The 56,783-nt window shown below is 71.0% G+C and carries 54 protein-coding genes and 4 tRNA genes (2 of these 58 only partly in view); 16 read left to right on the top strand and 42 right to left on the bottom strand.

Features of this window, described 5'->3' with window-relative positions:
• The 4 genes from DEJ01_RS08805 to DEJ01_RS08790 form a co-directional block, all read right to left on the bottom strand.
• A protein-coding gene (locus DEJ01_RS08805) for an MFS transporter (protein WP_111092748.1) crosses the window boundary here: on the bottom strand, positions 1–1,052 show its 5' portion. It extends 391 nt beyond the left edge of the window; only the first 1,052 of its 1,443 coding nucleotides appear in the window; the start codon lies at positions 1,050–1,052; the stop codon falls past the left edge of the window.
• 93 nt (positions 1,053–1,145) lie between these two features.
• Positions 1,146–2,291: a cystathionine gamma-synthase gene (locus DEJ01_RS08800; protein ID WP_056070707.1), complete on the bottom strand. Its 1,146-nt coding sequence runs from the start codon at positions 2,289–2,291 to the stop codon at positions 1,146–1,148.
• Between the two features lie 13 nt (positions 2,292–2,304).
• Positions 2,305–3,669 (bottom strand): cystathionine beta-synthase, encoded by a 1,365-nt coding sequence (locus DEJ01_RS08795; RefSeq protein WP_110863383.1) that lies wholly within the window; start codon positions 3,667–3,669, stop codon positions 2,305–2,307.
• A gap of 174 nt (positions 3,670–3,843) precedes the next feature.
• On the bottom strand, positions 3,844–5,718 hold the full coding sequence (locus tag DEJ01_RS08790; RefSeq protein WP_071405027.1) for an ABC transporter ATP-binding protein: 1,875 nt from the start codon (positions 5,716–5,718) through the stop codon (positions 3,844–3,846).
• 126 nt (positions 5,719–5,844) lie between these two features.
• On the opposite strand from DEJ01_RS08790, the gene DEJ01_RS08785 reads away from it, so the two are divergent.
• Positions 5,845–7,269, top strand: a complete 1,425-nt coding sequence (locus tag DEJ01_RS08785) for an amino acid permease (protein WP_111046802.1) — start codon at positions 5,845–5,847, stop codon at positions 7,267–7,269.
• A gap of 327 nt (positions 7,270–7,596) precedes the next feature.
• Positions 7,597–8,406, top strand: a complete 810-nt coding sequence (locus DEJ01_RS08780) for a hypothetical protein (RefSeq protein ID WP_111046796.1) — start codon at positions 7,597–7,599, stop codon at positions 8,404–8,406.
• Positions 8,407–8,589: 183 nt separating this feature from the next.
• Here the strand turns inward: DEJ01_RS08780 and rplL are convergent, their stop codons facing one another.
• From rplL to DEJ01_RS08760, 4 genes are all read right to left on the bottom strand, one after another.
• Positions 8,590–8,973 carry a 50S ribosomal protein L7/L12 gene (gene rplL / locus DEJ01_RS08775; protein WP_027466380.1) on the bottom strand — a complete coding sequence of 128 codons (384 nt, stop codon included), beginning with the start codon at positions 8,971–8,973 and terminating at the stop codon, positions 8,590–8,592.
• 51 nt (positions 8,974–9,024) lie between these two features.
• Positions 9,025–9,540, bottom strand: coding sequence for a 50S ribosomal protein L10 (gene rplJ / locus DEJ01_RS08770; RefSeq protein ID WP_017888663.1), 516 nt, complete (start codon positions 9,538–9,540; stop codon positions 9,025–9,027).
• 279 nt (positions 9,541–9,819) lie between these two features.
• On the bottom strand, positions 9,820–11,358 hold the full coding sequence (locus tag DEJ01_RS08765; protein WP_111092747.1) for a cell wall metabolism sensor histidine kinase WalK: 1,539 nt from the start codon (positions 11,356–11,358) through the stop codon (positions 9,820–9,822).
• On the bottom strand, positions 11,355–12,095 hold the full coding sequence (locus DEJ01_RS08760) for a response regulator transcription factor (protein WP_017888661.1): 741 nt from the start codon (positions 12,093–12,095) through the stop codon (positions 11,355–11,357). Before DEJ01_RS08760 ends, DEJ01_RS08765 begins: the two co-directional genes overlap by 4 nt.
• A 103-nt stretch (positions 12,096–12,198) precedes the next feature.
• Here DEJ01_RS08760 and DEJ01_RS08755 point away from each other — a divergent pair, with 103 nt between their 5' ends.
• The 3 genes from DEJ01_RS08755 to DEJ01_RS08745 are packed head-to-tail and all read left to right on the top strand — an operon-like array spanning position 12,199 to position 15,292.
• Complete coding sequence (locus DEJ01_RS08755) at positions 12,199–13,233, top strand: acyl-CoA/acyl-ACP dehydrogenase (RefSeq protein WP_111092746.1); 1,035 nt, start codon at positions 12,199–12,201, stop codon at positions 13,231–13,233.
• On the top strand, positions 13,230–14,585 hold the full coding sequence (locus DEJ01_RS08750) for a bifunctional PIG-L family deacetylase/class I SAM-dependent methyltransferase (RefSeq protein WP_258375666.1): 1,356 nt from the start codon (positions 13,230–13,232) through the stop codon (positions 14,583–14,585). Before DEJ01_RS08755 ends, DEJ01_RS08750 begins: the two co-directional genes overlap by 4 nt.
• Positions 14,582–15,292 carry a glycosyltransferase family 2 protein gene (locus tag DEJ01_RS08745; RefSeq protein ID WP_181438398.1) on the top strand — a complete coding sequence of 237 codons (711 nt, stop codon included), beginning with the start codon at positions 14,582–14,584 and terminating at the stop codon, positions 15,290–15,292. Before DEJ01_RS08750 ends, DEJ01_RS08745 begins: the two co-directional genes overlap by 4 nt.
• Positions 15,293–15,297: 5 nt before the next feature.
• Here the strand turns inward: DEJ01_RS08745 and DEJ01_RS08740 are convergent, their stop codons facing one another.
• The 6 genes from DEJ01_RS08740 to DEJ01_RS08715 are packed head-to-tail and all read right to left on the bottom strand — an operon-like array spanning position 15,298 to position 20,628.
• The gene (locus DEJ01_RS08740; protein ID WP_111092743.1) at positions 15,298–16,176 is read right to left on the bottom strand and encodes a glycosyltransferase family 2 protein; all 879 of its coding nucleotides are present in this window, start codon (positions 16,174–16,176) and stop codon (positions 15,298–15,300) included.
• The gene (locus tag DEJ01_RS08735) at positions 16,173–16,766 is read right to left on the bottom strand and encodes an HAD-IIIA family hydrolase (protein ID WP_181438397.1); all 594 of its coding nucleotides are present in this window, start codon (positions 16,764–16,766) and stop codon (positions 16,173–16,175) included. The genes DEJ01_RS08740 and DEJ01_RS08735 overlap by 4 nt, the downstream gene beginning before the upstream one ends.
• Complete coding sequence (locus DEJ01_RS08730) at positions 16,750–17,724, bottom strand: hypothetical protein (protein WP_181436749.1); 975 nt, start codon at positions 17,722–17,724, stop codon at positions 16,750–16,752. The genes DEJ01_RS08735 and DEJ01_RS08730 overlap by 17 nt, the downstream gene beginning before the upstream one ends.
• A complete protein-coding gene (locus DEJ01_RS08725) occupies positions 17,721–18,356 on the bottom strand; it encodes an SIS domain-containing protein (protein ID WP_181438396.1) in 636 nt (211 codons plus the stop codon). Before DEJ01_RS08725 ends, DEJ01_RS08730 begins: the two co-directional genes overlap by 4 nt.
• A gap of 54 nt (positions 18,357–18,410) precedes the next feature.
• Entirely contained in the window at positions 18,411–19,196 is a 786-nt protein-coding gene (locus DEJ01_RS18115; protein ID WP_181438395.1) for a sugar phosphate nucleotidyltransferase, read from the bottom strand.
• Positions 19,180–20,628, bottom strand: a complete 1,449-nt coding sequence (locus tag DEJ01_RS08715; RefSeq protein ID WP_258375667.1) for an oligosaccharide flippase family protein — start codon at positions 20,626–20,628, stop codon at positions 19,180–19,182. Before DEJ01_RS08715 ends, DEJ01_RS18115 begins: the two co-directional genes overlap by 17 nt.
• Before the next feature lie 169 nt (positions 20,629–20,797).
• Here DEJ01_RS08715 and DEJ01_RS08710 point away from each other — a divergent pair, with 169 nt between their 5' ends.
• The gene (locus tag DEJ01_RS08710) at positions 20,798–22,339 is read left to right on the top strand and encodes an ABC transporter permease (RefSeq protein ID WP_111092739.1); all 1,542 of its coding nucleotides are present in this window, start codon (positions 20,798–20,800) and stop codon (positions 22,337–22,339) included.
• A 101-nt stretch (positions 22,340–22,440) separates the two neighbouring features.
• Positions 22,441–23,118 (top strand): ABC transporter ATP-binding protein, encoded by a 678-nt coding sequence (locus DEJ01_RS08705; RefSeq protein WP_071406345.1) that lies wholly within the window; start codon positions 22,441–22,443, stop codon positions 23,116–23,118.
• Positions 23,119–23,256: 138 nt separating this feature from the next.
• Here DEJ01_RS08705 and DEJ01_RS08700 read toward each other — a convergent pair whose 3' ends face one another.
• From DEJ01_RS08700 to DEJ01_RS08675, 6 genes are all read right to left on the bottom strand, one after another.
• On the bottom strand, positions 23,257–24,204 hold the full coding sequence (locus tag DEJ01_RS08700) for a hypothetical protein (RefSeq protein WP_111092738.1): 948 nt from the start codon (positions 24,202–24,204) through the stop codon (positions 23,257–23,259).
• A 141-nt stretch (positions 24,205–24,345) separates the two neighbouring features.
• Complete coding sequence (locus DEJ01_RS08695; protein ID WP_071406325.1) at positions 24,346–25,185, bottom strand: carbohydrate ABC transporter permease; 840 nt, start codon at positions 25,183–25,185, stop codon at positions 24,346–24,348.
• Positions 25,178–26,173: a carbohydrate ABC transporter permease gene (locus tag DEJ01_RS08690; RefSeq protein ID WP_017888646.1), complete on the bottom strand. Its 996-nt coding sequence runs from the start codon at positions 26,171–26,173 to the stop codon at positions 25,178–25,180. Before DEJ01_RS08690 ends, DEJ01_RS08695 begins: the two co-directional genes overlap by 8 nt.
• Before the next feature lie 216 nt (positions 26,174–26,389).
• Positions 26,390–27,691 (bottom strand): sugar ABC transporter substrate-binding protein, encoded by a 1,302-nt coding sequence (locus DEJ01_RS08685; RefSeq protein ID WP_071406324.1) that lies wholly within the window; start codon positions 27,689–27,691, stop codon positions 26,390–26,392.
• Positions 27,692–27,805: 114 nt separating this feature from the next.
• Positions 27,806–28,957 carry a Gfo/Idh/MocA family protein gene (locus DEJ01_RS08680; RefSeq protein ID WP_071406323.1) on the bottom strand — a complete coding sequence of 384 codons (1,152 nt, stop codon included), beginning with the start codon at positions 28,955–28,957 and terminating at the stop codon, positions 27,806–27,808.
• Positions 28,954–29,700, bottom strand: a complete 747-nt coding sequence (locus tag DEJ01_RS08675; RefSeq protein ID WP_071406322.1) for a sugar phosphate isomerase/epimerase — start codon at positions 29,698–29,700, stop codon at positions 28,954–28,956. The genes DEJ01_RS08680 and DEJ01_RS08675 overlap by 4 nt, the downstream gene beginning before the upstream one ends.
• Before the next feature lie 144 nt (positions 29,701–29,844).
• Between DEJ01_RS08675 and DEJ01_RS08670 the strand changes: the two genes are divergently transcribed.
• Together DEJ01_RS08670 and DEJ01_RS08665 are read left to right on the top strand one after the other, a co-directional pair.
• On the top strand, positions 29,845–31,056 hold the full coding sequence (locus DEJ01_RS08670; RefSeq protein WP_110863395.1) for an ROK family transcriptional regulator: 1,212 nt from the start codon (positions 29,845–29,847) through the stop codon (positions 31,054–31,056).
• Positions 31,057–31,123: 67 nt separating this feature from the next.
• Positions 31,124–31,807, top strand: a complete 684-nt coding sequence (locus DEJ01_RS08665) for a YqaJ viral recombinase family protein (protein ID WP_071406321.1) — start codon at positions 31,124–31,126, stop codon at positions 31,805–31,807.
• Here DEJ01_RS08665 and DEJ01_RS08660 read toward each other — a convergent pair.
• From DEJ01_RS08660 to DEJ01_RS08635, 6 genes are all read right to left on the bottom strand, one after another.
• The gene (locus tag DEJ01_RS08660; protein WP_071406320.1) at positions 31,804–32,412 is read right to left on the bottom strand and encodes a Pr6Pr family membrane protein; all 609 of its coding nucleotides are present in this window, start codon (positions 32,410–32,412) and stop codon (positions 31,804–31,806) included. The two genes, DEJ01_RS08665 and DEJ01_RS08660, sit on opposite strands and share 4 nt — an antisense overlap.
• Before the next feature lie 101 nt (positions 32,413–32,513).
• Positions 32,514–33,203: a 50S ribosomal protein L1 gene (gene rplA / locus DEJ01_RS08655; RefSeq protein ID WP_017888639.1), complete on the bottom strand. Its 690-nt coding sequence runs from the start codon at positions 33,201–33,203 to the stop codon at positions 32,514–32,516.
• A 90-nt stretch (positions 33,204–33,293) separates the two neighbouring features.
• Positions 33,294–33,725 (bottom strand): 50S ribosomal protein L11, encoded by a 432-nt coding sequence (rplK, locus tag DEJ01_RS08650; RefSeq protein ID WP_017888638.1) that lies wholly within the window; start codon positions 33,723–33,725, stop codon positions 33,294–33,296.
• A gap of 158 nt (positions 33,726–33,883) precedes the next feature.
• Positions 33,884–34,933, bottom strand: coding sequence for a transcription termination/antitermination protein NusG (gene nusG, locus DEJ01_RS08645; protein WP_071406319.1), 1,050 nt, complete (start codon positions 34,931–34,933; stop codon positions 33,884–33,886).
• A 134-nt stretch (positions 34,934–35,067) separates the two neighbouring features.
• A complete protein-coding gene (gene secE, locus DEJ01_RS08640; protein WP_371830607.1) occupies positions 35,068–35,331 on the bottom strand; it encodes a preprotein translocase subunit SecE in 264 nt (87 codons plus the stop codon).
• A 35-nt stretch (positions 35,332–35,366) separates the two neighbouring features.
• Positions 35,367–35,439: transfer RNA gene (locus tag DEJ01_RS08635), tRNA-Trp, on the bottom strand.
• Between the two features lie 151 nt (positions 35,440–35,590).
• Here DEJ01_RS08635 and DEJ01_RS08630 point away from each other — a divergent pair.
• The gene (locus tag DEJ01_RS08630; protein ID WP_111092737.1) at positions 35,591–36,817 is read left to right on the top strand and encodes a pyridoxal phosphate-dependent aminotransferase; all 1,227 of its coding nucleotides are present in this window, start codon (positions 35,591–35,593) and stop codon (positions 36,815–36,817) included.
• Between the two features lie 117 nt (positions 36,818–36,934).
• Here DEJ01_RS08630 and DEJ01_RS08625 read toward each other — a convergent pair whose 3' ends face one another.
• From DEJ01_RS08625 to DEJ01_RS08615, 3 genes are read right to left on the bottom strand one after another with little or no spacing between them, the layout of a single operon-like run.
• Entirely contained in the window at positions 36,935–37,963 is a 1,029-nt protein-coding gene (locus DEJ01_RS08625; protein WP_111092736.1) for a UDP-N-acetylmuramate dehydrogenase, read from the bottom strand.
• A 2-nt stretch (positions 37,964–37,965) separates the two neighbouring features.
• Positions 37,966–38,391: a MaoC/PaaZ C-terminal domain-containing protein gene (locus DEJ01_RS08620; protein WP_027466539.1), complete on the bottom strand. Its 426-nt coding sequence runs from the start codon at positions 38,389–38,391 to the stop codon at positions 37,966–37,968.
• The gene (locus DEJ01_RS08615; RefSeq protein WP_084741396.1) at positions 38,388–38,837 is read right to left on the bottom strand and encodes a MaoC family dehydratase N-terminal domain-containing protein; all 450 of its coding nucleotides are present in this window, start codon (positions 38,835–38,837) and stop codon (positions 38,388–38,390) included. The genes DEJ01_RS08620 and DEJ01_RS08615 overlap by 4 nt, the downstream gene beginning before the upstream one ends.
• A gap of 131 nt (positions 38,838–38,968) precedes the next feature.
• On the opposite strand from DEJ01_RS08615, the gene DEJ01_RS08610 reads away from it, so the two are divergent.
• Both DEJ01_RS08610 and DEJ01_RS08605 read left to right on the top strand, forming a co-directional pair.
• Entirely contained in the window at positions 38,969–39,367 is a 399-nt protein-coding gene (locus DEJ01_RS08610) for a hypothetical protein (RefSeq protein WP_071406316.1), read from the top strand.
• A 111-nt stretch (positions 39,368–39,478) separates the two neighbouring features.
• On the top strand, positions 39,479–41,374 hold the full coding sequence (locus DEJ01_RS08605; RefSeq protein WP_111092735.1) for an ABC transporter ATP-binding protein: 1,896 nt from the start codon (positions 39,479–39,481) through the stop codon (positions 41,372–41,374).
• Between the two features lie 93 nt (positions 41,375–41,467).
• On the opposite strand, the gene DEJ01_RS08600 is transcribed toward DEJ01_RS08605, so the two are convergent.
• The 5 genes from DEJ01_RS08600 to DEJ01_RS08575 all read right to left on the bottom strand — a co-directional run bounded on the left by DEJ01_RS08600 (position 41,468) and on the right by DEJ01_RS08575 (position 44,018).
• Positions 41,468–41,541: transfer RNA gene (locus DEJ01_RS08600), tRNA-Met, on the bottom strand.
• Between the two features lie 32 nt (positions 41,542–41,573).
• A tRNA-Thr gene (locus DEJ01_RS08595) sits at positions 41,574–41,645 on the bottom strand.
• Positions 41,646–41,738: 93 nt separating this feature from the next.
• Positions 41,739–42,896 carry a M23 family metallopeptidase gene (locus tag DEJ01_RS08590; protein ID WP_111046785.1) on the bottom strand — a complete coding sequence of 386 codons (1,158 nt, stop codon included), beginning with the start codon at positions 42,894–42,896 and terminating at the stop codon, positions 41,739–41,741.
• A 148-nt stretch (positions 42,897–43,044) separates the two neighbouring features.
• On the bottom strand, positions 43,045–43,875 hold the full coding sequence (locus DEJ01_RS08580) for an inositol monophosphatase family protein (RefSeq protein ID WP_111092732.1): 831 nt from the start codon (positions 43,873–43,875) through the stop codon (positions 43,045–43,047).
• A gap of 58 nt (positions 43,876–43,933) precedes the next feature.
• A tRNA-Tyr gene (locus DEJ01_RS08575) sits at positions 43,934–44,018 on the bottom strand.
• Between the two features lie 223 nt (positions 44,019–44,241).
• Here DEJ01_RS08575 and DEJ01_RS08570 point away from each other — a divergent pair.
• Both DEJ01_RS08570 and cls read left to right on the top strand, forming a co-directional pair.
• Positions 44,242–44,730, top strand: a complete 489-nt coding sequence (locus DEJ01_RS08570; RefSeq protein ID WP_017888627.1) for a YajQ family cyclic di-GMP-binding protein — start codon at positions 44,242–44,244, stop codon at positions 44,728–44,730.
• A 33-nt stretch (positions 44,731–44,763) separates the two neighbouring features.
• Positions 44,764–46,224, top strand: a complete 1,461-nt coding sequence (gene cls / locus DEJ01_RS08565; protein WP_111092731.1) for a cardiolipin synthase — start codon at positions 44,764–44,766, stop codon at positions 46,222–46,224.
• Positions 46,225–46,635: 411 nt separating this feature from the next.
• Here the strand turns inward: cls and DEJ01_RS08560 are convergent, their stop codons facing one another.
• From DEJ01_RS08560 to DEJ01_RS08545, 4 genes are all read right to left on the bottom strand, one after another.
• Positions 46,636–47,751 carry a heparan-alpha-glucosaminide N-acetyltransferase domain-containing protein gene (locus DEJ01_RS08560; RefSeq protein WP_111092730.1) on the bottom strand — a complete coding sequence of 372 codons (1,116 nt, stop codon included), beginning with the start codon at positions 47,749–47,751 and terminating at the stop codon, positions 46,636–46,638.
• 5 nt (positions 47,752–47,756) lie between these two features.
• Positions 47,757–49,130: an FAD-dependent oxidoreductase gene (locus DEJ01_RS08555; RefSeq protein WP_111092729.1), complete on the bottom strand. Its 1,374-nt coding sequence runs from the start codon at positions 49,128–49,130 to the stop codon at positions 47,757–47,759.
• A gap of 83 nt (positions 49,131–49,213) precedes the next feature.
• The gene (locus DEJ01_RS08550; RefSeq protein WP_027466355.1) at positions 49,214–50,290 is read right to left on the bottom strand and encodes a polyprenyl synthetase family protein; all 1,077 of its coding nucleotides are present in this window, start codon (positions 50,288–50,290) and stop codon (positions 49,214–49,216) included.
• Positions 50,291–50,321: 31 nt separating this feature from the next.
• Positions 50,322–51,113 (bottom strand): demethylmenaquinone methyltransferase, encoded by a 792-nt coding sequence (locus DEJ01_RS08545; RefSeq protein WP_111029382.1) that lies wholly within the window; start codon positions 51,111–51,113, stop codon positions 50,322–50,324.
• Between the two features lie 86 nt (positions 51,114–51,199).
• Between DEJ01_RS08545 and DEJ01_RS08540 the strand changes: the two genes are divergently transcribed.
• Positions 51,200–52,459, top strand: coding sequence for an isochorismate synthase MenF (locus DEJ01_RS08540; protein WP_111092728.1), 1,260 nt, complete (start codon positions 51,200–51,202; stop codon positions 52,457–52,459).
• Positions 52,460–52,544: 85 nt separating this feature from the next.
• Here DEJ01_RS08540 and menD read toward each other — a convergent pair whose 3' ends face one another.
• Complete coding sequence (gene menD, locus DEJ01_RS08535; RefSeq protein WP_309147059.1) at positions 52,545–54,236, bottom strand: 2-succinyl-5-enolpyruvyl-6-hydroxy-3-cyclohexene-1-carboxylic-acid synthase; 1,692 nt, start codon at positions 54,234–54,236, stop codon at positions 52,545–52,547.
• Positions 54,237–54,285: 49 nt separating this feature from the next.
• Positions 54,286–54,645, bottom strand: a complete 360-nt coding sequence (locus DEJ01_RS08530) for a PLDc N-terminal domain-containing protein (protein ID WP_111092726.1) — start codon at positions 54,643–54,645, stop codon at positions 54,286–54,288.
• A gap of 64 nt (positions 54,646–54,709) precedes the next feature.
• Here DEJ01_RS08530 and DEJ01_RS08525 point away from each other — a divergent pair, with 64 nt between their 5' ends.
• Positions 54,710–55,045, top strand: coding sequence for a DUF4229 domain-containing protein (locus tag DEJ01_RS08525; RefSeq protein ID WP_111032003.1), 336 nt, complete (start codon positions 54,710–54,712; stop codon positions 55,043–55,045).
• 45 nt (positions 55,046–55,090) lie between these two features.
• Here the strand turns inward: DEJ01_RS08525 and DEJ01_RS08520 are convergent, their stop codons facing one another.
• Entirely contained in the window at positions 55,091–56,092 is a 1,002-nt protein-coding gene (locus DEJ01_RS08520; protein WP_071406305.1) for a 1,4-dihydroxy-2-naphthoate polyprenyltransferase, read from the bottom strand.
• Between the two features lie 40 nt (positions 56,093–56,132).
• A protein-coding gene (locus DEJ01_RS08515) for an AMP-binding protein (RefSeq protein ID WP_111092725.1) crosses the window boundary here: on the bottom strand, positions 56,133–56,783 show its 3' portion. Its footprint extends 489 nt past the window's final position; only the last 651 of its 1,140 coding nucleotides appear in the window; its start codon lies off the right edge, out of view; its stop codon occupies positions 56,133–56,135.

Genomic DNA, 56,783 nt, shown 5'->3' with positions numbered 1-56,783 from the left:
GTCGCGACTGCGAGCGCGGTCACCAGACTGACGAGCACCAGCGTCAGCCCGACCCCGAAGGTGCGCCGGGCGGTGAGCCGCCGCTCCCCCAGACGACCGTGCGCCCAGCTCGACGCGGCCCAGCTGAGTGCCGCCACCGTCAGGGCGAGCCCGGCGGCCGACGGCGACAGCCCGTGTTCGGCCTGCAGCAGGAACGGCACGTACGCCTCGCTCCCGAAGAACGACGCGGCGACGAGCCCGCGCAGCAGCACGACCGACGGCAGCCCGGCCGCGGCGCGGAACGTCCCGGTCGGCAGCAGCGGCCGCAGGGCGAACCAGGTGCCGACCAGCCCGACGACGACCGCCGCGACCATGCCCCACGGGGTCAGGTCCGGGGCCACGTTGAGCAGCAGGATCGACACGGCCGCCGCCACCGACCACCCGATCCGGACCCGCTGCCACGGCGGGCGGAGCGACGCGGCCGGGGCGTGCAACCGGCCGAGGGTCGGCACGAGCAGGACGAACGCCGCCAGCGCGATCACCAGGGCCCCGGCGAACACCCAGTGCCAGTTCCAGGTTTCGGTGACGATGCCGGCCAGCGCGGGACCGATCAGCGCGGGGACGACCCAGGCCGCGGCGAACCCGGCGAACACCGGTCCGTGCAGCTCGGCGGGGAAGATCCGGGCGACCAGCACGTACAGCACCACGTCGATCGCCCCGGCGCCGAACCCCTCGATGAGCCGGCCCGCCAGGAACACCTCCATGGTCGGCGCGAGCATCACCACAGCGGTCCCCACGGCGAAGAAGACCGCCGACACCCAGGCCACGATCCGCCCGCCCGCGCGGTCGGCCCAGTTGCCGGCGAGGACCATGCCGGGCACCCCGGCGGCGAGCGGAGCGGCGAAGGCGAGCGCGTACAGGGTCTCGCCGTCCAGGTCGCGGCTGATCACCGGCATGATCGTCGTCATCGCCAGGTTCTGGAACGCCGCGACGCCGACGATCGCGACCATGCCGATCGTCGCGAGGGCGTACGGCCCGCTCAGCAGGCTGGTCCGCGACGCCGTTGTGCTCACCTGATCATCGTAGGGGTGGGCGCCGACGACACGGTGGCGCGTCCCGCGTCCCGCGTCAGCAGGGCCCGCGTCACCGCGGCAGCAGGGCCCGGTTCAGCGCGCCAGCGCCTGCTCCAGGTCCGCCACCAGGTCGCCGGCGTCCTCGATGCCCACCGACAGGCGGACCACGTTCTCCGGCACGGCCAGCTCGGTGCCCTTCACCGACGCGTGGGTCATCTCGCTCGGGTACCCGATGAGCGACTCCACTCCTCCGAGCGACTCGGCCAGGGCGAACAGCTCCGTCGACTCCGCGAACCGCTTCGCCGCCTCGGCGCCGCCGGAAAGCGCGACCGAGAGCATCCCGCCGAAGCCGCGCATCTGGCGTGCGGCGACGTCGTGCCCCGGGTGGTCGGGCAGGCCCGGGTAGTAGACGCGCTCGACACCGGGCGCGACGACGAGCGCCTCGGCGACGGCCTGCGCGTTCCGCGAGTGCCGCTCCATGCGCACCGCGAGCGTCTTGATGCCGCGGGTGGTCAGGTAGGCGTCGAACGGCGACGAGATCGCACCCGCGCCGAACTGCAGGAACTGCACCTTCGCCGCGAGCTCCTCGTCCGCCAGCACGACGGCTCCGCCGACGACGTCGGAGTGTCCGCCGAGGTACTTCGTGGTCGAGTACACGACGACGTCGGCGCCGAGCGACAGCGGCTGCTGCAGGTACGGCGACGCGAACGTGTTGTCGACGACCACCAGTGCGCCCGACTCGTGCCCGAGGGTCGCGAGCGCGGCGATGTCGGCGATCTTCATGAGCGGGTTCGTCGGCGTCTCGACCCACAGCACGGTGGTGGCCGGTGCGCCCTGCAGGGCTGCACGGACCTGGTCGAGGTCGCTCATGTCGACGACGACGAGCTCGACGCCCCACGGCACGTGCAGCCGGCTCACCAGGCGGTGGGTGCCGCCGTACACGTCGTTGCCCATCACGACGCGGCCACCGGGGACCAGCGCGGCACGGAGCAGGGCGTCCTCGGCGGCGAGCCCGGACGCGAACGACGACGCCGCGACGCCGCCGTCGAGGTCGGCCAGGAGCACCTGCAGCGAGTCACGCGTCGGGTTGCCGGCGCGCGAGTACTCGTAGCCGTTGCGCATGCCGCCGACGCCGTCCTGCACGTACGTCGACGTCAGGTGGATCGGCGGGATGACGGCGCCGGTGGTCTCGTCGGGCTCCTGGCCGGCGTGGACGGCCCGGGTGCTGAACTCGGTCATGCTCGGTGGTTCCTTACTCGGAGAGGTAGGTGAGGAGGTCGTGCCGGGTCAGCACGGTGACGGGCTTGCCGTCCGCGACGACGAGGAGCGCGTCGGCCGACTCGAGCGCACGACGCGCCGCGGAGACCGACTCGCCGACCCCGATGAGCGGCAGCGGGTCGCCGACGAAGCCGGTGAGCGCGTCCGACATCTTCGCGGTGCCGGTGAAGACCTGCTCGAGCAGCGCCTTCTCCTCGACGGCGCCGACGACCTCGCCGATGACGACGGGCGGCTCCGCGCTGAGCACGGGCATCTGCGAGACGCCGTACTTGGTCATGATGTCGACGACGTCGCGCACGGTGTCCGCCGGGTGCGCGTGCACGAGGTCGGGCAGGCGGCCGTCCTTGCCGGCGATGAGCGAGCCGACGGTGCGCTCGTCGTCGGTCTCGGCGAAGCCGTAGGAGCGCATCCACCGGTCGTTGAAGATCTTGCCGAGGTACCCGCGGCCGCCGTCCGGCAGCAGCACGACGACGACGTCGTCCTCGGTCAGGTCACGGGCCGCGCGGAGCGCCGCGACGACGGCCATGCCGCTCGATCCGCCGACGAGCAGTCCTTCTTCGCGCGCCAGGCGCCGGGTCATCGCGAAGGAGTCGGCGTCCGACACCGCGATGATCTCGTCCGGCACGCCGGCGTCGTACGCGCTCGGCCAGAAGTCCTCGCCGACGCCCTCGACCAGGTACGGGCGACCGGTGCCGCCGGAGTACACGGAGCCCTCGGGGTCGGCCCCGACGATGCGGACGCCGCCGTCGGACGCCTCCTTCAGGTACCGTCCGGTGCCCGAGATCGTGCCGCCGGTCCCGACGCCCGCGACGAAGTGGGTGATCTGCCCCTCGGTGTCGCGCCAGATCTCCGGACCGGTGGTCTCGTAGTGGCTGCGGGGACCGTTCGGGTTCGCGTACTGGTTCGGCTTGTAGGCGCCGGGGATCTCCTGCACGAGCCGGTCCGACACCGAGTAGTAGGACTCGGGGTGCTCCGGCGCGACCGCGGTCGGGGTCACGACGATCTCGGCGCCGTACGCCGTCAGCACGTTGCGCTTGTCCTCGCCGACCTTGTCGGGCAGCACGAAGACGCACCGGTAGCCGCGCTGCTGTGCGACCAGGGCCAGACCGACGCCGGTGTTGCCGGAGGTCGGTTCGACGATGGTGCCGCCGGGGCGCAGGTCACCGGAGGCCTCGGCCGCGTCGATGATCCGGGTGGCGATGCGGTCCTTGGACGACCCACCGGGGTTCAGGTACTCGACCTTCACCAGGATGGTCGCCCGCACCCCCTCGGTCACCCGGTTGAGCTTGACGAGCGGGGTGTCGCCGACGAGGTCGACGACGGAGTTCGCGTAACGCACGGCGTCGAGTCTAGGACGCGGTCCCCGCGTCCCGCTGGGATGTGTCGTGCGCGGACAACGCACCGTGATCCCGCGGCGGGCGACGTGCCCTGGTCGCGCTGCGCGCCGGACGGGAGGCCCGTGCGGACGCCACCACGGGCCTCCTGTCCGGCGCTCGGTCGCGACCACGACCGGTCAGGGCCGGACGACGTCCGCCGACGTGTTCTGCTGCCGGTGCAGCTGGGCGTACGTGCCGTCGAGGGCGAGGAGTTCGTCGTGCGTGCCCTGCTCGACGATCTGCCCGTGGTCCAGGACGAAGATGACGTCGGCGTCGCGGATCGTCGACAACCGGTGCGCGATCGAGATGGTGGTCCGACCGGCCGCCGCAGTGTCGAGCGCCGTCTGCACGACGTGTTCCGAGATGGAGTCGAGTGCACTGGTGGCCTCGTCGAGGACGAGCACCGGCGGGTCCTTCAGCATGACCCGCGCGATGGCGATGCGCTGCTTCTCGCCACCGGACAGGCGGTAGCCGCGCTCCCCCACGACGGTGTCGTAACCGTCCGGGAACGACGCGATCGTGTCGTGGATGTTCGCCGCACGGGCCGCACGCTCGAGCTCGTCGTCGGTGGCGTCGGGCTTGGCGTACCGCAGGTTCTCGCCGATCGTGGCGTGGAACAGGTACGTCTCCTGGCTGACGATGCCGACGTGCCGCATCAGGTCCTCGTGCACCAGGTCGCGGACGTCCTGCCCGGCGAACCGCACCGATCCCTCGGTCGCCTCGTACAGCCGGGGCACCAGGTAGGACACCGTCGTCTTGCCCGCGCCGGAGGGACCGACGAAGGCCGCGAACTGCCCGGGGCGGAGCTCGAACGACACCCCGCGCAGGGTCGGCTTGTCGGCTTCGCCGTCGGGGTAGGTGAAGACGACGTCGTCGAAGGCGACGTGGCCGACCTTCGACTCGTCCACGGGCCGGGCGGTCGGCGAGTCCGTGATGGCCGGCTTGAGGTCGAAGTACTCGAAGATGCGGGCGAAGAGCGCACCGGAGGTCTGCAGGTCGAGGACCACGCGCAGCAGCCCGACCGTCGGGAACAGCAGCCGGGACTGCACCGTCGTGAACGCGACGATCGTGCCGGCCGTGATCGGGACGTCCCCGATGATCAGGTACGCGGCGACGACGTAGATGATCGCCGGGATGATCGACAGGAAGATCTGCACGATCGCGAAGAACCACTGCCCGGACATCTGCTGGCGCACCTGCAGGGTGATCTGGTTGCGGTTCTCGTCCCCGTAGCGGCGGGTCTCACTGGCCTGCTGGTTGAAGCTCTTCGCCAGCAGGATGCCCGAGACGCTCAGCGCCTCTTGGGTGATGGCCGTCATGTCGGACAGCGACTCCTGCGTCTGCGCGGCGATGCGGGCGCGGACCTGGCCGACGCGGCGCTGCGCGATCACGAGGAGCGGCAGCAGGACCACGGCGACCAGCGTCATCTGCCAGCTCAGCAGGAGCATCGCGACCACGGCGGCGATCACGGTCACGGTGTTGCCGAGCACCGACGAGATCGTGTTGTTCAGCACGCTCGCCACGCCGCCGACGTCGTTCTGCAGGCGCGACTGGATGACGCCGGTCTTGGTTCGGGTGAAGAACGCGAGCTCCATCCGCTGCAGGTGCGCGAACAGGCGCATCCGCATCGCACCCATGACCTTGTTGCCGACCGTCGCGGTCAGGTACGTCTGCCAGACGCCGACCCCGGCGCTCGCGATCCAGAGCAGGACCATCGCGGACACGAGCTCGATCAGCACCGGCACGTCCGGGCGACCCGACGGCGGGAACAGCCCGCGGTCGAACGCCTGCTGGGTGAGCAGCGGCGGCACGACCGAGATGGCCGCACCGATCAGCACGAGGACGACCGTGAGCATGATCGCCCGGCGGTGCGGCTCGAACAGCGCGGCGATGCGCCGGACCAGGTGCGGGATCCTCGGCGCCTCGGCGTTGGCGGCCTTCTGCGCGCGGAAGTCGCCGCTCGAGATGCGCCCGCCCCCGCGCGGACCGCCGCCTCGCCCGCCGTGTCCCATGCTCATGGAGCCACCGTAGCCCCGCGCTCGGACATCGACCGCCCTGTCCACAGCACCGCAGTATTTGACCCCGTTCAGGGGGCGTGCGAGCATGTGCCGTCCCCGTCCCCGCACCACCGAGGTCCCATGTCGTCCGCGCCGTCACGTCCCACGTCCCTGGGGGCGCAGCTCGCCCGCCGCAAGCCGATCGAGCAGCTGCAGGCCGAAGCCTCCCGCGGTGTGAACGGGGAACCGCTCCGTCGCTCGCTCGGGGTCTGGCAGCTCACGATGATCAGCGTCGGGGCCACGCTCGGCACCGGCATCCTGGTGGTCCTCGGCACCGCGGTCCCGCTCGCCGGTCCCGCCGTCTGGATCTCGTTCGTCGTCGCGGGGATCGCCGCGCTGCTGTCCGCGCTGTCGTACGCCGAGATGGCGGGCGCCGTCCCGACCTCGGGGTCCAGCTACTCGTACACGTACGCCACGATGGGCGAGGGCATCGCCTGGATCTGCGGCTGGTGCCTCGTGCTCGAGTACGCCGTCTCGGTGGCCGCGGTCGCCGTGGGTGCCAGCGAGTACGTCGACGAGACCCTCCGCGTGTTCGGACTGCACCTGCCCACCGCACTCTCCGCTCCCCCGGTCGACGGCGGCGTGGTCAACCTGCCCGCGGCGGTCCTGGTCCTGCTCGCCACCGCCGTGCTGCTGCCCGGTGCCCGCGAGAGCGCCTGGGTGAACACCGTCATGGTGATCGTGAAGATCGCCCTGCTGGTCTTCTTCGTCGTCGTGGCGTTCACGGCGTTCCGGGCGCAGAACTTCGAGCCGCTGGCCCCGATGGGCGCCGCCGGGGTCACCGCCGCCGCGTCACGGCTCTTCTTCTCGTACATCGGCTTCGACGCCGCCTCGACCGCCGGTGAAGAGGCGAAGAACCCCCGCCGCGACCTGCCCCGGGCGATCATCGGCTCGATCGCGCTCATCACCGCGCTGTACATCCTCGTCGCGATCGCCGCCGTCGGGGCCCGCTCGTGGACCGCGTTCTCGTCGTCCGAGGCGTCGCTCGTCCGCATCGTCGTCGACGTCACGGGGCAGCCGCTCGTCGCCCTCGTGTTCTCGATCGGGGCAGTCGTCGCCATCGCCAGCGTCGTGCTCACCGTCCTGTACGGCCAGACCCGCATCCTGCTCACGATGTCCCGCGACGGTCTGGTGCCGAAGGTCTTCGGCCGGGTCTCCCGCCGCACCGGCACCCCGATCGCGAACACGCTCATCATCGGGATCGCCGTGACGATCGTCGCCGCGCTCGTGCCCCTCGGGGAACTCGCCGACGCCACGAGCATCGGCACCCTCGTCGCCTTCGCCCTGGTGAACGTTTCCGTCATCGTGCTCCGCCGCTCGCAGCCCGACCTGGAGCGCTCGTACCGGGTGCCGCTGTTCCCCGTCGTGCCGATCCTCGGCACCCTGAGCTGCGTGCTGCTCGCGGTGTTCCTCGGCACCACCACCTGGATCGCCTTCGGCATCTGGATGGTCGCCGGCGCCCTGCTCTACCTGGCCTACGGACGCCGCCACAGCACCCTGCGCTGACGCGCGCGCCGCGCCGCCCCGCGCCGCGCAGCCCGCCCGCCCGCGCCGAGTCTCGGCCAGGCGGACTCTCCACGGCTCACCAAGGCGCGAAAACGTCTGCCCAGACGAGACTCGGCACCGTCCTCGAGACAGTCGTGACCTCCCTCTCTCCACAGATCCCGCCGGAGGGCACACAGCGCACATCAGAGTCCGCACACTCGCATCATGCAACTGCACCAGACACGGCCCGATCTCCTCCGCGCCGAGCGGTCGGATCCATCGCAAGCACGACAACTCCGACGGCTCTATGCCGCTGGGCGAGTCGTTCGGCTCCGTGCGGGTATCTACATGGACAAGCGGGTGTGGGATGCACTCGACAAGGCGGACAAGCACCTCGCCATGGCTCGGGCTGTCGCTCCCGACCTGGGTCCGACCAGCGCGTTCTCCCACGTCACGGCTGCGCTCATCCATGGCTGGCCGTTGATCGGACCGGCTCCGGAGCGGATTCACGTCGTCGACTGGGAGCTGGTCGGCGTCGAACACCGGGTCGGACTCATTCGACACGGTATCGACCCCGCTGGCCTGCGCCTCGGCCGCAGCCGATTCGACGGCGTCCCGGTGGTCGATGCGCTTGGAACGGCGATGGCCGTCGCGCGAACGTGTGACCCGGCAGTAGCCGCCGTGGCCATCGACCATGCGGTACGCATGAAGGCGATCGACAGGAAGGTGTTCGAGGAACATCTGCCGCCGCCCGCATCGCGTGGTGGCCGGAGGGCTCGGCTCGTCGCCACTGCGCTCGATCCGGCACACGAGTCACCCGGTGAGTCGTACTCTTCGATCCGACTCGTGCAACTGGGAGTGACCACCATCCACCCGCAGCATGAGTTCGTCACGAACGGGTTTCGCGACCGCGTCGACTTCTGGTTGCCCGACGCCGGAGTCGTCGTCGAGTTCGATGGCAAGCAGAAGTACGTCGACCGCGAGATGCTCGCAGGTCGCGATCCCGGCGACGTCCTCTGGCAGGAGAAGCGCCGGGAGGACCGCATCCGTACCCGCCGAGAAGTCCGGTCCGTCATCCGGGTGACCTGGTGGCACCTCGAGAGCCTCGACCGGTTCCGTGCGCTGCTCCGCTCGCACGAGGTGTTGATCGCTCCATGAGCAGCTCCTGCGACGGGTCCAGTCTCGGCCCACCGGACAACTTCCCGCTCCAACGGCCGGCAAAGTGTCCGCACAGCCGAGTCTCGGCGACAGTCAAGCCGCCGCCGCCGCGCGCAGCACCGCGCACACGACGAAGGCCGCCACCCCGAGGGGCAGCGGCCTTCGTGACCGGAACGGTCGAGACTACGCGAGCTCGATCGTGGCGCCAGCGGCCTCGAGGGTCGCCTTCGCCTTGTCGGCGGTCTCCTTGTTCGCACCCTCGAGGATCTTGGCGTCGGCGGTCTCGACGAGCGCCTTGGCCTCACCGAGGCCGAGCGACGTCAGGCCACGGACCTCCTTGATGACCTGGATCTTCTTGTCACCAGCGGACTTGAGGATGACGTCGAACTCGGTCTTCTCCTCAGCGGCCTCGGCCGGAGCAGCTGCGCCGGCGGGGGCGGCAGCGGCGACCGGGGCGGCCGCGGTGACCTCGAAGACCTCTTCGAACTTCTTCACGAAGTCCGAGAGCTCGATGAGCGTGAGCTCCTTGAAGGCCTCGATGAGCTCGTCCTGCGAAAGCTTCGCCATGATTTTCTCCTACTACTAGCTAGTACGTGTGGTTGATGAACGCGAGCCTGATCAGGCCGCGGACTCCTGCTTCTCGCGAAGGGCGTCCACGGTGCGGACGGCCTGCGAGAGGGGTGCCTGGAACAGGTACGCAGCACCGAACAGCGAGGCCTTGAGTGCGCCGGCGAGCTTGCCGAGCAGCACTTCACGGGACTCGAGGTCGGCGAGCTTGTCCACCTCGGTCGCGGTGAGCGGGTTACCGTCGAAGTAACCGCCCTTCACCACGAGCTCGGGGTTCGCCTTGGCGAATGCACGCAGCGACTTCGCGACGGCGACGGTGTCACCGTGGACGAAGGCGAGAGCGGACGGACCGGCGAGTTCGTCGTCGAACGACGAGATGCCGGCGTTGTTCGCCGCGATCTTGGTCAGCGTGTTCTTCACCACGGCGTACGTGGCGTGCTCACGGATCGAGTTGCGGAGCTCCTTGAGCTGCGCGACCGTGAGACCGCGGTACTCGGTGAGCAGAACGGCGTTCGAGCTACGGAAGGACTCCGTGAGCTCGGCGACCGCAGCTTCCTTGTTCGCCATGGTTCTCCTTGGGGGTCTTGCCGGCAGCCCCAGGTCCACGAACGAAAAAAGCTCCGGCGCAGAGGCTCGGAGCTGCTCTCACCAGATGGTGGGAGTGGTTCGGAACACCTGCGCGGGATGCCTCACGAGTGAGGACCTTCGGTCACGATGTTCACAAACACGTTGCGAGCAGCACGACATCCGGCGGTCTTTGGCTTCGAGAACTGTACCAGACGCCGTGGGCGTCGCCAAACAGCGGTCGGGAGGCGCGGTGCGGGCCCGCACCGCGCCTCCCGACCGTCAGTGGGTCCGGTCCACCGCAGCGGGTGTCGCCGACCAGTCCGCGGACCCGGCAGGGTCAGCCGACGACGACGCGACAGCCCCGGCCCCGGCCCCGGCGACAGCCCCTGCCGCGGCGGCAGCCGCAGCCGGGTCGCGGGGCAGGTGCACCGTGAACACGGTGTCCCCCGGCTCACTCGTGACCTCGACCCGGCCGCCGTGCGCCTGCACGACCGCGTCCACGATGGCGAGCCCCAGGCCGGTCGACCCGACCGTGCGGGACCGCGAACTGTCCGCCCGGGCGAAGCGCTCGAACAGCTTCGGGAGGAACTCCGGGTCGATCCCCTGACCGGTGTCGCGCACGGTCAGGTCAACGCCGCCGTCGACCGGGGCGAGGCCCACCGTGATGCGGGTGCCCTCGGGCGTGTGGGTCCGGGCGTTGGTGACGAGGTTGACGATGACCTGGTGCAGGCGTGCGGCGTCGCCCGTGATGGTGACCGGCTCCGGCGGGACGTCGACCTCGATGGGGTGTTCGGGCGAGGCGGCGTGGGCGTCGTTCACGGCGTCGAGCACCAGTCCGGTCAGGTCGACCTCGGCGAACTGGATCTCGCGGCCTTCGTCGAGCCGGGCGAGGAGCAGCAGGTCCTCCACCATCGAGGTCATGCGGATGGACTCGGACTCGATGCGGCTCATGGCGTAGACGACGTCCTTCGGCAGGTCGCCGCCCATGCGCCGGGTGAGTTCGGCGTACCCGCGCACCGAGGCGAGCGGGGTCCGGAGCTCGTGCGAGGCGTCGGCGACGAACTGCCGCACCTTCTGCTCCGAGCGTTCCCGCGCCTGCATCGCACTGCCGATGTGCCCCAGCATGCGGTTGAACGCGCTGCCGACCCGGCCGACCTCGGTGCGGGGGTCGGTGTCGGGCACGCGGACACCGTCGAGGGCGTCGCTGCGGTCGAGCGGCATGCGCGCGACGGTGGACGCGGTCTCGGCGACGCGCTCGAGCGGCCGGAGCGACTGCCGGACCACGAACGCGGCGACGACCGAACCGGCGACCAGTGCGGTCGCCACGACGGAGAGGACGACCCCGAAGAGCTTCCAGACGCTGTCGTAGACGGGGGCCATCGGGAGTCCCACGACCAGGACGGCCGGGCCGACGTTGACGGCGGCGAGGCGGTACCGCCCGACGTTCGAGCCGAGGTCGATCGTCTCCGGGTCGGCGTCCACACGGACGGACCCCAGTGCCTCGGCGCTCGTCTGCGGGACCCCGCTCGGGCGGCCGTAGTCGTCGAGCACGTTCGCGATGACGACCTGCCCGTCGACGAAGTACGCCGTCAGGGTGCCGGCGGCCTGCCCGGACGGCCGGGACAGGTCGATGCTCGGCTGCCCCGACTGGTTCTGCTGCAGGTACCGCTGCGCCCGGTGGGTGGCGCTCGTGATCTGCTTGTCGATCGCGCTGGTCTGGATCGAGAAGAGCGCGATGATGCTGGCCGCCCCGATCACCGCGCTGACGGCGACGACGAGGGCGACGATGCTCAGGACGAGCCGGCGCCGCAGGGTCACGAGGTCGGCTTGATGACGTACCCGACGCCGCGCACCGTGTGGATCATCGGGGTCTCACCGGCGTCGATCTTCTTGCGCAGGTAGGAGATGTAGATCTCGACGACCGACGACTTGCCGCCGAAGTCGTACGACCACACCCGGTCCAGGATCTGCGCCTTCGAGAGCACGCGACGGGGGTTCCGCATCAGGAAGCGGAGCAGCTCGAACTCGGTGGCGGTCAGTTCGATCGGGCGGCCGGCGCGGTGCACCTCGTACGACTCCTCGTCGAGCACCAGGTCGCCGACGACGATGCGGGAGTCCCCGGCCTCGGAGATCGAGATCTGCGAGCGGCGGATGAGCCCACGCAGCCGCGCCACGACCTCCTCGAGGGAGAACGGCTTGGTGACGTAGTCGTCGCCGCCCGCGGTGAGCCCGGTCACGCGGTCCTCGACGGAGTCCTTCGCGGTGAGGAACAGCACCGGGGTGTCGTCGTTGTTCTGCCGCAGCCGGCTCAGCACCTGCAGCCCGTCGAGGTCCGGCATCATCACGTCGAGCACCATCGCGTCGGGCTTGAACTCCCGCGCGGTCGTCAGGGCGTCCTGCCCGCCGTTCGCGCTCTTGACGTCCCAGCCCTCGTAGCGGAGCGCCATGGACAACAGGTCGGTGAGGCTGGCTTCGTCGTCGACGACCAGGATGCGCAACGGGGTTCCGTCGGCACGGGTGAGGCGCGGGGCTGCTGCGGGCTGGGAGATGGTCACGTCTTCGAGTATCGAGAAGTTCCTATGAGTCGTCTGTGGCGCGGCCCAGTGCGTTCTGTGGATTGAGGACACGTCCACGTCTGCCGCTCCGTACGTTGGGAGCATGTTGCGATCTGCAGCCTGGCCCCCGTCGGCCCGGCACCTGGACACCGCGCGGATCGAACGGACGACCGGGAGGCCCGGCTCGCCACCGACGGACCGCCTCGCGGTCGCGCGGGCGGTCGCCGCCACCACCCCACCCCTGTCCGCCAGCACGGCCGGCGGGTTCTTCGGCACGCTCGCCGCGGTCGCCGCGGCGGACGTCGCCACCGCCCGCACCGTCGAACCGCACCTGGACGCGCTCGGGATCCTCGCGCAGGCCGGGGTCGACGCCCCGGACCGCTCGACCTGGGGCGTCTTCGCGGCCGAGGGGCCGGGCCTCCGGCTCGACGCCGCACCACAGCAGGACGGCACGGTCCTGCTGCGCGGCACGAAGCCGTGGTGCTCGCTCGCCTCGACGCTCTCGCACGCCCTGGTCACCGCGCATCTGGGTGACGAGCGGGTCCTCGTCGCCGTGGACCTGCGACAGCACGGTGTCACCGCGCACGACGAGGCCTGGGTCGCACGCGGCATGCCGGACCTGCCGAGCGGTCCGGTCGACTTCGACGGCGTCCGGGCACGACCCGTCGGCGCACCCGGCTGGTACCTGCGACGCCCGGGCTTCGCCTGGGGCGGCATCGGCGTCGCGGCCTGCTGGTGGGGCGGTGCGGTCGGGCTCGCCCGGGTGCTCCGGGACACCGCGGCCGCACACCCGGAGTCCGAGCTGCTGCAGGCCGCCCTCGGCGCCACCGTGGCCGACCTCGCCGACGCCGAGGACGCCCTCGCCGACGCCGCCGCCCGGATCGACGGGTCCGACCAGGGTTCCGACGACACCGACTGGCGGCTGCTCGCCCAGACCGTCCGGTCGCGGGTACGCCGTTCGGTCGACGCCGTGCGCGAGCGGGTGGTCTCGACGATCGGCCCGGCACCGCTGACCGCCGACCCCGCAGTCGCCGCACGGGTCGCCGACCTCGAGCTCTACGTCCTGCAGGACCACGGCGCGCGGGACCTCGCCCGCATCGGCCGGATGGTGCTCGAGCGGGGCGGCGTCGCGTGGTGAGCTTCGACCACCGCGAGCCGGGCACCGACCCGGCGGCGTGGACGGGGTTCCTCGACGGCCTCGACACACCGGCGATCGACCTGGCCGGCACCGGGTCGGTGGTGGTCGTCGCGCCCCACCCCGACGACGAGACCCTCGGCGCCGGTGGGCTGATCGCGGCCGCTGCAGCGGTCGGCATCCCCGTGCACGTGCTGCTCCTCACCCGCGGCGAGCGCTCCCACCCGGACTCCCCCACGACGACCCCGGAGGCACTCGCCACCGCCCGTGACGACGAGTTCGTGGCGGCCCTGCGCACCCTGCACCCCGACGTGACGTCGACGTCGGTGGGGATCCCGGACGGCGCGACCCGCGAACACCGAGACCGTGTCGTCGACAGCCTCGACACCGTGCTCGCCGATGCCGCCCGCCCCGTGCTGCTCGTCGCGCCGTGGCGCGGGGACGGGCACCGCGACCACCGCATCGCCGGCGAGGTCGCCCAGGCCACTGCGGCGAGCGCCTCCGACGTCGACCTGCTCGCGTACCCGATCTGGGCCTGGCACTGGGACGACCCGGACCACTCCGTCGCCCCGTGGGACGACGTCCGGGCCCTCGCGCTGCCCGACGACCTCGTCGCCCGGAAGCGTTCCGCTCTCGACGCCTATCCGTCGCAGACCCGGCCCCTGTCGGACGCACCGGGAGACGAGGCGATCGTCGACGACCGGCACGCCGCCCACCACCTGCGGACGACGGAGTGGTTCTTCGCACCGGGGTCCGCCGCGTCGCGGTCGCGCGAGTCGTTCGACGCCCACTACGACCGGAAGCCCGAGGGGTGGGACTTCGACGGGTCCTGGTACGAGCAGCGCAAGCGGGCCGTGACGCTGGCGGCGCTCCCCCGCCCGCGCTACCGGTCGGCGCTCGAGCTCGGCTGCGCCACCGGGGTCCTGACGGCCGCCCTCGCCGAACGCGCGGACGACGTGCTCGGCACCGACATCTCGGCGGCGCCGCTGGAGCGTGCTGCCCACCGTGCCCCGACCGCGCGGTTCGTGCAGGCGGCCCTGCCGGCGGAGTGGCCGGACGGGCGCTGGGACCTGGTGGTGATGTCCGAGGTCGGGTACTACCTGTCGCCCGCCGACCTCGACGCGACGATCGACCGTGTGCTCGGGTCGCTCGACGACGACGGCGTGCTCGTAGCCTGCCACTGGCGACACCCCGACGACGAGGCCGTGTCGAGCGGTGACGCGGTGGACGCGCGGCTGACCGAACGGTGGCCGCGTCCCGCTCTGCTCCGGCACGTGGAGGAGGACTTCGTCCTGAGTGTCCTGCCCGGCCCGGCGGTCACCTCGGTGGCCCGGGCCGAGGGGATCATCCGGTGACGCGACCGGAACAGCGTGCACGCATCGACGTCGTCGTCCCCGCGCACGACGAGGCTGACCGGATCGCCGCGTGCCTCGACGCGCTCCTGGTGGCCGTCGACCGGCTCGCCGCGGAGCGACCCGGATTCGACGCCGCCGTCACGGTGGTGCTCGACGGTTGCACGGACGGCACCGCTTCGGTGGTTGATCGGTACCCCGTCGACGTCCTGACCACGGACCGTGTCGGGGTCGGTCGGGCACGTACGATCGGGGCGACGCACGCGCTCCGTGCCCACGACGGCGATCCGGCTGCCCGGTGGCTCGCCCACACCGACGCCGATTCGCGCGTGCACGAACGGTGGCTCGTCCAGCAGTCCGACGCCCTCGCCGGTGGTGCGCAGGTGCTCGTCGGTGCCGTCGTCCCCGACCCGGACGACCTGGCGCCCGCGGTGCTCGACCGCTGGACGCGGGCGCACCCGCCCGGCGCTGCCCTCGGGCACGTGCACGGCGCGAACCTCGGCGTGCTCGCCGCGGCGTACGTCAGCCTCGGCGGGTTCGACCCCGTGCCCGAACACGAGGACGCGCGGCTGGTGGCCCGGGCGCGGGCGCTCGGCTTCCGGGTGGACGCCACCGTCGACCTGCCCGTGGTGACGAGCGGGCGCTTCGCCGGCCGGACGCCCGGCGGCTACGCGGAGCACCTGCGCCAGCGGTACGGCGACGTCGGCTGACCGCCCTAGGTGGAGGTCGGTCGCCGACCGGTCCAACGCTCCACCCAGCCGGCGACCGTCCCGAGGCGGATCGCCGCAGCACGTCGTCGCCGCCGGCCGAACGGAGCCCGGACGAGCGCCCACCCGGTGGCGAGGAGGTGACGGAGGACCTCGCGCGGGCGCCAGGCGGCACCGTGCGCTCGGTGCTTGTCGACGAGGACGCGGTCCCAGCGCGCGTAGTGCCGGTTGTTCCGGAACAGCTCCCGCGTGCCTCGGCGGAGCCGGTACTGCACCGACGCGGACGGCTCGAAGTGCGTCGGGAACCCGAGGTACGTCGCACGCCATGCCAGGTCGATGTCCTCGGCGGCACCGAGCGACGTGTCGAACCCACCGGTGGCCTCGAGGACGGTGCGCCGCATGCCGAGGTTGGCAGCGGACGTGTGCGGGAGGTGCCCGAACCGCACGATCGGCCATGCCTGCTCGGGCGCTTCCCACATCCACGGCTCGTTCAGTGCCTCGTGCAGCAGCGGCCCCGTGCAGACACCGGCGTCAGCCAACCCCCGGACCATCCCCTCGATCCAGGAGTCCGCGACGACGTCGTCAGCGTCGCAGAACAGCACGAGGTCGGCACGGAGCGCACGCCAGCCGGCGTTCCGTGCCGGGGCAGCGCCTCGGATCGCGGACGAGTCGATGGAACGGACCGTCCAGCCGCTCGGCCACGTCACGGCCGCGATGCGCGCGTCGACCAGGTGGCGGGGTTCACCGTTGCAGCTGACCACGATCTCGACGGGTCCGGTCCACGTCTGCCGGGCGAGTGCCGCGAACTGCGGGCCGAGCTCGACGGTGGTGCGCTGCCCGACCGGGATGACGACGCCGACCGTGGGCTGCGGTGAGACGCCGCTCATCGTGCGGGGTCCCGTCGACCGGCCGTCGCGCCGATCATCGTGGCCGCCGTGGTGATCCCGGCGGCAGGGGTCACGCCCGTGGCGTGGAGGTCACCGACGAGGACACCGCCGGCGAGCCCGGCGGCTCGACCGCAGGCGAGGTCGGACGGCCGGTCGCCGACGATCCACGATCCGGCGAGCCGGATGCCGAACGCTGCTGCTGCTGCCAGGACCATCCCGGGTCCGGGCTTCCGCCAGGGGTCCGGGTCGCCGGGCAGCCGAGCACTCCCGACCATCACGTCGACGTCCGCGCCGTGGGACTGCATGGCTCGGCGGATGTGCCCGTTCACGGTGTCGAAACCGGACCAGTCGTACCAGCCTCGGGCGATGCCGCTCTGGTTCGTCACGACGACCACCGGGACACCGTCGCGCCAGGCCCTCGCGGCCGCTTCGATCGCGTCGGGGACGAGCTCGGTGCGATCGAGCGACCCGACGTGCCCGTGGTCGACGACGAGCACGCCGTCCCGGTCGAGGAAGAGTGCGTCGACGCCGTCGAGCGGCCGTTCGGAGTGCCGTTCCAGCGACCGGTGGCGGTCACGCGAGACGGACACGGGTCCCGGTCTCCGAGAAGGCGAAGGGGACGACCCGTTCGGGACCGAGGGCACGGACGAACGCAGCACGCTCGGACGGGGGCACGACGAACAGCATGTGTCCGCCACCGCCGGCACCGAGCAGCTTCCCGCCGGTGGCCCCGAGCGTGCGACCGTGCTCGTACAGGTCGATGACGGGGCTCGCTGTCGTTCCGAGCACCTCGGCCTTGAGCATCCATGCCTCGTGCAGTGCGGGGCCGAAGGAGTCCGTGCGGCCGGTGGCGAGCTCGTCGCCCATCACCCGGGCGAGCTCCACCATCCGCGTCACGCGGTCCCGCGTTCCGCCCGGCTGCGACATCGTGCGGGCCTGGCGGCCGAGTTGCTTCCCGGCATCCCGCCCGATGAGGGTGTCGACCAGCACGAGCGACGACTCGAGTTCGTGTCGGGCCTTGGCCGGCATGTCGATCGACGTCGCGATCGTCGAGCCGTCGGTGTCGAAGTCGTACCGACGGAGTCCCCCGTGGGCGGACGCGGTCTGGTCCTGCAGCCCCACCGGACGCGCGCACCGGATCATCTCGATCTCACTGGCCGTGGCGGCGAGCGCGCTCGGCTCGAGGTCGACACCGCGGAGTGCCGCCAACCCCGCGACCAGGCTGGTGACGACCGCGCCCGATGTCCCGAGGCCGGTACCGGAGCTCCGGACGTCGGAGTGGATCGAGACGTCGACCGGGACCGCCGGGGTGTCGTGCAGCAGGGCTTCGCGCACGAAGTCGTGCTCGATGGCTGCCGGGGTGTCCACCGTCTGCACACCGTCGGTCGCGACGCGGATCCCGCCACGTGCACGGGGCCGGATGACGGTCTCGACGGCGAGGTCGATCGTGGTGCTGACCACACACCCGGGCTGCTCGGAGAAGTACGCGGGGAGGTCGCTGCCCCCACCGAAGAAGGAGACGCGGAGCGGTGAACGAGCGATGATCACGAGCGAGCGACCTGGACGCCGGCGACGAAGGCCCTGGTGAGCGCGTGGTGGTACGCGACGTGGAAGTCCTCGATGACGTCGATGTCGCAGGACGGCACCACGGCTGCCACGTCGACGACGTCGAGGATCGGTGGGAGTGCCTGCATCGCCCCGGTGAAGGCGAGTGTGACGGCACCGCGGTCGCGGGCGAAGTCGAGCGCGCGCAGCACGTTGGTGGACCCCCCGGAGGCGCTGAGGCCGAACACGACGTCCCCGGTGCGCATGAGGACCCGCAGCTGCTCGAGGAAGACGTCGTCGTAGTCGAAGTCGTTGCCGACGGCGGTCATCATGGCTGCGTTGTCGGTCAGTGCGAGGATCCGGAGCCGCTCGGCGACCGGAGCGAGCGGGTCGGCCTGCCGGGTCGGAGCCAGGCTCTTCGCGAGGTCGGCCGCCATGTGGCTCGCCAACGCCGCGCAGGCCCCGTTGCCGAAGACGTAGACCGAGCGTCCGTCGCGGTGCGCGTCGACGAGCACGGCCGCGATGCGCGCGATCTCGTCGACGGGGAACCGACGGGCGAACCGGTCGATCTGGACGGAGTACGCCTCGACGATCTGCGCGGCGGCCCGCAGGTCAGGGGCTGTGGTGGTGAGCATGGCTGTCCTTCGTTCGATGACGACAGCCAGCATACCTATTGCACATGCAAAATATCAACGCGTGATGGCAACCGCTGCGGCGAACGCGGCCGTGTAGCCGTCGATCGACCCGGTCTCGTGCCAGTCGCCGTGGATCTCCGCGGCCTGCACGCCGCCGCCGAGTGCGAGCGCCCCGAGCGCAGCACTGAGGTAGAGCTCCCCGTCGGCCGCGGGGGCGACGTCGCGGAGCGCACCGAGCACCGCGGGCGTGACCACGTACCCGCCGACCGAAGCGAGCCCGTCGACGGGTGGGTCGACCGGCTTCTCGACGAGTTCCACGACCCTCCCGCCGGGGTCCACGCGGGCGACACCGCAGCGCCGGAGCGCCGCACGAGGCGCCCGCACGACTGCGATGACGGGGAGTCCGGTGCTGCGGTGACGGTCGAGGACGACGGCGCTCCGGTTCTCGCCGAAGACGACCTCGTCACCCCAGAGCACGAGGAAGGACTCGTCGTGCACCCGAGTCGCAGCCGACAGGATCGCTCCCCCGTTGCCCGGCCCGGCGGTCTGGAGACAGGTCTCCAGCTCGATGCCGCGAGCTCGGGCTTCCGGCCGGAGGACGTCCGTGACGTAGTCGTTCAGCCCCGTCTTGTCCGGCCGTGTGACGAGGACGATGCGGTCGATCCCGGCGCCGATCAGTTCGTCGACCACGATGTCCAGCGTCGGCCGGTCGCCGAGTGGCAGCAGCTCCTTCGGGATCGCACGCGTCAGGCGACCGAGTCGGGTGCCCCGCCCGGCCGCGGGGATGACGGCCGTCCGTACGGGTGGGACCGGGGTGACGGGATCAGGGAACTGGGCCACGAGCGAGCGCCTTCCTGGGACGGGAACGGGGAGGTCGACGGCGCCGACGGGGTAGGGCCGACCGGACGTCGGGGAACACGAGGGCGACGAACAGCGCTGCGAGCGCCCCGAGGAGGCCCGGCAGGAGCACGGAGCCGATGGGATCAGCACCGACGCTGCCCCGGACCGCGACCGACACGAGGACCGCGGCGCTCGTGGCCGCAGCTGCGGGGAGGACGGGGAGGCCGAGGTCGCGCACCCGCAGTCCGGAGCCCCGCGTCGCCACCAGGAAGGCGGGCACCACGAGACAGCTACAGGCGATCGCGTACCCCGCGGCCATGCCCGTCGGCCCCCAGACGGTGCCGAGCACGAGGGCGCCGACGACGGCCGGCTGGGTGACCAGTGCCCAGCGGACCTGTCGCCCTGAACGGCCGCTGGCGATGAAGTACCAGACGGCACCGAACCCGAGCGCCTGTGCTCCGCCCGCGACGACGAGGAACGGCAAGAGCGCGGCCGAGCCGAGCCACTCGACCCCGAACAGCAGGCGGACGATCGGGTCGGCGAGCACTCCGAGTACGGCGAGGACCGGCCAGGCCAGGAGCGTCACCGTGCCGACGAGTCGTCGGAACCGGTTGCGGAGCACGACGGCGTCGATGCCGACCATCGCCGGGATCGCGATGCGCTGGACCGCCGCCCCGATCTGGTCCAGCGGCAAGGTCATCAGCTGCATGGCCTGGACGTACAGGCCGGATGCCGCCGGACCGAAGAGCACGGCCACCAGCACGCGGTCACCCGCCCGCGCGACGACCGAGACCACCTGGACCAACGACACGTCCCGCGCGAGCGCGGCCATGGTCCGGATCGATCGCCACGATGCCGCAACGCCGCGGGGAACCCGACGCAGGACGACGACGCCGACGGTGATGACGACCCAGACGGCCACCACCTGCGACACCATCGCGACGGGCCCGGCGCCGGCGAGTGCGAGTGCGATCGACACGACGGAACCGAGCACGACGGCGATCGACTCGACGAGTGCGACCCGCCCCATCTCGTGGTCGCGCACCATCGCGGCGATCGGGACGGCGACGAAGCCGGCGAGCGGGAAGGCCACCGCGACCGCGAGGAGCAGTCCACCAGAGGGCGACGACGGCAACGCCCCGCGGACCAGGAGTCCAGCGACGGCGACGAGACCCCCCAGCAGGAGCCCCGTCGCGGCACTGGCGCGGTGGAGCGCGACGTGGACGTCCGCCGGATGGACACCGGAGCGGAGGACGACCGCGGCGAACCCACTGTTCCGTACCAGCTCGAGGACGACACCGAGCGCGAGGACCGCTGCGGCGAGACCGTAGGCGTCCGGCCCCAGCACGCGGGCCACGACCACGTTCGAGACGATCTGCACGGAAGCCCGGAACGTGGTTCCGGCGATGCTGAACACCCCACTCCGAACCATCGTCACATATGCAGAATATCACGTGTCGGCAAACGACATCGATTCGCTTACACGGTTCATCGGAAGCAACAGTGCTCGCCACAACAACGCTGCCTAGCTTCTCCTCCGTCGGCCCCGCCGCGTGCTCTGCGCGGCCGGTGACCCCAGCCGGCCACCACCGAGGAGAACCATGTTCCTGACCTACCTCAGGCGCGAACTCACGAACCGCAAGAAGCAGACGGTCATCATCGCAATCGGGATGGCCCTGGCCATCGCCCTCGTGGTGATCGTGTCGTCGATCTCGGGTGGCGTGCAGGCAGCGCAGTCGAGCGTCCTGCAGTCCGTCTACGGCGTCGGCACCGACATCACCGTCACCAAGACCGCGACGGCGTCGACGAACGGCGGGCGTCCGAGCTTCGACTTCGGCAGCCAGGGCGACAGCGACGACGAGAGCGGTTCGACCGACCTGGCGCAGTCGCGGCTCGCGGTCGCGCGCGGCACGAGCACCCTGAACGCCGCGAACCTGTCCACGATCACGAGCACCGACGGCGTCAAGGCCGCGACCGGTGTGCTGGCCCTCGAGAACAGCACGTTCTCCGGCCAGGTCCAGCAGCAGTCGACCGACGACAGCAGCACGGACAGCAGCAGCGACTCCAGCAGCGACAGCACCACCCAGCAGGGCCCGCCGAGCGGGGACACCGGCGGTGGCGGCGGGTTCGGCGGTGGGTCGTTCAGCGTCGACTCGTTCACGGTGACCGGCATCCCGGTGTCCGGCGCGACGGTCGGTCCGCTCACGAGCACCGAGCTCACGAAGGGGCGCACCTTCGCCGCGAAGGACGCGGGCAAGGACGTCGTCGTGCTCGATGCGTCGTACGCGAAGAGCGAGTCGAAGGCGGTCGGCGACACGGTCGACATCGGCGGCACCGACTTCACCGTCATCGGCATCGTCAGCTCCACCGGCTCGGCCTCGACCACGGGCTCGAACACCTACATCCCGCTCGACACCGCGCAGGCGCTGGCCGACCTCGACGGCAAGGTCACCTCGATCTACGTCTCCGCCGAGTCCTCGTCCGACGTCAGCACGATCAAGTCCGCACTGCAGGCGAAGCTGACGAGCGCCACCGTCTCCACCGAGGCCGACCTGGCCTCGAGCGTGTCCGGGTCGCTCAGCACCGCGTCGAGCCTGGTCTCGAACCTCGGCAAGTGGCTGTCGATCGTGGTGCTCGCCGCGGCGTTCCTCATCGCGATCCTCTTCACGATCTCCGGCGTGACCCGCCGCACCCGCGAGTTCGGGACCCTCAAGGCGATCGGCTGGTCGAACGGCCGCATCACCCGACAGGTGGCCGGCGAGTCCCTGGTGCAGGGCCTGATCGGCGGCGTGCTCGGCGCCGCGGCCGGCCTGATCGGCATCCTCGTCGTGAACGTCATCAGTCCGACGATCTCGGCGAGCGCCTCGAGCACGACCGGCGGGGGTGCCGGTGGTGGCATGCCCGGCGGCGCAGCGACCGCGGCCGCGGGCAGCGGCACGACGGGCGGTGCACCGGCAGGAGGCTTCGGCGGCGGCGCGAGCACCTCGTCGACGACCGACGTGGTCCTGCACGCCCCGGTGACCGTCGAGATCATCCTGCTGGCGATCGGCCTCGCGATCCTCGGCGGCCTCATCGCCGGCGCGCTCGGCGGCTGGCGTGCGAGCCGGCTCCGTCCGGCCGAGGCGCTCCGGAGCGTGGCCTGATGCCCGGCCGCACCGACACGACCGAACCGACGACAGGAGCAACCGTGACCAGCACCGACACCGCGACCGGCGAGGCGGAGGCGAGCCGTGCCTCCAGTCCGATGTACCGGCTGACGAACGTCAGCAAGACCTACCAGCAGAAGAACCGGACCGTCACCGCCCTGACGAACGTCCACCTGACGATCCCGCAGGGGCAGCTCGTGGCCGTGCAGGGGCCGACCGGCGGCGGCAAGTCGACGCTGCTGCAGATGCTCGGGGCACTCGACCGGCCGAGTGCCGGGTCGATCCACCTCGGTGGCGACCGCGACGTGGCGAAGCTCGGTGACGGCGCGCTGACCGACCTGCGGGCGACCGAGATCGGCTTCGTGTTCCAGAGCTTCAACCTGATCCCGACGCTGACGGCGCTCGAGAACGTCGAGACGGCGTTCGCGGGGTCGCTCGCGAACCGGTCGCGGAGCGAGGTCCGCGAGCGTGCGGTCGCCGCGCTCCGCGAGGTCGGTCTGGGTGAGCGGATGGAGCACCTGCCGGCCGAGCTGTCCGGCGGACAGCAGCAGCGCGTGGCGATCGCCCGGGCGCTGGTGAAGAACCCGAGCGTGCTGCTCGCCGACGAGCCGACGGGTGCACTCGACGAGTCGACCCGCGACGAGATCATGGCGCTCATCGAGAAGCAGTGGCGGGAGCGCGGGCTGACCGTCGTCATCGTCACGCACGACTCGTGGGTCGCGAAGCGTGCCGAGCGGCGCCTGCACATCAAGCAGGGGCAGGTCCGCGAGGTCTAGCGGGGCGGGCGGGCGCAGGCGCGCGGGCAGGCGCGGGGCGTCCGATCGCGTTTCACGCTGAGCGACAGTCCACGCCTCTGGCGGCGCGTGGGCTGTCGCTCAGCGCGTGAAGACGCCGCCGACCCGCCGCCGCTGCCGCTACCCCGCCACCGGGTAGTCGCAGTACGCGAACCACGTCGAGTCCGGGGCCCACGGCGGCACGTTGACCGTCCCCTGGCCGCCGTCGAGGGCCACCAGGGTCTCGGGCTGGACCGCGATCCGGGCACCGCGGACGAGCGACCCCGGCAGCAGGCGCAGCTCGACGCGGTGGTCGGCCGGGTGGCCCTGCACGCCGGGCTCGTACGACAGGTAGAGCAGGTGTGCGGCGTCCGGGGACAGGTGCGGGAACCAGTTCACCCGGTCGTCGTTCGTCAGGCGGACCGGGCTGTCGTGCCCGGGCCAGCGCACGGCAAGCTGCGCGGTGCCGGGGGTGAACCGCTCGGTGTTCCAGAGCAGGATCCCGCCGGCCGGACTGATGGTGCAGCCGTCGTCGGGGTGCTCGTCCCGGGTGACGAACGTCGGCTCGCCGGTCTCCGCGTCGACCATCGCGACGTCGGTCGTCCAGACGCCGTCCTCGGACAGTTCCCCCACGATGGCGGCGAGGGCGCTGCCGTCGGGGGCGATGCCGTGCAGGTAGAACTTCCGTTTGGTGGGCAGGGCGGACGCGACGTCGGTGATCTGGGTCGCGGGGCCGCCCTCGGGCAGCGGAACGCGGTACAGCTCGCCGTCGCGGGCGCTCACCACGATGGAGCTGCCGGACGGGTCGAGCACGTGGTCGTTGTTGATCTCGTCGACGCCGTCCATCGGCACCGGCACGAGCGCGGTCTCGTCCAGCACGGTGCCGCTGTCGGCCAACGGCAGTCGCAGCAGCCACAGGTCGCCGTCGCCGTTGAGCACCAGGGTCTCGGCGTCCAGGACGTTCGGCGCCTCGACGAGCACCGTGGCCGACTCGAACACGAGCCGCGAGGTGCGGGACTCGACGTCGTACACGTGCACGCGGCTGGTCTGTCCGGGCAGCAGCTGCCGCCCGCGGGTCTCGTCGCTCATGGTTCCATCCTGTCGGTCGTCGGGTGGTCGGGGTCGGTAGGTCGTCGGGTGGGGAACGGCAAAACACCGGTGTCCACGCTGCACACCCCGTGATGCGGGGGCGTCGAGCGCGAACACCGGTGTCTTGCGGAAAGGCTCCGCCTACTTCACGGCACCCGCGGTCAGGCCGGCGACGAACTGGCGCTGGACCACGAGGAACGCGGCCACGACCGGGATCGACACGACGAGCGACGCCGCCATGACCTGGTTCCAGTACACGTTCGTCTGCGTCGAGTACTGCTGCAGACCGACCGCCAGGGTCGAGCCGAGGCCGTTCGTCATGACCGAGGCGAAGAGGACCTCACCCCAGGCCGTCATGAACGAGTAGATCCCCACCGCCACCAGACCCGGACGGGCCGACGGCAGGATGACCCGGAACAGCGCACCCATCGGGCCCGAACCGTCGACCATCGCGGCCTCGTCGAGTTCGCGCGGGATGGTCTCGAAGTACCCGGCCAGCATCCAGATCGAGAACGGGAGCGTGAACGTCAGGTACGTGATGATCAGGCCGAGCCACGACCCGACGAGCTGGATGCCGAGGGAGTTGCCGAGGTTCGTGAAGATCAGGAACAGCGGCAGCAGGAACAGCACGCCGGGGAACATCTGCGTGGAGAGCACCGCGGTGGTGAAGGTGCTCTTGCCCTTGAAGTTCCAGCGCGAGACACCGTAGGCGGCGAACGTCGCGATGATCAGCGAGAACACCGTCGCCACCGTGCAGACCACGAGCGAGTTGATGAAGTACCGACCGAGCGGCACCGTCGACCACATGTCGATGAACGGCTGGAAGGTGATCCGCGACGGGATCCACGTGAAGTTGTCCTGCACGTCGCCGAGGGGCTTGATGGCCGTGGTGATCATCACGTAGAGCGGCACGACCGTGAACAACGTCAGGACGACCAGGGTGATGATCTTGAAGGACTTGGCGCCAGTTGTCTCACGCACGGACGGACCTCCGGTTGGTCACGGCGAGGTAGATGCCGGTGACGACGAGCAGGAAGAGCAGGAGCAGGACGCTCATCGCGGCACCGGAACCGAAGTTCCAGGTGATGAACGACGCGTTGTAGATGTGGAAGCTCAGCAGGTCCGCGGCGGGTGGCTGCGCGGTCGAGCCGAACAGCACGAACGGCGTGTTGAAGTCGTTGAACGTCCACAGGAACATCACGAGCACGAGCGTCACGTTGACGGGGCGGACCATCGGCAGCGTGATCGAGCGCCACTGGCGGAACGGCTTGGCACCGTCGACCGAGGCGGCCTCGTACACGTCGTTCGGCACCGACTGCAGGCCGGCCATGAGCATCAGGAACGCGAACGGCCAGGTCTTCCAGATCGCCACGACGACGACGGCCACGAACGCGTTGTTGCCGATGAGCCAGAACGGGGCGTTGCCGCCGAACAGCCCGAGTTGGTCGACGAGCAGGTGGTTCAGGGCCCCCGAGTCACGCTGGAACATGAACTTCCAGGTGATGACGCCGGCGTACATCGGCAGCGCGTAGGGCACGAGGAACAGGGTGCGGAAGAGTCCGCGTCCGGCGAACGGCTTCTGCAGCGCGACGGCTGCGGCCATGCCGAAGGTCCAGGACAGCCCGACCACGAGGACTGTGAAGGCGCACGTGATGAGGAACGAGTTGAGGACCCCGCGGCCGATCGCCTGGTCGAAGTCGACGACGACCTGGTAGTTCCGGAACCCGGCGAAGGGCGCGGCACCCCAGTTCGCGATGAAGTACTTGGTGAGCTGGATGAACGAGATCCAGATGCCGGTGAGCATCGGGACGATGTGGATGAGCAGCTCGAACAGGATGGCCGGCGCGACGAGCGCGTAGGGCAGCCAGTGGGTCTTGCGCTTGCGACCTGGCGGACGGCCCGACATCGTCGGGGCCTTCGTGTGCGTCAGGTCGATGCGCTCCGAGTCGGGCAGGACCGTCGTGGACATCTGGTGGGGCCTTTCGGCAGGAGGGGCGTGCAGGTGCGGTCCGCGCGGCCGTGGCAGCGGCCGGGAGGCGCGGGGTGCGTGGGGCGTCAGCCGCACGGCCGACGCGTGGTCGGCTCCGGGGCGTGTGCCTCACGGCCGACGGGTGGTCGGCCCTGGAACGTCAGGGGCGGAGGCCCGGGCGCGTCCGTCGGACGCGACCCGGGCCTCCAGGGTGGATCAACCGGCGGCCTGGGACACCTGGTCCTGGGCGGTCTGCAGTGCCGACTTGATGTCGGCCTCGGAGACCTTGGAACCGGTCGCGATCTTGGCGAACATGTCGTTCATCGCCTTGCCGACCGTGGACTCGAACTGGTCCTCGGCGGGCACCAGCGGGAGCGGCTTCGCCTTGTTGTTGTAGATGTCGAGGAACGTCTTCGTCTGCTCGTCCGTGACGGAGTCAGCAGCCTCGGCGAGCACCGGCAGAGCCGAGTACGGCTTGTCCAGCGTCGTCTGCGTGTCCATGCTCGTCATGTACTTGACGAACTTGAGCGCGCCGTCCTTGTTCTTCGTGTTCTTGAAGACCGACAGGTTGATGCCAGCCGGGAACGAGGCGATCTGCTCGCCACCGCTCGGGGCGGGCAGCGCCACCACGCCGTACTCGGACGACTTCATGCCGAGGGACTCGATGGTCGCGTTCGCGTTGTTCTGGTTGAGGATGAACGCGGCCTTCTTCTTCGCGAAGTCCGTGGTCGACTGCGTCGCGTTGTCGTACTGCGCGTTCGACAGGTTGGCGACCTTCGAGTCCTGCATGAGGTCGAGGTAGCGCTTGATGCCGTCGACGTTGGCCTTCGAGGTGAAGGTCGGCTTGCCGTCCTTGTCGAACCACTCGCCACCGTTCTGCGCCGAGTTGATGAACGCGAAGTGCGAGTTCTCGGTGTAGGAACCACCCGCGAGGCTGAAGCCGTAGGTGTCACCCTTGGTCAGCTTCTCGGCGTCGGAGACCATCTCCTCCCACGTGGTGGGCGGGGTGATGCCGGCGTCCGACAGCATCTTCTTGTTGTAGTACAGGCCGTAGGCGAGGCCGTAGAGCGGGACGCTCGTGACCGTCTTGTCGGGCGCGCCACCGGTGGACAGGGCGACCTTGCCGAACTTGTCCTCACCGCCGATCGCCTTCATCTCGGCGTCACCGAACTCCTGGAAGGCGCCGGTGGCCTGGAGCGAGGTCGCCCAGGTGTTGCCGATGTTGACGACGTCCGGGCCCTGGCCCGAGGTGACGGCGGTCTGGATCTTGTTCTGCAGGTCGTTCCAGCCGATGACCTGGAGGTCGACCTTGATCCCGGTCTCCTTGGTGAACTTCTTGAGGACGGGGGTCAGCACCTCCTTGTCGTTCTGCAGGGACGTGCCCTGGTTGGACGCCCAGTAGGTGAGCGTCTTGGAGTCGCCGGAGTCGCCGGACGATCCGGAGGAGCAGGCTGCGAGGCCGGACACGGTGAGTGCGGCGGCCGCGGTGATGGCCAGTGCGCGGATGGCAGTGCGCATGACTCTCTACTTTCTCGTCGTTGAGATGGTGCAGGGGATGGTGCAGAGGTGGAGCTGGTGCTGCGGATGGTGCTGGTCGGGTGCTGCTGTGGGTTGCGGGCAGCGCCCCGGCGGTCAGGCCAGGGTGCGTTCCGCGGGGTCCCAGCCCTCGGGGAGGGTCGGGGAGGGCGACACGGTGCTCTCGACGAGCACCGCCTCGCCACGTTCTGCCGCCTCGGCGATGGAGACCATCACGTCGAGGACGTGGAAGGCGAGCGCACCGGGGACGCGGTTCTCGTCGCCGGCACGCAGCGAGCGGGCCAGGTCGACCACGCCGGTGCCACGCGAGTAGGTGGAGCCGACCGCGGGGATCGTCTCGGGCTCCTCGGAACCGAGGGCGTACAGTTCGGTGTCGCCGTCGAAGTTGTTCGGGTCGGGGAACACGACGGTGCCGGTCTCCCCCGCGATCTCGACGAAGCCGGTGCGGCCGCGGTCGGACTCGAACGAGAACACGCTCTGCGCACTCCCGCCGTTCTCGAACTCGATCAGCGCGGAGTGGTTCGTCGGGACGTCCACCGGGAACTCGGTGCCGGCCTTCGGTCCGGAACCGATGGTGCGGGTGGCGCGGGACTTCGACGCGGTGGCCGTGACCTTCTTCACCGGTCCGAACGTCTGGACGAGGGTGGTGATGTAGTACGGGCCGATGTCGAACAGCGGACCGGCACCGTACGCGAAGAGGAACTCGGGGCTCGGGTGCCACGACTCGGGTCCGGGGCTCTGGAAGAGCGTCAGGCCGTTCAGGGGCGTCCCGATGCGGCCGTCGCGGATGGTGCGGAGCGCGGTCTGCAGGCCGGCGCCGAGGAACGTGTCCGGGGCGACGCTGACGGTCTTGCCCGCGGCGGCCGCGGCGTCGCGGAGCTCCGCGGCGCTGGCACGGTCGAGGGCGTAGGGCTTCTCGCCCCAGACGTGCTTGCCGGCGGCCAGGGCCTGCAGCGCGACCTCGACGTGGGCGGCCGGGATCGTCAGGTTCACGACGATCTCGATGTCGTCGTCGGCCAGGAGCTCCTCGACGGTGCCCGATCCGGGGACGCCCCACTTCTCGGCCTGGGCGGCGGCGCGCGGCAGGTCGATGTCGGCGATGAAGCGGACGGTCACGTCGGGGAAGACGGTGAGGTTCGACAGGTACTGGTCCGAGATGACCCCGGCGCCGATGACACCGACGCCGACCGGGCCGGTGCGGGTGGTGCTGTCGGTCGCCGTCGCAGCGGCGGTCGTGGTGTCGGTCATGCGCGGGCCCCCTCGAGGAACGTGTAGGAGTCGGCGACGGCCTGGAAGACGTCACCCTCGTGGTCGTCGAGCTCGACGACGTGCAGTGCGTCGGGCGCCGCGGCGATGATGTCGCGGATCGGCATGATGCCGTTGCCGACGGCAACCTGCTGCTTGTCGTCGTGCGAGCCGTCGCCGTCCTTGACGTGCAGGAACTGGACCTTGTCGCCGTACTTGCCGATGACCGCGACCGGGTCGTCCCCGCCGACCTGCACCCAGTAGGTGTCGAGCTCGAGCACGACGTCGTCGGACAGGGCGTCGGCGAAGACCTCGTAGGCGCTGACACCGTCGATGCGGTTCGAGAACTCGAACGCGTGGTTGTGGTAACCGAGCACCAGGCCGTGGTCGGCGGCGCGCGGGGCGAGGGCGCTGAGTTCGCGGGCGATCGCCTCGACGTCCTCGCGGGTGGTCCAGCGGGACTCGTCGATGTGCGGGTCGATGAGGGTCCCGAAGCCGAGGGTGGTGGAGGCGTGGAAGATGCGCTCGAGGTCCTGCTCGCCGGCGTCCAGCAGACGGGCGTGGCCGCTCGGGGCGGCGAGGCCGGCGTCACGGAGGGCGGCGGCGAGTTCGTCGGCGTTGTCGACGAAGCCGAAGGCCTCGACGTTCGTGTAGCCGATGTCGGCGATGCGCTGCAGGGTGCCGGGCAGATCGGCACTGAGGGCATCGCGGACCGTGTAGAGCTGGACCGAGAGCGGTTGGGTCACCAGGGGTTCTCCTCGTCGAGATGGTGCGGTCGTCACTGACCGATCGTCACACTACGAGCACTTTTGTCGGCGGTCAAGCAGAAGTCCGAGGAATGTCGACGGACTTCATTGCGTGGCGCGAACGATGTGTGCTTCACTCCCCACATGGTCGACTTGAACCGGACGGCAGCGTCGCCTCCGGTCGGGACGAGCGAGCTCTTCCAGATCCTCCGCGACGGCGTGCCGCGCACCAGGGCCGAGCTCGCCGCACTGACAGGACTCGCACGCTCCACCATCGGCGTGCGCCTCGACTCCCTGATCGACATCGGGCTGGTCGGCGCCGTGGACACCGCTGTCTCCACCGGCGGACGTCCCCCCGCCCAGGTGGCGCTGAAGCCCCGTGCCCGGCTCGTGATCGCCGCCGACCTCGGGGCCTCGCACGGCCGTGTCGCCGTCACCGACCTGGTCGCGGCGCCACTCGCCACCCGCGAGGCCCGGATCGACATCGCCGCCGGTCCGGTACCGACGTTGTCCTGGCTCGTCGAGACGATCGACGACCTGCTCGCCGAGGTCGGGCGCAGTCGGCAGGACGTCATCGCGATTGGCATCGGCGTCCCCGGACCGGTCGAGTTCTCCACCGGCCGCCCGGCCAACCCGCCGATCATGCCCGGTTGGGACGGCTTCGACGTGCCCTCGTGGCTCCGTCAGCACATCGCCGCCCACGTCCTGCTCGACAACGACGTCAACATCGCGGCCCTCGGCGAGCGGGAGCACGGCTGGCCGGACGTCGACCACCTGCTGTTCGTGAAGGTCGCCACCGGCATCGGGTCCGGCATCGTCTCCGAAGGCCGGCTGCAGCGCGGCGCCCAGGGCACCGCGGGTGACATCGGCCACGTGCGGGTCTCCCGCGCCGGCGACGTCCCCTGCCACTGCGGCAACACCGGCTGCCTCGAGGCCGTGGCCTCCGGTCCGGCCATCGCCCGCGCCCTCCGTGCGAAGGGGCACGACGTGCACACGGGTGCGGACGTGATCGACCTGGTGAACCGGTCCGACCTCGACGCGATCTACGCCGTGCGACAGGCCGGTCGGGACATCGGCGAGGTCCTGGCGACCTGCATCTCGCTCATCAACCCGTCCGTCATCGCACTCGGCGGATCGATCACGCAGGCCGGTGAGCACCTGCTCGCCGGCGTCCGCGAGGTCGTCTACTCCCGCTCGATGCCCCTGGCCAGTGAGCACCTCGTCATCGTGCAGTCCCGCGCCGGGTCCCTCGCCGCGCTGCAGGGCGCCGCGGCCCTCGCCATCGGCTACGCCCTCTCCCCCGCCGGGGTCGACGAGCTGGTCGCGTTCGCCGAGGGGCGAGAACTCGTCTCCTGACGCACACGCGCGGTCGCGTGAGCGCGTCGGTTTCGGTCTTGCCGGTGGTCGGGGGGACAATCGTCGGGTGACGATCGTGCAGCCCACCCTGTGGGGCGACCTGGACCCCGGTCTGGAGGCGCATCCCGCCCCCGGTACGCCGGTCCCGGCTGCGCGTGATGCGTTCACCGCCCTGCGTGGCCACACCGAGCGCATCGTCGCGCACTCCTCGGACCGCGTCGCCTGGCTCCGCGCCCGCGCCATGGGCATCACCGCCACCGACGTCGCCCGGCTGGCCTCACTGCGCGCCGTCGAGGCCGTCGTCACCGAGAAGCGCTACGGCTCCCGGTTCTCCGGCAACGCGTTCACCGAGCACGGCAAGGACCGCGAACCGGTCATCGCCGCCTGGGTGGCCGCCACCCACGGCATCCAGCCCTCGGCACACCTCTTCCACGCCGCTGCGAACCGCGCCCACCTCGCCACCCCGGACGGCGTCGGGGTCGACGAGTCGTCCCGCGTGGTGCTCGCCGAGATCAAGACCACCGGCAAGGCCTGGCGGAGCATCCCCCGGCACTACCTCCGGCAGATCTGGTGGCAGCAGTACGTGCTCGGTGCCGACCGCACCCTGTTCGTCTGGGAACGCCACGACGGGTTCGTGCCGGTCGCCGACGAACCCGAGTGCCGCTGGGTCGACCGCGACGACGACCAGATCCGCGGGCTCGTGCAGCTCGCCGACCTGGTGCTCGACAAGCTCCGCGGCTTCCGCTCCTAGACCTTCACCAGCCGCAGCCGACTCATCCCGACGACGAGGATGCCGAGCAGCGTGATCGAGACCGCGATCCCGACCACGTAGATCGCGACGACGCCGTAGCCCTGCGCCGGATCAAGGAACGGGTACGGCACCCACCCGTCGGTCGCGCCGCGGACGAGCACCACGGTGGTCCAGACCGCCGGGTAGAGCAGGAACCACCACACGTGGCGGAGCAGCAGCCGTGCGCGGTCCGAGAACAGCAGCCAGTCGAGCACCGCGTACACCGGGATGATCTTGTGCACGATGTCGTTCGACCACGGCACCGAGGCCGACACGTTCGCGCCGGTGAGCAGCGTGTTGTAGACGATGCCGGTCGTCGCGATGTACACCGTCGCGGCGCCACGGAGCACCGAGACGGCGAGGTCCGCCCGCTTGCGACGGGCTGCGGCGACGAGCGTCACCGCGAGGGCCACGGCGATGATCAGGTTCGACTGGATCGTGAAGTAGCCGAAGAAGTTCCAGAACGAGTAGGTCGGGGTCTGCGAGCTCTCGAGCCACTGCGCCACGACCGCGACGACGATGGCGATGACGGCGATCAGTCGGAGCGAGTTCACGAGGGTGCGCACCCCACCACGTTATCGGGACACGCGCCCCACATGCGGAAAGGACCCGCACCGTTGCCGGTGCGGGCCCTTCCATGGGTCGGAGGACCCGTGAGTCAGTGGACTCAGATGCTGTTGACGTCCAGCGGGATGCCGGGGCCGAAGGTCGTCGAGACGGCGCCCTTCATGACGTAACGGCCCTTCGAGGACGACGGCTTGAGGCGGTTGATCTCCTCGAGCGCGGTCGAAATGTTCTCGTCGAGCTGCTCCGGCGTGAACGAGGCCTTGCCGACGACGAAGTGCACGTTGGCGTGCTTGTCGACGCGGAACTCGATCTTGCCGCCCTTGATGTCGTTGACGGCCTGCGCCACGTTCGGGGTCACGGTGCCGGTCTTCGGGTTCGGCATGAGGCCACGCGGGCCGAGCACCTTACCGAGACGACCGACCTTGCCCATGAGCTCCGGGGTCGAGACGGCGGAGTCGAACGAGGTGTAGCCCTCGGCGACCTTGGCGATGAGCTCGTCGCCACCGACCTCGTCGGCACCGGCGGCGATGGCGGCCTCAGCAGCCGCACCCGTCGCGAAGACGATGACGCGGGCGGTCTTGCCCGTGCCGTGCGGCAAGATGACCGTGCCGCGGACCATCTGGTCGGCCTTGCGGGGGTCCACGCCGAGCTTCAGCGCGACCTCGACCGTGGAGTCGGTCTTCGAGGAACCGGTCTCCTTGGCCAGGGCGACGGCCTCGGTCGGGGTGTAGAACTTGTCGGCCTCGATCTTCGCGGCCGCGGCCTGGTAGGCCTTGGACTTCTTCGCCATGGTGGTCTCCTTGCGAGATACGTGGTTGGCGAGCCGGCGAGGCTCTCCCACGGAAAGGTGTCTGGTGGTGGGCCGGAGCCCGATCGGTGCTTAGGCCTCGACCGTGATGCCCATCGAGCGTGCGGTGCCGGCGATGATCTTCGCGGCCTGCTCGATGTCGTTGGCGTTCAGGTCGGCCTGCTTGGTCTCGGCGATCTGACGGACCTGGTCCATCGAGATCTTCGCGACCTTGACCGTGTGCGGGGTCGAGGACCCCTTCTGCACACCAGCAGCCTTCTTGATGAGCTCAGCGGCCGGCGGGGTCTTCAGGACGAACGTGAACGAACGGTCCTCGTAGACGGTGATCTCGACCGGCACGACGTTGCCACGCTGCGACTCGGTCGCCGCGTTGTACGCCTTGCAGAACTCCATGATGTTGACGCCGTGCTGACCGAGCGCCGGACCGATCGGGGGGGCCGGGTTGGCGGCTCCCGCGTTGATCTGCAGCTTGATCAGGCCCGTGACCTTCTTCTTCGGTGCCATGACTTGTCTTCCTCCTGGAATCGAACACACGGGGATCCGTGCACTCTCCCGCTGGTCCGGCCGTTCCGGACAGCGGTGAAGGCCCGCTCGCACGAGGCGCGCGGGCCCAAACCCGTTCAGTGTAGTCGATCTCGGTGATCGCTACAGCTGGGTGGTCGCTAGAGCTTGGTGACCTGGTCGAAGCTGAGCTCGACCGGGGTCTCGCGCTCGAACAGCGAGACGAGGACGGTGAGCTTGCCGCTCTCCGGCTTGATCTCCGAGATCGAACCCGGCAGGCCCGCGAACGAGCCTTCCTTGATGGTGATCGTCTCGCCGATCTCGAAGTCGACCTCGGCCGCGGGCTGTGCCTGCAGGCCGCTGCCCTTCGCGCCACCCTTGGTCGGGGCGGCCTCGGCGACCTGCACGAGGGACTTGAGCATGCCGAACGCCTCGTCGAAACGGAGCGGCGTCGGGTTGTGCGCGTTGCCGACGAAGCCGGTGACGCCCGGGGTGTGCCGGACGACGGACCACGAGTCCTCGTTGAGGTCCATGCGGACGAGCACGTACGAGGGGATCCGGACGCGGGTGACCAGCTTGCGCTGCCCGTTCTTGATCTCGACGACGTCCTCCATCGGGACCTCGACCTGGTAGATGTAGTCCTCCATCGACATCGAGACCATGCGGTTCTCGATGTTCGACTTCACGCGGCGCTCGAAGCCCGCGTAGGAGTGGATGACGTACCACTTGCCCGGCTTCATCCGCAGCTCGGCCTTGAAGGCCTCGTACGGGTCGACCTCGGCGGGCTCGTCGTCCTCGTCCTCGGCGTCGAGTGCCTCGTCGGCGGCGAGCGTCTCGTTCGCCTCGGCGGCGGTCTCGGACTCGAGTTCGACTTCTTCCTCGTCCTCGACGGCCTCGACGGCGGCCTCGGCCTCGTCGGTGGAGTCGATCTCGAGGGCGTCGTCCACGACGGCGTCAGCCTCGGGGTCGCGGGCTTCCTGCAGGGCCGTCAGTGCTTCGTCGAGGCCGGCGTCGACGGTGCCGTCGTCGGGCTCGGAGCTGAGGCCGAGGGACTCGTCGTCGTCGCCCTCGATCGAGATCGCACGCTCTTCAGCGGACTCGACGGAGCGTCCTTCGCCGGTCTCGACGTCGCCTTCCTGGTTCTCCTCGACCTCGGAGGACTGCTCGGCAGCCGTCGCGAGGTCGATGTCATCGCGGGAGTTGTCAGACACAGTCGATTCTTTCCGTTCGGTGGTTCGGGTCGGGGTGGCGTTCGTTCATGGTCACGAGCGACGCCGTCACGATCGACGCCGTCTCGGGCGACCGTACTCCTCGGAACGACCGCACACGGCAGTCGACGTCGGGGTCAGGCCGTGGGCCCGTTGCCGAAGACGTACCCGACGCCGAGACCGAACACGAAGTCGAGGATCGACACCAGGATCATCATGACGACGACGAACACGAGCACGACGCCCGTGTAGCTGAAGAGTTCCTTGCGGGTCGGCGTCACGACCTTGCGCAGTTCGCCGATCACCTGGCGGATGAAGAGCACGATGGCAGCGATGGGCCCGCGGCGCTCGGCCCGGTCCTGCTTCGCCTTGGCGACGACGTCGTCCGCCGTCGTCTCCATGTCTTTGCTCGCCAACTTCTACCCTTCCAGAGTTGCAGGGCGGACAGGACTCGAACCTGCAACCTGCGGTTTTGGAGACCGCTGCTCTACCAATTGAGCCACCGCCCTTCGGACACGGTTCGTCACCGATCCGCGTTCCGGTGGACGAGTCTACGGGAGTCCGTCACACGGTGTCCACTTGGCCCCTTCCACGGCGTGCCGCGCCGGTAGGCTGGGCCCCGTGAGCACCGCAGCCCCAGGCCCCGAGTCCACCGCCCACGTGTCCGTCGACACCCCCGCCACCGCGCCGGTCGATCGTCCGCGCATCGCATCCCGCATCGCGGCCATCGCCGAGTCCGCGACGCTCAAGGTCGACGCGAAGGCCAAGGCACTCAAGGCCGCCGGTCGTCCAGTGATCTCGTTCGCCGCCGGTGAGCCGGACTTCGCGACCCCGCAGCACGTGGTCGACGCGGCCGTCGCTGCCGCGCAGGACCCGAAGAACCACCGCTACACGCCCGCGACGGGCCTGCCCGAACTCAAGCAGGCCATCGCCGACAAGACCGCCCGGGTGTCCGGCGTCAGCGTCGAGCCGTCGCAGGTCATCGTCACGAACGGTGGCAAGCAGGCGGTCTACCAGGCGTTCCAGACCATCGTCGACGCCGGCGACGAGGTCCTGCTGCCCGCGCCGTACTGGACCACCTACCCCGAGGCCATCCGGCTCGCCGGCGGCGAGCCCGTCGAGGTCTTCGCCGGCAGCGACCAGGACTACCTGGTGACCGTCGAGCAGCTCGAGGCCGCCCGAACCCCGGCGACCAAGGCGCTGCTGTTCTGCTCGCCGTCGAACCCCACGGGCGCCGTGTACTCCGCCGAGCAGACGCGGGCGATCGGCGAGTGGGCGCTCGAGCACGGCATCTGGGTGATCAGCGACGAGATCTACCAGGACCTGGTCTACGACGGGGTCCGGTTCGCCGGCATCCTGGCGGAGGTCCCCGCCCTCGCCGACACCACGATCCTGGTGAACGGCGTCGCGAAGACCTACGCGATGACCGGCTGGCGCGTCGGGTGGTTCATCGGCCCGGCCGACGCCGTCAAGGCCGCGTCGAACCTGCAGTCGCACCTGTCGTCGAACGTCTCGAACGTGTCGCAGCGCGCCGCGATCGCCGCCCTCACCGGTCCGCAGGAGCCCGTCGCCGCCATGCGCGAGGCCTTCGACCGCCGACGGAAGGCCATCGTCGACGGTCTCAACGCGATCCCGGGATTCCGCACGCCGACCCCGCAGGGCGCCTTCTACGTCTACCCGGACGTCACCGCACTGCTCGGTCGCGAGTGGGCCGGCACCACCCCGACGACCACGCTCGAGCTGGCAGACCTGATCCTCGAGCACGCCGAGGTCGCGGTCGTGCCGGGTGAGGCCTTCGGCCCCTCCGGCTACCTGCGCCTGTCGTACGCCCTGGGCGACGACGACATCGCCGAGGGCGTCGCCCGGCTGGCGGCGTTCTTCGCGTAGACGCTGCGCCCACGACACCCCGCGGAACGAAGAACGGGCCACCTCGTCGAGGTGGCCCGTTCTGCGTGCCGGGAGGCCCGTGGTGCGTCGTGCTCGTCCGTCCCGTCGCGCGGACGATCAGCCGAGCAGGTCCCCCACCACGACGGGTTCCGGGACGAGCGAGACACCGAAGCGGTTCAGGACGGTCACCTGCACGAACCGTGCGAGCTCGGCCACCTGCGCCGCCGTCGCCCCGCCGCGGTTCGTGAGCGCGAGGGTGTGCTTGGACGAGATCGCCGCGCGGGAGCCCGGCACCGCGTACCCGCGGTGCACGCCAGCGTGCTCGATGAGCCACGCGGCACTGAGCTTGACGTCGTCGCCCGCGGGCCACCGGGGCGCATCCGCCGGCAGGGTCTCGGCGAACGCCGGCGAGACGATCGGGTTCGTGAAGAACGACCCGGCGCTCCAGGTGTCGTGGTCGTCCCCGTCGAGCACCATGCCCTTCGAGCCGCGCAGCCGCAGGACCTCGTCGCGGACGGTCGTGGGTGGCACGAGCGCACCGAGCTCGACCCCAAGCGAACCGGCGAGCTGCGCGTAGCGCACGGGCACGCCGTGCTCGCCCGCGAGTCCGAGTCGGAACTCGACCGTCAGCACGACACCGCGCCGACCGTGCTTGAGGGTCGACGTGCGGTAGCCGAGCGCCAGCTCGGCTGCCGGGACCCACGCGCGCTCCCCCGTGGCCGCATCGAGGAACTCGACGCGGGTGAGCACGTCGGCGAGTTCGACCCCGTAGGCGCCGATGTTCTGCACCGGGGACGCACCGACGGTGCCCGGGATGCCGCTGAGGGCCTCCAGGCCGGTCCAGCCGTTCGCGACGGTCGTGGCGACGAACGGGTCCCACGGTTCCCCCGCGGCGACGCGGACGGTGACGCCGTCGGCGTCGCGGTCGGCGTCGACGCCCGTCGTCCGGACCAGCACGACGGTGCCGTCGAAGCCCTGGTCGGCGACCAGCAGGTTGCTGCCGCCGCCGAGGACGAGCCACTCGTGGTCGTCGAAGGCGTCGAGTGCGTGGGCGACGAGTTCATCGGTCGTCTCGGCCGTGAGCAGCCGGGTGGCGGCCCCGCCGACGCGGAGCGTCGTCAGGTCGGCCAGCACCGGCTCGGACACGGTCAGCGGAACACCACCGTGACCTGCGCCTTGCCGAGCACGGTCTGCCCGGCGGCGGTCACGGTGAGGTCGATGCGCTTCGGCCGGCCGTCCTCGTCGACGGTGCCGACCTTCGCGACGATGCCGACGGTGGCACCCTGCTCCGGGTCGACGACGACGGGGCGCGTGAAGCGGACGCCGTAGCCCGCGACCCAGCCGCTGTCGCCGAGCCACTCGGCGACCGGCTGCACGGCGATGCCCATCGTGAGCATGCCGTGGGCGAGCACACCGGGCAGGCCGACCGAGGCGGCGACGTCGTCGCGGTAGTGGATCGGGTTGAAGTCGCCCGAGGCGCCGGCGTACCGGACGAGCGAGTCGCGCGTGATGTGCACGTCGCGCTCGGCGACGACGGTGCCGACCTCGAGCGCGGTGGCGGGTGCGGCGGTCATGCGTCGTCTCCTCGGACCACGAGGGTGGAGGTCGCCGTGACGACGTGCTCCCCCTCGGCGTCGTTCATGGTGCTCTGGGCGGTGACCATCGCGTTGCCGCCGAGGGTCTTCACGCTGGTGACCGTCAGGGTCGCGGTGAGCTCGTCACCGGCGACGATCGGCCGGTCGTAGGTGAAGGACTGCTCGCCGTGGACGACGCGGGAGAAGTCGATGCCGGCGTCGGGCTCGTTCAGGAGCTGCGCGAGCGTGGCCTCCTGCACGACGACGGCGAACGTCGGGGGTGCGACCACGTCGTCGTAGCCGGCGGCACGTGCGGCGTCCGGGTCGTGGTGGACGGGGTTGGTCGCGAAGACCGCACGCGAGAACTCGCGCACCTTCTCGCGGCCGACCAGGTAGGGCTGGGCCGGCGGGAACGTCCTGCCGACGAGCTCGGGGTTCACTGACACCACGGCAGTCTACCGAGGCCCGTCCGGAGGCCGGTGATCGATGAGGACGCTTCAGCTAGACTGTCTGAGACCGATTCGGGGGAATCGGGGCGTGCCGTGCGGCACGGGTTCGTTCGGGACGGGGAGGGCCGATGGACACCACGACGGAGTTCGCCGTGCACACGGGAGACCGGTGCACCGCCATGGAGGTCGCGGCCGCCGCGCTGCGCCGCACGGGCCACCACGTCGAGTCGACAGGTGGCACGATGACCGCGACGGCGGGCAGCCGGACGCTCACGATCCTGCTCGGCGCGCTCGTCCAGCCGGCCCGGGAGTACCGCCGGTACGAGCTGTCGACCGTCGTGGACGGTGCCACCACCACGATCACCCTGCGCCGGGCCGGGCACGGCACGGCCGTGTCGGGCGGCAGCATCGGAGCGAACCGGCGACGGGCCGCCTGGCAGCAGGTCACCGCCGCGGTCGAGGACGCGTTCCGTGCGGCCGGGGTGCTCGCGACGCGGACGGACACCGGCTCCCACCGCACGCAGTAGGCGGCCGGACGGCCTCCGGCGGGTGGCCGCGCGGCGCACCGCCACGGGAGCGGTCACCGGGGACCCGGCCAGCCATCTAGGTTGGGCCCGGGGCCCCGGAAAGGAACCGCCATGAGCATGGAGAGCGCAGCCTGGAGCTCGCTGTACAAGATCTCGTCCGCGCAGGGCGGCAAGCACGGGTTCTCCCGCGCGTCCGTCCGGCGGATCCTGACGTTCGCGGTGCCGTACCGGGCGAAGCTGCTGGTCTTCATCGGTCTCTCCGTCGTCGGCGCCTTCCTCGCGGTCGCGACGCCGGTCCTCGCCGGTCAGGTCGTCGACGTCATCGTCGCCCGCGGTGAGGTCGCGACGATCGTCCGGCTGGCCGTGGTCATCGCCCTGGTGGCCGTGGCCGACGCCGCCGTGTCGCTGACGACGCGGTGGTACTCGGCGCGGATCGGCGAGGGCGTGATCCTGGACCTCCGGACGGCCGTCTTCGACCACGTGCAGAAGATGCCCATCGCGTTCTTCACCCGCACCCGGACCGGTGCGCTCGTGAGCCGCCTCAACAACGACGTGATCGGCGCCCAGCAGGCCTTCAGCGGCACGCTGTCCGGCGTGGTAACGAACCTCGTGGCGCTGGTCCTCACCCTGATCGTCATGCTCAGCACCTCGTGGCTCGTGACGGTGCTCGCCGTCGTCATGCTCCCGGTGTTCCTGGTCCCCGCGCGCCGGATGGGGAGCCGCCTCGCCGCACTGCGTCGCGAGGCCGCCGACCACAACTCCGCGATGAGCACCCAGATGACCGAGCGCTTCTCGGCACCCGGCGCCACCCTCGTCAAGCTGTTCGGCCGACCCGACGAAGAGGCCGAGGAGTTCCGTGTCCGCGCCGCCCGGGTCCGCGACATCGGGGTCCGGACCGCGATGCTGCAGTTCGTCTTCTTCACCGCGCTCATGCTCGTCTCCGCGCTCGCCCTCGCGCTCGTCTACGGGCTCGGCGGCTTCCTCGCGCTCGCCGGCCGCCTGGACACCGGCGAGGTCGTCACCCTGGCGCTCCTGCTCACCCGGCTCTACGCACCGCTGACGAGCCTGGCGAACGCCCGGGTCGAGATCATGAGCGCCGTGGTCAGCTTCGAGCGCGTCTTCGAGGTGCTCGACCTCGAACCGCTCATCCAGGAGCAGCCGGACGCGGTCACCATCGCCGACGGGCCGGTCTCCGTCGAGTTCGACGACGTCCGGTTCGCCTACCCGTCCGCCGACAAGGTGTCCCTCGCCTCGCTCGAGGAGGTCGCGACGCTCGACACCCGCGGCGGCGAGGAGGTGCTGCACGGCCTGTCCTTCCGGATCGAACCGGGGCAGACCGTCGCCCTGGTCGGCTCGTCCGGGGCCGGCAAGTCCACGGTCGCGCAGCTGCTCTCGCGCCTGTACGACGTCGACAGCGGCGCGGTGCGTCTGGCCGGGATGGACGTCCGCGACGTCACCTTCGCCTCGATGCGGCACACCCTCGGCATGGTGACGCAGGACGGCCACCTGTTCCACGAGACCATCCGCTCCAACCTGCGGTTCGCCCGGCCCGAGGCGTCCGACGACGAGGTGTGGGACGCCGTCCGCCGTGCGCGACTCGAGCCGCTCATCCGGTCCCTCCCCGACCAGCTGGACACCATGGTGGGTGAACGCGGCTACCGGCTCTCCGGGGGCGAGCGCCAGCGGATGACGATCGCCCGGCTCCTGCTCGCCCAGCCGCGCGTCGTCATCCTCGACGAGGCGACGGCGGCGCTCGACTCGACCTCCGAGGCAGCGGTGCAGGCAGCACTCGGCGAGGCGCTCGAGGGACGGACGGCGATGGTGATCGCGCACCGGCTCTCCACGATCCGCAGCGCGGACGTGATCCTGGTCGTCGAGGACGGCTCGATCGTGGAGCGGGGCACGCACGACGAACTGCTGGCCGCGGGTGGCCGGTACGAGGAGCTGCACCGCACCCAGTTCGCCGCGCAGGAGAACGTCGAGGCCGACGTGCCGGCGGCGGACTGAACGCGCGGCGGGTCGGCCCCGGCAATCGAAGTAGGGCCGGCAACAGAGAAGGCCCCCTGACCCAGGGGATCCTGGACGAGAGGGCCTTGCGTGTAGCGAGGGCGGGACTTGAACCCGCGACCCCACGATTATGAGTCGTGTGCTCTAACCAACTGAGCTACCCCGCCAGAGATCCGGAGCGACACGCGCACCGGGTCGGAGCCCCGAGTCAGGATTGAACTGACGACCCCCTCCTTACCATGGAGGTGCTCTACCACTGAGCTATCGGGGCGATGTGCCGCGAACGGCACCACACGAGGATAGCAGACCTCCGACGCTGCTCCGGAACCGGGCGAGACGCCCGGGCGTGCCGCGTCGTGGGCCGCTAGTTCGCGTTGGTCTTGAGCCACGCCAGCGGGTCCACCGGGACCCCGTCGACGTGCACCTCGAGGTGCAGGTGCGGGCCCGTGGAGTTGCCCGTGCTGCCGACGAGGCCGAGGATGTCGCCGACCTCGACGTGCTGGCCGGTGACCACCTTGAAGGAGTTGTCCTCCATGTGGCCGTAGACGCTGACGAACTGCTTGCCGTCGACGTCGTGCTCGACCCAGACGTCGTTGCCGAAGCCGCCGTCGTTCGCCTGCACCTTGATGACGGTCCCGGCCGCGATGACGCCGATCGGGGTGCCCTCGCCCGGGGCGAAGTCGACGCCCATGTGGTTCGTCGAGCAGAACGAGCACCCGGCGACCTGGCGTCCGCCGAAGCCCGAGGTGATCGGGACACCGGTCAGGAACGGCCACTGGATCGTGCCGGTCGGGTCGTTCGTGAAGCTGGAGGAGTCGACGTTCGCGTACTGCGTGGCGTCCGAGACCGTGAACTGGTCACGGGCGGTCGACCCGTCAGCAGCGGCACCGACCTGCATCGACTGGGTGGCACCCGAGCTGGCACGGGCCGCGGTCGAGCCGGACTCGGGCACCCAGAGCGCCTGGGCCGGCAGCGAGGTCGACACGACCAGGCCGGCCGCGAAGAGCAGGGCGCCGACCGCGGTCACACGGGAGGCCGACCGGCGGAACGACGCACCACGCTTCGGGGCCGGTGCGCTGACGGGGGTGCTGGAACGGATGTGACGGGTCGCGCGGTCGACCGGGGCCGTCGGCGCCGGACGGCTGCTGCGACGACGCGACGCGGGGACCTGCCCAGCGACCCGACGCGGCTGCGACACCGAGGCAGCGCGAGCGGCCGGCTGCGCGTGCACGACGGGCGACGTGGGGGCCGGCGGCGTCACGATCCGGGAGGCCGGGCGCACGGGTGACGCCGGTGCGAGGTCGATCGGCGACACGGGGGCCGCGGGGGTTCCCGGCGTGACCGCACCGATCACGTCGTCGAAGCTCGGACCCGTCGAGTCGTGCGCCTCCTGCACCACGACCGCGCCCTTCGCCGCGGCTCGCTCTGCCTCGATCCGAGCGCGTCGGGTCTGGTGGACGACCGGGGTGGCGGCGTCGACGGAACCGTCGGTGGGAGCGGACGACAGAGGAGTACGGGGCATGCGTGCGGTGGCGATCCTGATCGGAGAAGGGCTCACTCGTTGGTAACGAGCAGGTAACGGGACCTGAGCACGCTAGCAGGAGACGTCGCAGGTCGCCAGTCGTGGTCATGTCCTCCCGGCACCCCCGGACCTGGGGTTCGGCGCACCCTCAGGCCCGCACGGCTCCGAGTGCACCGGCTTCGAGCCCACGCACCAGGGCCTCGAGTTCGTCGGCGACGGCGGGGCTCGCGAAGAGGAAGGAGCGGGTCCCCCCGGCCTCCCAGATGCCGATCGCCGCGCCGGCCTCCTGCGCGACGAGGGCCCCGCCCGCCATGTCCCACGGGTTGATCCCGCGCTCGTAGTACGCGTCCACCACGCCCGCACCGACGGCGCAGCAGTCGAGCGACGCCGCTCCCCCGCGGCGGATGTCCCGCACCTCGCCGATGAGTCCGGCGAGCACCGCGACCTGCTCCCGGCGACGGTCGGCCGTGTACCCGAACCCGGTGGCGACGAGCGTCTCGGCGAGCGAACCAGGCGCGGCGACGGACAACGGTTCCCCGTCACGGGTCGCGCCCTGGCCGACCGCCGCCCGGAAGACGGTGCCCGTCGCCGGCGCCACGACGACGCCCGCGATCGGCTCCCAGGTCATCGGGTCGGGTGCTCCGCGCACGACGCCGATGCTCACGCCGTACTCGGCGCTGCCGTACAGGTAGTTGACCGTGCCGTCGATCGGGTCCACCACCCACGTGATGCCCGAGGCGCCGGAGGCCGACCCGGACTCCTCGCCGTGGAAGGCGTCGTCCGGTCGGGCCTCGGCGATGCGGGCGCGGATGAGTGCCTCGACCTCACGGTCGGCGGCCGTGACCACGTCGACGATGCTCGACTTCCGGTCCGCGACCTCGACCCCCTCGGCGCGGCGCCGTGCGGCCAGCGCCGCTGCGTCACGGGCGATCGACTCGGCGAGGTCGGCGAACTGGGACGGGGTGAGGTCGGATGCCATGCACCCATCCTCCCGGAAACACCATCGGCCCCGTCCGCAGTGGACGGGGCCGATCAGATGGTGGCAAGTGAGGGATTCGAACCCCCGAAGGCTACGCCGGCTGATTTACAGTCAGATCCCTTTGGCCGCTTGGGTAACTTGCCATGCGCACCCAGCCGGTGTGATCACCAACCGAAGGCGCGCACAAAAGCATAGCGGATGGCTGACGGTGGTCGTGACCATCGGCCCTGGACGCGACCACGCACCCACCAGGGCCCGCGCACGGGGGCCGAACCGGGCCTCCCTCCCCATCGGCACGGCCCGGACGCCGCTGGCGCGTCGCCCGGGAACCGGCGACGTGGGCCCACCGCCGTTAGGCTGTTCCGCATGGCAGACAGTTCCTTCGACGTGGTCAGCAAGGTCGACAAGATGGAGGCGGAGAACGCCCTCAACCAGGCGGCCAAGGAGATCGAGCAGCGGTACGACTTCAAGGGTGCCGACGCCTCGGTCGCGTTCAGCGGCGAGGACGTCCTCATCAAGGCGAACTCGGAAGAGCGCGCCAAAGCCGTCCTCGACGTGCTGCAGAGCAAGGCGATCAAGCGGAACATCAGCCTGAAGAGCCTCGACGCCGGCGACCCGTACCCCTCCGGCAAGGAGTACCGCATCGAGGTGAAGTTCAAGAACGGCATCGAGCAGGACGTGGCGAAGAAGATCGGCGCGTTCCTGCGGGCCAACGCCCCGAAGACGGTGAAGAGCCAGATCCAGGGCGACGAGCTCCGGGTCTCGTCGAAGAGCCGTGACGACCTGCAGAACACGATCCAGCTCCTCAAGGGTGAAGAGTTCGACGTCCCGTTGCAGTTCATCAACTTCCGCTGACCCGCGGCCCCTGCGAACGACACCCGACACCCCGTGGAGCACTGGCTCAGCGTCGTCATCACCGTCCTGCTCGTCCTGCTGGACCTGGCGATCCGCGTCTTCTCGATCATCTACGTCCCGATCAACCGGAAGCCGCAGACCGCGACGGCGTGGCTGCTCGCGATCTTCCTCATCCCCTACATCGGCTTCATCGTCTTCCTGGTCATCGGGTCGACGAAGCTCCCCCGCGCCCGTCGCGAGAAGCAGACCGAGATCAACGCGTACATCCTCGAGCAGACCGAGGGCATCGAGCGGGTCCGCCGTGACCACCCGTGGCCCGCATGGCTCGAGAGCGTCACGCGGCTGAACCGCGAACTCGGTGCGATGCCGTTGGTCGGTGGCAACTCCGCGGAGCTCTACCCCGACTCCGAGGAGTCCATCGCCGAGATGACCCGGGCGATCGACCAGTCCCGCCGGTTCGTGCACGTCGAGTTCTACATCGCGACGCTCGACGACACCACACGCCCGTTCTTCGAGGCGCTCGCGCGGGCGCAGGCACGGGGCGTCACCGTGCGGTTCCTGCTCGACCACTGGGCGAGCCGCGGCTACCCGGGCTACAAGGACACCCTGGCATTCATGGACCAGGCGGGCATCGAGTGGCACCTGATGCTGCCCCTCCTGCCGCTGCAGGGGAAGTTCCAGCGCCCCGACCTCCGCAACCACCGGAAGATCATGGTGATCGACGGCTCGGTCGCGTTCACCGGCTCGCAGAACCTGATCGACGCGTCGTACGACATCAGGTCCCACATCGAGAAGGGCATGGTCTACAAGGACCTGTTCGCCCGGTTCGAGGGACCGGTCGTCGCCGGGCTCAACGCCCTGTTCGTCACCGACTGGTACAGCGAGACCGACGAGCTGCTGCTGCGTGAGAGCGACCCCGTCCAGCGGGCCGACCGCGGCGACGCGCTCGACTGCCAGGTGGTGCCGTCTGGCCCGGGCTTCGACGGCGAGAACAACCTGCGCCTGTTCAACGCGCTGCTCTACTCGGCGCAGCAGAAGGTCTCGATCACGTCGCCGTACTTCGTGCCGGACGACTCGATGCTCTACGCCATCACCACGACCGCCCAACGGGGGGTCGACGTCGAGCTGTTCGTCGGCGAGATGGGCGACCACGCCATGACCTGGCACGCGCAGCGCTCCTACTACGAGGAACTCCTGCGGGCCGGCGTGCGGATCTGGCTGTACCGCGCGCCGACGATCCTGCACGCCAAGCACTTCACCATCGACGACGAGGTGTCGGTGATCGGGTCGAGCAACATGGACATGCGCTCGTTCAGCCTGAACCTCGAGGTCTCCGTGATGGTGCGCGGTCACCGCTTCGTCGACGCCCTGCGCGAGGTGCAGGACTCCTACAAGGAGCACAGCTTCGAGCTCACGCTCGACGCGTGGGTCGACCGTCCGCGACGTTCCAAGGTCCTCGACAACGTCGCGCGGCTCACGGCGGCGCTGCAGTAGCGGACGCTGTCGCAGCGTCGCAGCGTCGCACCGTGCGTCGTCCTCCACCCGGTGCGACCTTGGCCGCACCGTGCGTCGCGACAGCGGGGCACCCGGCGAGCAAGCCCGCGGCGAACGAACAACCCTGCACCGTGCGGGGCGTTCCGGGCCTGTTCAGGATGCCGTGCGCGACGCGTCGCGCAACCAACCACGCACGGTGCGGACGGGAGGCCCGGGTCGCCTCCGTCGCGCACGGTGCGTCGTACTCCACCCGGTGCGACATTGGCCGCACCGTGCGTCGCGACAGCGGGGCACCCGGCGAGCAAGCCCGCGGCGAACGGACAACCCTGCACCGTGCGGTACGCGCTCCGCGGCTCACGGCGGCGCTGCAGTAGCCCGCCTGGAGGCCCGGTGCGGGTCCGCCAGGTGCGCTCAGCGCATCGGGACGAGGGACGCCACGGCCCCGACCACCCGCTCGAGCGGGCCGCGGCCGAGGAACCGCCGCCACAGCATCGCGAAGACCACCGAGCCGAGGGCGAACCAGCCCCAAGCCTCGGCCGACTCGGGGTACGTCGGCAGCATCGCGATGACCACGAGGTGCCCCGAGTACACCGTCAGCGGCATCGACCCCACGGCCGCCAGGGGGAACGCGATCCGCTCGGCGACGCGCCCGCGGCCGTCGAACACGAGCAGGCAGAGGGCGATCACCGCGACCGCCACCCCGGCTGTGCCGACCACGTCGACGACCGACGACGAGTGGTCGCGCGGGGACAGGAACAGCTGCGCGAGGGCCTGCCCGGGGGTCGAGGCCTCGCCCGCGGACGGGACCCCGGGGAACGCCAGGGCCGCATCGTCGGGCAGCGGGGCGAGGACGGACCCGGCGACGTACGCGGTGGCGGCGACCAGTGCGCCGGACGCCAGGACCAGGATCTGCCGGCCACGGTCCTCCAGGCCGACCCGGGCGACCGCGAGCCCCACCAGGACGTACGCCAGGAAGGTGACCACGGGGTAGACCAGGCCGAGCTGGACGCCGATCATGCCGGCGTCCGCGTAGGCCGGCGCGATCGTCAGCGCGGCGAGCGGCGACAGCAACGCGCAGAGCGCGGCGATGCCGAGCAGCGCCGCCGGGCGGACGCGGAGCACCGGGACCACGAGCAGGAACAGCACCCCGTAGGTCGGCAGGATCACGTACACGGGGGTGTCGAGCGCCATCAGGGCGAACCCGATGACGACGACCACCACGGCGCGGATCGCGAGCCGGGCACGGATGCGGCCGATGGTCGGCGGGCCCGGCGGGTCGGTGCGGCCGCTCGTCAGACCGATCGAGACGCCGGCGAGGACCGCGAACAGCGTGGACGGGCGCCCGTGGGCGACGGCGGTCCAGGTGGCCGGGTCGGTCCAGTCGAGCTGCTCCGCGATGCCGCCGATGTGTGCGGCCATCATGCCGAGCAGCGCGACCGCACGGGCCACGTCGACGCCCTGCAGCCGCATCCCCGACGCGGACGCGCCCCGCACCGCTGTGAACGGGACGGGGCGCGTGCCGGTCATGGTCGTCAGCTCGTCGGGGTGTCGACGCGTCCGAGCGAGACCTCGATCATCTCGTCGCGCGGCACCAACTTGATGCGTTCACGCCCGTCGACCGCACCGAGCGCCTGCTCGTGGGTGTCGAGGTGGTGCCAGCCCTCGAGGTCGGTGTACTCGACGCCGCGCTCGCGGAGCAGGGCCGGGATGGCCTCGTCGGAGGGGTCCTCCGGGGTCCACCAGCTCGCCTGGTCGTTGACGATGTGCTGCACGGTCTCCATCGCGTCGGACTTCGTGTGTCCGATGAGCCCGACCGGACCGCGCTTGATCCAGCCGGTGGCGTACACCCCGGGGATCTGCTGGTTGTCGTCGTCGAGGACCTGGCCCTCGTGGTTCGGGATGACACCGTGCCGCTCGTCGAACGGCACACCGGGCAGCGGGGAACCGAAGTACCCGACCGCGCGGTAGGCGGCCTGGATCGGGATCTCGCGGATCTCGCCGGTGCCCTCGACGCCGCCCTCGCCGTTCGGCCGGGTGCGCTCGTAGCGGATGGCGGTCAGCTTGCCCTGCTCGTCGCCGACGAACTCGATCGGCTTCGCGTAGAAGTGCAGGTGGAGCCGGCGGCTGGCCTGGCCGACCTCGCGCGTGCGCCACTGCTCGAGGACACGGTTGATCACCATGACCTGCTTGTTCGTCGCGATCGCGGTCTTCGAGGCCTCGTCGTGGTCGAAGTCCTCGTCGTAGACCACCATGTCGACGTCACGGACCTCGCCGAGCTCGCGCAGCTCGAGCGGCGTGAACTTCACCTGCGCCGGACCACGGCGGCCGAAGACATGCACGTCCGTGACGGGCGAGGCCTTGAGGCCCTCGTACACGTTCGCGGGGATCTCGGTCGGCAGCAGGTCGTCGGCGTGCTTCGCCAGGATGCGCGAGACGTCGAGGGCGACGTTGCCGACGCCGATGACCGCGACGCTCTCGGCGTTCAGCGGCCAGGTGCGCGGGACGTCGGGGTGGCCGTCGAACCAGCTCACGAACTCGGCGGCGCCGTACGAGCCGTCGAGGTCGACACCGGGGATGTCGAGGTCGGCGTCCTTGATCGCGCCGGTCGAGAACACGACCGCGTTGTAGTGCTTCTTGAGGTCCTCGAGGGTGATGTCCTCGCCGTAGCGGACGTTGCCGAACAGCCGGACGACACCGCGGTCGAGGACGTCGCGCAGGGCGTTGATGATGCCCTTGATGCGCGGGTGGTCGGGGGCGACGCCGTACCGGACCAGACCGTAGGGCGCGGGGAGCTGCTCGAACAGGTCGATCGACACGTCGTAGCCGTGGGCCTCGCGCAGCAGGATGTCCGCGGCGTAGATGCCGGCCGGGCCGGCGCCGACGATGGCGAGTCGGAGGGTGGGCACTGATCGTCTCCAGTTCGTTCGGGTGGGGGTTCCCGGGGGGCCTCCCGACCGGGCCGCAGTGCGTGCGCCGTCGGGAGGGGTGTTCAGCGGCTTCGGTCGACGACGGAGTCCGCGAAGCGGGTGAGTGCCCGTTTCACGGTGCCGTCGGGGAGCGGGGCGAGGGCGGCGACGGCTTCGCGGGCCCAGGCGACGGCGACGGCTCGGGTCGCGGCGGTGGCCTCGTGCTCGCGGAGCGCGGCGACGGCCGACTGGTACGGCGCGGAGTCGACCACGTCGTCGGGTGCACCGTTGACGTCGCGCTCGATGCGCTCGACCAGGTGCTGCGCGGACGGATCGGTCGCGGCCATCCGGCGCAGCTGCAGGACCGGCAGGGTGTCGACGCCGGCGCGCAGGTCGTTGCCGGCGATCTTGCCGGTCTTGTCCGTCGCGGGGGCGAGGTCGATGACGTCGTCGACGAGCTGGAAGGCCACGCCGACCTTCTCGCCGAAGGTACCGACGGCGTCGAGGTAGGCACGGTCGGCACCGGAGAACATCACGCCGGCACGTGCCGCGGTGGCGATGAGCGAACCGGTCTTGTCGCTGAGCACCTGGATGTAGTGCTCGAGCGGGTCGTCGTCCGGCTGCGGCCCCGTGGTCTCGTGCAGCTGCCCCATGCAGAGGCGCTGGAAGGTCTCGGCCTGCATCCGGATGCCCTCGGTGCCGAGGTCGGCGGTGATCAGGCTGGCGCGGGCGAAGAGCAGGTCGCCGGTGAGGATCGCCACGTTGTTGCCGTAGGTGATCTGCGCGGCGGGGACCCCGCGGCGGACGGGCGCTTCGTCCATGACGTCGTCGTGGTACAGGGATGCCAGGTGCGTGGTCTCGATGCTCACCGCGGCCTTGACCACGGCGTCGGTCACGCCGTCACCGAGCTGCGCGATGAGGAGCGTCAGGGTCGGACGGATGCGCTTGCCACCGGCGGACAGCAGGTACCGGCTGGTGGTGTCGGCGAGGGTGTCGGTGGAGCGCATGGCGTCCTCGAGCCCCTGCTCGACGAGCTCGAGCCCGTCGTCGACCGCGGAGATGAAGCGTCGGTCGGCGGGCGTGGCGAACAACCGCTCGCCGATGCCCAGCGATGCGCGCAGGCTCGGCGCGCGACGTGCGACCGGGACGCTCGGATTCAAGTGCTGCTCCGTCTTCGGGGGTGGTGACCGGTCAGTCGGCGGCCGGGTCGACGCGCGGCTGCTCGCCGGTGTTCTGGTGGTCTCGGCGGGCCTTCGCACGCCGTGCCGCGGACTCGCGCACCGTGTCGGCGACGGGCTTGCGGCCACGGTGCAGTGCGACGATACCGGCCGTCAGGTTGCGGTAGGCGACCACCGAGAAGCCGACACCGCGGAGCCACTGGGTGAGCACCTGCTGGTCGGGCCACGCGTCGATCGACTCGGCGAGGTAGCGGTAGGCGGCCGGGTTGCTGCTCGAGAGCCGCGCGATGCCCGGGAGCACGCGCTTCAGGTAGGTGCCGTAGCCGAGGCGCAGCAGGGCGCGGGGCGGCGTCGAGAACTCACAGATGACGACGCGGCCACCGGGCTTCAGGACACGGAGCATCTCGGCGAGCGCCTGCTTCGGGTCGTTCACGTTGCGCAGCCCGAACGAGATCGTGACGGCGTCGAACGTGTCGTCGTCGAAGGGCAGCTGCTCGGCGTCGCCCTCGACGAAGGTGATCTCGGGGTGGCGTTCACGGCCGACGGCGATCATGCCGGCGGACAGGTCGAGCGCGGTGACCTCGGCGCCCTTCTTGGCGAAGGCCGCTGCGCTGGTCCCGGTGCCCGCGGCGATGTCGAGGACCTTCTCGCCGGGCTGCGGGTCGACCGCGCGGACCGTGGCGACACGCCACAGCGGGGCGTTGCCCGCCGACAGGATGTCGTTCGTGAGGTCGTACTTGGCCGCGACGTCGTCGAACATCGCCGCCACCTCGTCCGGGCGCTTGTTCAGGTCCGCTCTGCTCACACGATCAATCCTAGAGGTCCCGACCGAGCGTTCACCGGACTCGCAGCCACCCGGGCGGTGCGGGATCGGCGCGTAGCATCGGAGCCGTGACCCGAACCACCACGGCGGCGCCCCCGCTGACGGTCTCGACCCGGATCCTCGACGACCCGGGCGCCGTCCTCCGCCACACGCTCCGCGACCGTCCCCTCGCCTTCGTCCGGAACGGCGACGGCATCGTCGGCATCGGTGAGGCGCTCCGGTTCACGTTCACCGGCCCGGACCGGATGCGGGACGCCGCGGCCCTCTGGCGCAGCATCGTCGAGACCGCCGTCGTCGACGACCCGGTGCAGCTGCGCGGTTCGGGGCTCGTCGCGTTCGGGTCGTTCGCCTTCGCCGACGACTCCGCCGACGAGAGCGTGCTCATCGTGCCCCGGGTGGTCCTCGGCCGGCGTCGCGGCAAGGCCTGGCTGACCGCGATCGACACGACGCTCGGCGCGGAGCCCCTGGCCTTCACCCGGACCTCGGTCCCGGTCCCCCACGTTGGGCCGCACGTGTCCGTCGCGCTGGGTCCCGGGCACATCGACGAGGACACCTACGCCGCCAACGTGACCGAGGCGGTCCGCCGCATCGTGGCCGGGGACGCCCGCAAGGTCGTGCTCGCCCGCGACCTCGTCGGCACGCTGCCGCCGGGAGCCGATCGACGGGCGGTCCTGCTCGACCTAGCGGCCGCCTACCCGCAGTGCGTGACCTTCGCGGTGGACGGACTGGTCGGCGCCACCCCCGAGACCCTCGCCCGCACCGACGGCACACGGTTGACCGCACGGGTGCTCGCCGGCAGCGCCGCCCGGGGCACCGACGAGGTGTCCGACCGGGCCGCCGCCGAGGCCCTGGCCAGCAGCGCCAAGGACGTCGAGGAGCACACCTTCGCGATCGACAGTCTGCTCGCGGCCCTCGCCCCCCTCGCGACGGACCTGCGCGCCGACGCCGAACCGTTCCGGCTGCAGCTGCCGAACCTGTGGCACCTGGCGACGGACGTGCAGGCCACGCTGCCGCCCGATACCACGTCACTGGACGTCGCCGACGCCCTGCACCCGACGGCCGCGGTCGCCGGCACCCCGACCGACGTGGCCGTGCAGTTGGTCGCCGAGCTCGAGGGCGTCGACCGCGGCCGCTACGCCGGGCCGGTCGGGTGGATGAGCGCGACGGGCGACGGCGAGTGGATGCTCGCGCTCCGCAGCGCCCGGATCGACGACGACGGCACCGTCCGGGCATGGGCGGGGGCCGGGATCGTGGCCGGTTCGGAGCCGGCGCGCGAGGTCGCCGAGACGGCCCTGAAGTTCCGGCCGATCGCCGACGCGCTGGCCTGAGGCAGGCGCGCGATCCACGCGGTCGCGGGATCCACGCGGTCGCGCGACCCTCGCGGCCGCGCGGTCCCCGACAGCCGCTGGCCGGTCAGTCGGTCAGCGGAACCTCGATCACGACCCGCTCGGCTGGGTCGGTGAGCACCCGCTCCAGGTCACCCCACGTCGCCGCCCGGCGGTACTCCCACCCGAGACCCGTGACGACCCGTTCGACGTCGACGTGCTGCGGGGTCGACATCATCCGCCGCATGTCGGCTTCGGGCGTGGTCTTCGCCACCTCGAGCCCGCGGAAGATCGCGCCGCCGTGGTCGTTGCCGACGACGACCTGCACCCGGTGGGTGCGTTCCTCGGTGCCGGTGACGAACGCACCGAGGTCGTGCAGCAGGGTCAGGTCGCCGAGGAGCACGCGTGTGGTGCCGACGGAGGCCGAGGACTGCTCGAGCGCCGCGGCGATGCCGAGTGCGGTCGAGACGGTGCCGTCGATGCCGGCGAGGCCGCGGTTCGCGTGCACCCGGATCTTCTTGCCGAGCACCCGGGCGTCGGCTTCGCGGATGAGCTGCGACGCCCCGAGGACCAGCCGGTCGTGCGGCCAGGTCACCCCCCAGACGGCCTCGGCGAGCATGGCCCGGTCGACGGGTCGGCGACGGAGCGCGACCTCGTCACGCAGGAACTTGTTCCGCTCGGCACGGTCGGCGGAGCGCTTGGCGTCGAGGTCCGGGCCGGCATCGCCGTCCCCCAGGATCCGTCGGCTGGCGCCGACCCAGCGGCCGACCCACGCACGGTGCTCCGGCCGGGTGCGGCCCGTCACGCGGACGTCGGACACGAAGGTGGTCACGGCGTCCGGTCGGGAGGCACGGGCCGGGTCGAACGGGTCGGCCGCCGGTCCGCGGACGACGATCGTCTCGACCCCGTCGCGCTGCAGGAGCGCGGGGACCTCTCTGCTGAGGGTCGGGTGGCCGAGCACGACGGCGCGGCGGACGGCGCCACCGTGGTCGGCGTCGCGCAGGAGTTCGCGGTAGGCCACGACCAGGTTGCGGCCGAAGCGCGCGCCGCTCGAGACCTCGGCGAGGAGCGGCGCCCCGAGTTCCCAGGCGATCCGCTCGGCGTCCTCGCCGGCATCGTGCCCGGCGATGACGACGGTGCCCGGTTCGTCGTCCGGGGTGAGTTCGGCGACCGGCAGACCCGCGTGCGCCCGGCGGGTCGCGAACGCCAGGTCGACCTCGTCCTCGGGCACGGGGCTGACGTGCTCCGGGGCGAGTCCGGCGGACAGCGGCTCGCGGAACGAGACGTTGAGCTGCGCGGGACCGGGCTGCCCCGTGTGCCCGGCTGCGGCGGCGACGGCCTGTCGGGCGAGGGTGCGCAGGGTGTCGCGGACCGAGGCGTCGACGCCGTGCGCCGACGGGGCCTCGACGTCGCGGACGAAGGCGACGGCCTGGCCGAAGATCCCCGGCTGGACGGTGGTCTGGTTGCTGCCGATGCCGCGCAGTTCGTCGGGGCGGTCGGCACTCAGCACGATCATCGGCACGCCGGAGTGGTGTGCCTCGAGCACGGCGGGGTGCAGGTTCGCCACCGCGGTGCCCGACGTCGTCACCACCGCTGCGGGTCGGTGCGTCTCGACCGCGAGCCCGAGTGCGAAGAACCCGGCGGTCCGTTCGTCCAACCGCACGTGCACGGTCAACCCGCCGGCGCGCTCGAGGGCGACCGCCGCGAGGGCGAGGGCCTGGGAACGCGAACCGGGGCTCACCACGACGTCGGTGACGCCGGCACGCACGAGTTCCTGCAGGAGGGCGAGCGCGGTGTCCGTCGCCGGGCTGCCCGAACCCGCGGGGCTGTCAGCGATCGGTGCGGCCGTCGTCGTCGCGCTCGTGGAACTGGTCTTCGAGGTCTCGGAGGGTCGCGTCGTCCTGGTCCTTGTCCGTGAGGGTGGTGCCCGGCTCCGGCGTGGTGCCGAGGAAGTCCGGGTCGTCTTCGGGTCCACGGTAGCGGGCCGACGCACCGGGGTCGGTCGCCGGGGTGCGGCCCAGCAGGAACCAGAGCACGCCACCGAGGACGGGCAGGATGATGACGAGCAGCAGCCACACACCGCGACGCAGGGAACGGACGCGCTGACGGGGCATCGTGCCACAGTCGATGGCCGCGTACACCGTGAAGGCGACGGCGGCCACGGCGACGATCAACCACAAGCGGACCATGCGGTGAAGTCTAGGTCGCGACCCTGTGATGCCCCTGCCGGTCGGCGCTCCGTAGACTCACCGTGTGAAAGCGTGGCTCCTGTACACCCTGGCTCGGCTCGGCATCTTCGTGGTGGCGCTCGTGCTCCTCCTGCTCCTGACGCCGATGCCGTGGTACTGGGCGACGATCGTGGCCGCCCTGGTGGGCCTGCTCATCTCGTACATCGCCCTGTCCGGACTGCGCACGCAGGTGGCCCTGAGCCTGGCGAACCGCCGCGGTACCCCGGAGCGTGACGCCGACTCGGACTTCGAGGACGACTTCGTCGACGCCGCCGACTCCGACGCCGCGGCCACCCCGACCGTCCGTCCGGTGTCCGACGCCGACCGGCACGAGGCGCGCCGGGACACCGACGCGGACTGACCCCGAGCGCGAGGGCGGGGCCGTCCGGTGGAGCAGCCGGAACGGCTACGGCTGGACGGCCAGGGTGATCCCGAGCACCACGCCGAAGGCGAGCGAGGCGAACGACGACAGCTGCAGGGCCGTGATGAGCTCGCGGGGCTTCCGTGACGACACCCCGATCGCCAGCGCCGGCAGGGCAAGCAGCAGCGAGAAGTACGTGAAGCCCGTGCGGAAGTACAGCAGCACGAACCAGAGCAGCACGACGTACGGCAGCATCAGGAACAGGCCGTACAGGACGCGGGCCACCGGACGACCGACGACCACGGCGAGCGTGCGCTTGCCCGCCAGCTGGTCCTCGTCGATGTCGCGGATGTTGTTCACCATCAGGACCGCGCAGGCGAAGAACCCGGCGGCCACCGCGGCTGCCCAGCCGCTGACCGTGACCTCGCGGATCTGCACGAACTGGGTGCCGAGCACGGCGACCAGCCCGAAGAAGACGAAGACGAAGACCTCGCCGAGGGCGTTGTACCCGTACGGCTTCTTGCCACCCGTGTAGAACCAGGCGGCGACGATGGCGGCGGCCCCCACGAGCAGCAGCCACCACAGCTGGGTGAGCAGCACGATGACCAGGCCGGCGACCGCGGCCAGGCCGAAGAACGTCAGGGCGACGGTGAGCACGGTCCGGGGCTTGGCCAGGCCGGCACCGGTGAGACGTGCCGGGCCGACGCGGTACTCGTCGGTGCCGCGGACCCCGTCGGAGTAGTCGTTGCTGTAGTTCACACCGATCTGCAGGAACAGTGCCACGGCCAGGGCGAGCAGCGCGACGGCGAGGTGGCCGTCCTTCGCCAGGTAGTCGCCGAAGTCGCCGGGCTCCCCGCTGTCGACGAACGCGACGGCGGTGCCGAGCACGACCGGGACGACACCGAGGGTCAGGGTGCGCAGGCGTGCGCCGCCGATCCAGTCGCGTGCGGTCGCCTTCCGCTTGGTGCGGGCGGGGGCAGCGGCCTTCGCCGGGTTGCCGGACCGGCCCTGCTTCTGCGTCGAGTTCTTCGTTCGTGCCACGAGCACCGATCATATTGCCGATGCGCCGCCCGGCCGCTCGCGGTCCCTACGAGCGGCCCGGGTCGACGAGCGCCTGCACGGCCCGACGGTCGGGCTTGCCCGACGACAGCATCGGGATCCGGTCCAGGACGACGACGTCCGCCGGACGGGCGGCACGGCCCAGGGTGGCCCCGACGTGCGAACGCACGGCATCGAGGTCGAGCGGCTGCTCGGTGACGACGACCGGGACCTCGCCCCACTCCCCCGCCGAGCGCCGGGCGACGACAGCGGTCTCCTGCCCGGGCAGCCCGCGGACGAGCCGTTCGACCGCACCGAGCTGGACCTTCTCGCCGCCGGAGATCACCACGTCGTCGAGGCGTCCGAGCACGCGGACCACGCCGTCGGACAGGGTCGCGGTGTCCCCGGTCCGGTACCAGCGCAGCCCGTCCCGCTCGACGAAGGCCGACGCCGTGCGGGCGTCGTCGTCCAGGTACCCCTCGGCGAGCATCGGCCCCGCCAGGTGCAGCTCGCCGTCGACCAGCGCGGTGCGAACCGTCCCGAACGGGACGCCGTCGTACACGCATCCGCCGCTCGTCTCGCTCGCACCGTACGTCGTCACGACCCGGACCCCGGCGTCGAGCGCACGCTGCCGGAGCGGCGCCGGGGTGGCCTGCCCGCCGACCAGGACCGCGTCGAACCGGGCGAGCGCCCGGGTGGC

Source organism: Curtobacterium sp. MCLR17_040, assembly GCF_003234735.1.
Classification (GTDB): domain Bacteria; phylum Actinomycetota; class Actinomycetes; order Actinomycetales; family Microbacteriaceae; genus Curtobacterium; species Curtobacterium flaccumfaciens.
The sequence above is the reverse complement of the archived record's forward strand: the minus strand, read 5'-3'. Positions and strand labels throughout refer to the sequence as shown.

Excerpts from the sequence above, each read along its gene's own strand:
- DEJ01_RS08800 (WP_056070707.1), bottom strand. The coding sequence starts at position 2,291 with ATGACCGAGTTCAGCACCCGGGCCGTCCACGCCGGCCAGGAGCCCGAC.
- DEJ01_RS08790 (WP_071405027.1), bottom strand. The coding sequence starts at position 5,718 with ATGGGACACGGCGGGCGAGGCGGCGGTCCGCGCGGGGGCGGGCGCATC.
- DEJ01_RS08785 (WP_111046802.1), top strand. The coding sequence starts at position 5,845 with ATGTCGTCCGCGCCGTCACGTCCCACGTCCCTGGGGGCGCAGCTCGCC.
- DEJ01_RS08780 (WP_111046796.1), top strand. The coding sequence starts at position 7,597 with ATGGACAAGCGGGTGTGGGATGCACTCGACAAGGCGGACAAGCACCTC.
- rplL (WP_027466380.1), bottom strand. The coding sequence starts at position 8,973 with ATGGCGAAGCTTTCGCAGGACGAGCTCATCGAGGCCTTCAAGGAGCTC.
- rplJ (WP_017888663.1), bottom strand. The coding sequence starts at position 9,540 with ATGGCGAACAAGGAAGCTGCGGTCGCCGAGCTCACGGAGTCCTTCCGT.
- DEJ01_RS08755 (WP_111092746.1), top strand. The coding sequence starts at position 12,199 with ATGTTGCGATCTGCAGCCTGGCCCCCGTCGGCCCGGCACCTGGACACC.
- DEJ01_RS08740 (WP_111092743.1), bottom strand. The coding sequence starts at position 16,176 with ATGAGCGGCGTCTCACCGCAGCCCACGGTCGGCGTCGTCATCCCGGTC.
- DEJ01_RS08725 (WP_181438396.1), bottom strand. The coding sequence starts at position 18,356 with ATGCTCACCACCACAGCCCCTGACCTGCGGGCCGCCGCGCAGATCGTC.
- DEJ01_RS08715 (WP_258375667.1), bottom strand. The coding sequence starts at position 20,628 with ATGGTTCGGAGTGGGGTGTTCAGCATCGCCGGAACCACGTTCCGGGCT.
- DEJ01_RS08710 (WP_111092739.1), top strand. The coding sequence starts at position 20,798 with ATGTTCCTGACCTACCTCAGGCGCGAACTCACGAACCGCAAGAAGCAG.
- DEJ01_RS08705 (WP_071406345.1), top strand. The coding sequence starts at position 22,441 with ATGTACCGGCTGACGAACGTCAGCAAGACCTACCAGCAGAAGAACCGG.
- DEJ01_RS08700 (WP_111092738.1), bottom strand. The coding sequence starts at position 24,204 with ATGAGCGACGAGACCCGCGGGCGGCAGCTGCTGCCCGGACAGACCAGC.
- DEJ01_RS08690 (WP_017888646.1), bottom strand. The coding sequence starts at position 26,173 with ATGTCCACGACGGTCCTGCCCGACTCGGAGCGCATCGACCTGACGCAC.
- DEJ01_RS08685 (WP_071406324.1), bottom strand. The coding sequence starts at position 27,691 with ATGCGCACTGCCATCCGCGCACTGGCCATCACCGCGGCCGCCGCACTC.
- DEJ01_RS08680 (WP_071406323.1), bottom strand. The coding sequence starts at position 28,957 with ATGACCGACACCACGACCGCCGCTGCGACGGCGACCGACAGCACCACC.
- DEJ01_RS08670 (WP_110863395.1), top strand. The coding sequence starts at position 29,845 with ATGGTCGACTTGAACCGGACGGCAGCGTCGCCTCCGGTCGGGACGAGC.
- rplA (WP_017888639.1), bottom strand. The coding sequence starts at position 33,203 with ATGGCGAAGAAGTCCAAGGCCTACCAGGCCGCGGCCGCGAAGATCGAG.
- rplK (WP_017888638.1), bottom strand. The coding sequence starts at position 33,725 with ATGGCACCGAAGAAGAAGGTCACGGGCCTGATCAAGCTGCAGATCAAC.
- secE (WP_371830607.1), bottom strand. The coding sequence starts at position 35,331 with ATGGAGACGACGGCGGACGACGTCGTCGCCAAGGCGAAGCAGGACCGG.
- DEJ01_RS08620 (WP_027466539.1), bottom strand. The coding sequence starts at position 38,391 with ATGACCGCCGCACCCGCCACCGCGCTCGAGGTCGGCACCGTCGTCGCC.
- DEJ01_RS08610 (WP_071406316.1), top strand. The coding sequence starts at position 38,969 with ATGGACACCACGACGGAGTTCGCCGTGCACACGGGAGACCGGTGCACC.
- DEJ01_RS08605 (WP_111092735.1), top strand. The coding sequence starts at position 39,479 with ATGAGCATGGAGAGCGCAGCCTGGAGCTCGCTGTACAAGATCTCGTCC.
- DEJ01_RS08590 (WP_111046785.1), bottom strand. The coding sequence starts at position 42,896 with ATGCCCCGTACTCCTCTGTCGTCCGCTCCCACCGACGGTTCCGTCGAC.
- DEJ01_RS08580 (WP_111092732.1), bottom strand. The coding sequence starts at position 43,875 with ATGGCATCCGACCTCACCCCGTCCCAGTTCGCCGACCTCGCCGAGTCG.
- DEJ01_RS08570 (WP_017888627.1), top strand. The coding sequence starts at position 44,242 with ATGGCAGACAGTTCCTTCGACGTGGTCAGCAAGGTCGACAAGATGGAG.
- DEJ01_RS08560 (WP_111092730.1), bottom strand. The coding sequence starts at position 47,751 with ATGACCGGCACGCGCCCCGTCCCGTTCACAGCGGTGCGGGGCGCGTCC.
- DEJ01_RS08530 (WP_111092726.1), bottom strand. The coding sequence starts at position 54,645 with ATGGTCCGCTTGTGGTTGATCGTCGCCGTGGCCGCCGTCGCCTTCACG.